The sequence below is a fragment of the Micromonospora sp. D93 genome (assembly GCF_018070365.1).
GTDB classification, from domain to species: Bacteria; Actinomycetota; Actinomycetes; order Mycobacteriales; family Micromonosporaceae; genus Micromonospora; species Micromonospora ureilytica.
Genome location: NZ_JAGPXW010000046.1, coordinates 1 through 42,713, shown reverse-complemented (window position 1 = coordinate 42,713; position 42,713 = coordinate 1). Strand labels below are relative to the sequence as shown.

At 71.0% G+C, this 42,713-nt stretch carries 33 protein-coding genes; 22 read left to right on the top strand and 11 right to left on the bottom strand.

Annotation, left to right across the window (positions count from 1 at the left end; all coding sequences use genetic code 11):
- Positions 1 to 28: 28 nt before the first annotated feature.
- A complete protein-coding gene (locus tag KBX71_RS32165; RefSeq protein WP_210821477.1) occupies positions 29 to 1,156 on the bottom strand; it encodes a cellulose binding domain-containing protein in 1,128 nt (375 codons plus the stop codon).
- 222 nt (positions 1,157 to 1,378) lie between these two features.
- Between KBX71_RS32165 and KBX71_RS32160 the strand changes: the two genes are divergently transcribed.
- Both KBX71_RS32160 and ctaD read left to right on the top strand, forming a co-directional pair.
- Entirely contained in the window at positions 1,379 to 2,485 is a 1,107-nt protein-coding gene (locus KBX71_RS32160) for an FAD-dependent monooxygenase (protein WP_196928141.1), read from the top strand.
- 130 nt (positions 2,486 to 2,615) lie between these two features.
- Positions 2,616 to 4,373, top strand: a complete 1,758-nt coding sequence (ctaD, locus tag KBX71_RS32155) for a cytochrome c oxidase subunit I (protein ID WP_210821476.1) — start codon at positions 2,616 to 2,618, stop codon at positions 4,371 to 4,373.
- Positions 4,374 to 4,624: 251 nt separating this feature from the next.
- Here ctaD and KBX71_RS32150 read toward each other — a convergent pair whose 3' ends face one another.
- Genes KBX71_RS32150 through KBX71_RS32135 form a run of 4 tightly spaced genes read right to left on the bottom strand, consistent with a single transcriptional unit; the run spans position 4,625 to position 10,504 of the window.
- Complete coding sequence (locus KBX71_RS32150) at positions 4,625 to 5,872, bottom strand: MFS transporter (protein WP_210821475.1); 1,248 nt, start codon at positions 5,870 to 5,872, stop codon at positions 4,625 to 4,627.
- Between the two features lie 40 nt (positions 5,873 to 5,912).
- Complete coding sequence (locus KBX71_RS32145) at positions 5,913 to 6,494, bottom strand: isochorismatase family protein (protein ID WP_210821474.1); 582 nt, start codon at positions 6,492 to 6,494, stop codon at positions 5,913 to 5,915.
- Between the two features lie 28 nt (positions 6,495 to 6,522).
- Positions 6,523 to 7,809: a nicotinate phosphoribosyltransferase gene (locus KBX71_RS32140; protein WP_210821473.1), complete on the bottom strand. Its 1,287-nt coding sequence runs from the start codon at positions 7,807 to 7,809 to the stop codon at positions 6,523 to 6,525.
- 16 nt (positions 7,810 to 7,825) lie between these two features.
- Positions 7,826 to 10,504, bottom strand: coding sequence for a LuxR C-terminal-related transcriptional regulator (locus tag KBX71_RS32135; protein WP_210821472.1), 2,679 nt, complete (start codon positions 10,502 to 10,504; stop codon positions 7,826 to 7,828).
- A gap of 193 nt (positions 10,505 to 10,697) precedes the next feature.
- On the opposite strand from KBX71_RS32135, the gene KBX71_RS32130 reads away from it, so the two are divergent.
- From KBX71_RS32130 to KBX71_RS32050, 17 genes are all read left to right on the top strand, one after another.
- Positions 10,698 to 12,248: a hypothetical protein gene (locus tag KBX71_RS32130; RefSeq protein WP_124820632.1), complete on the top strand. Its 1,551-nt coding sequence runs from the start codon at positions 10,698 to 10,700 to the stop codon at positions 12,246 to 12,248.
- Between the two features lie 148 nt (positions 12,249 to 12,396).
- Positions 12,397 to 12,687 (top strand): ATP-dependent Clp protease adapter ClpS, encoded by a 291-nt coding sequence (gene clpS, locus KBX71_RS32125; protein ID WP_030331276.1) that lies wholly within the window; start codon positions 12,397 to 12,399, stop codon positions 12,685 to 12,687.
- Positions 12,684 to 13,184, top strand: a complete 501-nt coding sequence (locus KBX71_RS32120) for a DUF2017 domain-containing protein (protein WP_124820631.1) — start codon at positions 12,684 to 12,686, stop codon at positions 13,182 to 13,184. The genes clpS and KBX71_RS32120 overlap by 4 nt, the downstream gene beginning before the upstream one ends.
- Before the next feature lie 52 nt (positions 13,185 to 13,236).
- Positions 13,237 to 13,725 carry a Mov34/MPN/PAD-1 family protein gene (locus tag KBX71_RS32115; protein ID WP_124820630.1) on the top strand — a complete coding sequence of 163 codons (489 nt, stop codon included), beginning with the start codon at positions 13,237 to 13,239 and terminating at the stop codon, positions 13,723 to 13,725.
- Between the two features lie 66 nt (positions 13,726 to 13,791).
- Positions 13,792 to 14,178 carry a MoaD/ThiS family protein gene (locus tag KBX71_RS32110; protein ID WP_210821471.1) on the top strand — a complete coding sequence of 129 codons (387 nt, stop codon included), beginning with the start codon at positions 13,792 to 13,794 and terminating at the stop codon, positions 14,176 to 14,178.
- Positions 14,179 to 14,189: 11 nt separating this feature from the next.
- Positions 14,190 to 15,155, top strand: a complete 966-nt coding sequence (locus KBX71_RS32105; RefSeq protein ID WP_210821470.1) for a PLP-dependent cysteine synthase family protein — start codon at positions 14,190 to 14,192, stop codon at positions 15,153 to 15,155.
- 223 nt (positions 15,156 to 15,378) lie between these two features.
- The gene (locus KBX71_RS32100; protein ID WP_124820627.1) at positions 15,379 to 16,122 is read left to right on the top strand and encodes an MBL fold metallo-hydrolase; all 744 of its coding nucleotides are present in this window, start codon (positions 15,379 to 15,381) and stop codon (positions 16,120 to 16,122) included.
- 109 nt (positions 16,123 to 16,231) lie between these two features.
- Positions 16,232 to 17,374, top strand: coding sequence for a glycosyltransferase family 1 protein (locus KBX71_RS32095; RefSeq protein ID WP_210821469.1), 1,143 nt, complete (start codon positions 16,232 to 16,234; stop codon positions 17,372 to 17,374).
- Positions 17,371 to 18,540 carry a glycosyltransferase gene (locus tag KBX71_RS32090; protein WP_307847441.1) on the top strand — a complete coding sequence of 390 codons (1,170 nt, stop codon included), beginning with the start codon at positions 17,371 to 17,373 and terminating at the stop codon, positions 18,538 to 18,540. Before KBX71_RS32095 ends, KBX71_RS32090 begins: the two co-directional genes overlap by 4 nt.
- Before the next feature lie 9 nt (positions 18,541 to 18,549).
- Positions 18,550 to 19,275 carry a ribonuclease PH gene (gene rph / locus KBX71_RS32085; protein WP_210821468.1) on the top strand — a complete coding sequence of 242 codons (726 nt, stop codon included), beginning with the start codon at positions 18,550 to 18,552 and terminating at the stop codon, positions 19,273 to 19,275.
- On the top strand, positions 19,272 to 19,892 hold the full coding sequence (gene rdgB / locus KBX71_RS32080) for an RdgB/HAM1 family non-canonical purine NTP pyrophosphatase (RefSeq protein ID WP_210821467.1): 621 nt from the start codon (positions 19,272 to 19,274) through the stop codon (positions 19,890 to 19,892). Before rph ends, rdgB begins: the two co-directional genes overlap by 4 nt.
- Before the next feature lie 110 nt (positions 19,893 to 20,002).
- Entirely contained in the window at positions 20,003 to 21,274 is a 1,272-nt protein-coding gene (locus tag KBX71_RS32075) for an alginate lyase family protein (RefSeq protein ID WP_247684472.1), read from the top strand.
- Between the two features lie 193 nt (positions 21,275 to 21,467).
- Positions 21,468 to 23,009 carry a glycosyltransferase family 39 protein gene (locus tag KBX71_RS32070; protein WP_210821466.1) on the top strand — a complete coding sequence of 514 codons (1,542 nt, stop codon included), beginning with the start codon at positions 21,468 to 21,470 and terminating at the stop codon, positions 23,007 to 23,009.
- Between the two features lie 158 nt (positions 23,010 to 23,167).
- The gene (locus KBX71_RS32065) at positions 23,168 to 25,228 is read left to right on the top strand and encodes an acyltransferase family protein (RefSeq protein WP_210821465.1); all 2,061 of its coding nucleotides are present in this window, start codon (positions 23,168 to 23,170) and stop codon (positions 25,226 to 25,228) included.
- A 218-nt stretch (positions 25,229 to 25,446) separates the two neighbouring features.
- Positions 25,447 to 26,865, top strand: a complete 1,419-nt coding sequence (locus KBX71_RS32060; RefSeq protein WP_210821464.1) for an O-antigen ligase — start codon at positions 25,447 to 25,449, stop codon at positions 26,863 to 26,865.
- Positions 26,862 to 27,818: a glycosyltransferase gene (locus tag KBX71_RS32055; protein ID WP_210821463.1), complete on the top strand. Its 957-nt coding sequence runs from the start codon at positions 26,862 to 26,864 to the stop codon at positions 27,816 to 27,818. Before KBX71_RS32060 ends, KBX71_RS32055 begins: the two co-directional genes overlap by 4 nt.
- A 10-nt stretch (positions 27,819 to 27,828) precedes the next feature.
- Positions 27,829 to 29,193, top strand: coding sequence for a polysaccharide biosynthesis C-terminal domain-containing protein (locus KBX71_RS32050; RefSeq protein ID WP_210821462.1), 1,365 nt, complete (start codon positions 27,829 to 27,831; stop codon positions 29,191 to 29,193).
- Between the two features lie 44 nt (positions 29,194 to 29,237).
- Here KBX71_RS32050 and hutH read toward each other — a convergent pair whose 3' ends face one another.
- The 6 genes from hutH to KBX71_RS32020 all read right to left on the bottom strand — a co-directional run bounded on the left by hutH (position 29,238) and on the right by KBX71_RS32020 (position 37,286).
- Positions 29,238 to 30,776, bottom strand: a complete 1,539-nt coding sequence (gene hutH, locus KBX71_RS32045; protein WP_210821461.1) for a histidine ammonia-lyase — start codon at positions 30,774 to 30,776, stop codon at positions 29,238 to 29,240.
- Entirely contained in the window at positions 30,773 to 31,957 is a 1,185-nt protein-coding gene (hutI, locus tag KBX71_RS32040) for an imidazolonepropionase (RefSeq protein ID WP_210821460.1), read from the bottom strand. Before hutI ends, hutH begins: the two co-directional genes overlap by 4 nt.
- Positions 31,954 to 33,315, bottom strand: coding sequence for a formimidoylglutamate deiminase (locus KBX71_RS32035; RefSeq protein ID WP_210821459.1), 1,362 nt, complete (start codon positions 33,313 to 33,315; stop codon positions 31,954 to 31,956). Before KBX71_RS32035 ends, hutI begins: the two co-directional genes overlap by 4 nt.
- Before the next feature lie 244 nt (positions 33,316 to 33,559).
- On the bottom strand, positions 33,560 to 34,762 hold the full coding sequence (locus KBX71_RS32030) for an allantoate amidohydrolase (protein WP_210821458.1): 1,203 nt from the start codon (positions 34,760 to 34,762) through the stop codon (positions 33,560 to 33,562).
- On the bottom strand, positions 34,759 to 36,417 hold the full coding sequence (gene hutU, locus KBX71_RS32025) for a urocanate hydratase (protein ID WP_210821457.1): 1,659 nt from the start codon (positions 36,415 to 36,417) through the stop codon (positions 34,759 to 34,761). Before hutU ends, KBX71_RS32030 begins: the two co-directional genes overlap by 4 nt.
- A 17-nt stretch (positions 36,418 to 36,434) precedes the next feature.
- The gene (locus KBX71_RS32020; RefSeq protein ID WP_124820611.1) at positions 36,435 to 37,286 is read right to left on the bottom strand and encodes a MurR/RpiR family transcriptional regulator; all 852 of its coding nucleotides are present in this window, start codon (positions 37,284 to 37,286) and stop codon (positions 36,435 to 36,437) included.
- A 148-nt stretch (positions 37,287 to 37,434) separates the two neighbouring features.
- On the opposite strand from KBX71_RS32020, the gene KBX71_RS32015 reads away from it, so the two are divergent.
- From KBX71_RS32015 to KBX71_RS32005, 3 genes are all read left to right on the top strand, one after another.
- Positions 37,435 to 39,411: a trypsin-like peptidase domain-containing protein gene (locus KBX71_RS32015; RefSeq protein ID WP_210821456.1), complete on the top strand. Its 1,977-nt coding sequence runs from the start codon at positions 37,435 to 37,437 to the stop codon at positions 39,409 to 39,411.
- A 535-nt stretch (positions 39,412 to 39,946) separates the two neighbouring features.
- Complete coding sequence (locus tag KBX71_RS32010) at positions 39,947 to 40,867, top strand: glycosyltransferase (RefSeq protein ID WP_210821455.1); 921 nt, start codon at positions 39,947 to 39,949, stop codon at positions 40,865 to 40,867.
- A gap of 236 nt (positions 40,868 to 41,103) precedes the next feature.
- On the top strand, positions 41,104 to 42,561 hold the full coding sequence (locus tag KBX71_RS32005; RefSeq protein WP_210821478.1) for a sugar transferase: 1,458 nt from the start codon (positions 41,104 to 41,106) through the stop codon (positions 42,559 to 42,561).
- The last annotated feature ends 152 nt before the right edge of the window (positions 42,562 to 42,713 follow it).

The window sequence follows — 42,713 nt, the reverse complement described above, 5'->3', positions numbered from 1 at the left end:
CCCGATGGGGCCCGCCCCCACCGTCAGTTCACGAGCGGGAGCAGGTTGCCCCGTTGAGCGAGAAGCTGCTCGGGGACGAGTACGACCCGCTCAGTGACCCCTGGTAGCCGAAGCTGGCCGTGCCGCCGGGTGCGACCGACCCGTTGTGGCCGACGTTCCGGGCGGACACCGTCGACCCGCTCTGGCTCACCGTGGCGTTCCACGCGTTGGTGACGGTCTGCCCTCCGGGCAGGCTGTAGGACAGCGTCCAACCGTTGATCGCGCTGGAGCCGGTGTTGGTGATCTGCACGTCGGCCGTGAAGCCGTTGTTCCACGAGTTCGCCGTGTACTTCACCGCGCAGCTCGCGCCACCGCCCGGCGGCGGGGTCGTCGGAGGCGGGGTGGTGGGCGGCTGGCCGCCACCGTTGACGTTGGCCGAGAACGAGGTCACCGCCAGGCCGGCGCCGCCCTGCCACGGCTCGAAGCCAGCCTGGATGCTGGTCAGGTACCAGGAGTTGGTGATCGCGCCCCGGTTACGGGTGTCGTTGATGAAGTCCAGCACGCTGAAGTTCAGGCTGGAGATCGCCGACGACGCGACGTAGGAGATGACGTTGTTGGAACCGTTGCTGCCCCGCCAGACCTCCCAGGTGCGGCCGGCCAGGTTCGTCGTGCCGACGACCGAGCCGATGGGCTGGATCGGACCCTGTCGGTTGAGCCAGATCATGATCTCCATCTGGTTCACCCCGTCGCGCTTGGGCGACGGGTCCAGCCAGATGTCGTACGACGCGTTGTAGGTGGCGCCGCTGACGTAGCGGTAGGAGATGCTGCTGGTGGCGCTGCTGATCGAGCTCACCTGGATCGGCAGGTTCGTGCCGGGGGAGCAGTTGGTGTAGTGACAACCGAAGAACACCGAGGGGTACGCCGTCGGCGCCCCGTTGGTGGGGCTGCTGCCGTTCAGGGTGGTGATCTCGAAGCCGTTGTTTGTGGCATTGATGCACTGCTGGGCGGTGGTGCCCCAGCGGTTGTTCTGCACCACGTAGCGGCCCTGGATGACGGTCGAGCCGTACTGCTCGCAGATCTGGGTGTCGGCGGAGGCGCTGCCGCCGAGGGCCACTGCCACCAGTGAACTGGCGACCAGCAGCCCGGCGGCGGCCAGGGCCCGAAGTTGACGTTTCATGACACTCCTTGACTCGGCGCGTGCCGGGCGCCGGATGTGGTGGGGCGGTGCGGGAGCGCTCCCACGCTCAACGACACATTTACATGTCTGAAACTGGTGCGCAACCGTGCCTAGCAAACTGGTGGCTGGGGGCGGGCCGATCGGGCCTGGTGTGCGCCGATCGCTCCGAGTAGCGTGTTGCCTCCAACGCGTGCCGTTCCCCCTCCGGAGGCGTACACCACCATGGGTGGCTCCCCCCTGCGCATCCTCGTCGTCGGCGCGGGCATCGCCGGCCTGGCCGTAGCCCGGGCGCTGCGCCTGGCGGGTTTCCGGCCCGACGTCACCGACAAGCTGCCACCGGGGGAGTCCACCGAGACTGGTCTCTACCTGCCCGGCAACGCCGCCCGCGCACTACACCGGCTCGACCTGCACGACCCGGTCCGGCCGATCGGGCAGGTGATCCGCCGGCAGCGGTTCTTCGACGCCGCCGGCGCGCAACTCTGCGAGGTCGACCTCGACACCCTCTGGGCCGGGGTCGGCGAGTGCCGGGCGCTACCCCGGGCCGACCTGCACCGGGTGCTGCTCAGTGGCGCCGGCGGCGCCGTCCGACACGGCGCCGAGGTCCGCACCCTGGACCTGCTCCCGGGCGCGGTCGGCGTCACCTTCACCGACGGCACCACCACGGAGTACGACCTGGTCATCGGCGCCGACGGGCCACGCTCCTCGGTCCGTGCCCTGGCCGCGCTCGGTGGGCCTCCGCGCCCGGTCGGGCAGGTGGTCTACCGGGCCGTCCTGCGCGACGGCCCACCGGTCACCGAATGGACCGCGCTGCTCGGCCAGCGCTCCGGCTTCCTCATGGTGCCGATCGGTGCCGGGCGGCTGCACCTCTACGCCGACGAGGCCGGCACCGAGGAACCCGCCGACCCGCTGGCCCGGCTGCGGGACCTCTTCGCCGACTACCGCGGCCCGGTACCCGAGGTGCTGGCGGCCCTCGACGAGGTGCACGTCGGGATCACCGACGAGGTGGAGTTGGGCCGCTGGTACCGGGGCCGTGTCCTGCTGGTCGGCGACGCGGCGCACGCCACCGCGCCGACGCTGTCGCAGGGTGCGGCGATGGCGTTGGAGGACGCCGTGGTGCTGGCCGAGTCGCTGCGCGCCGCCAACAGCGTGGACGCGGCGCTCGTGGCGTACGAAAGTCGGCGGCGTCCGCGTACCCGATGGGTGCGGGACCGGACCCGGGACCGCAACCGGACCAGGGACGTGCCGCCGGCGCTGCGCGACCCGCTGCTGCGCGGACGCGGCGACCGGATCTTCGGGGATCACTACCGACTTCTGCTCGGCCCGCTGTAGCCCCGTTGGAGATCGTGTCACGCCACCCCACGCGGCGCTGCGACCTGCCGGGGACTATCCTCCTTGCGGATGACGGCCCGCCGATAACCAGCGTGTGCCGAGCGGGACAACCGAGAACCGGAGGCCACTCGTGACCACCGTCGCACCCAAGCCGGTCGTGACCCGGCCCTGGCCGGTCCGGGAGCCGGTCAAGGGGTCGGCCTTCGCGCGGCTGCTGCGAACCACGGACGCGAAGCAAATCGGGATCATGTACATGATCACCGCGTTCGTGTTCTTCATGATCGGTGGCCTGATGGCCCTGATCATGCGGGCAGAGCTGGCCCGACCCGGGCTGCAGTTCCTGTCGCCCGAGCAGTACAACCAGCTCTTCACGATGCACGGCACGATCATGTTGCTGTTCTTCGCGACGCCCATCGTGTTCGCGTTCGCGAACTACATCGTGCCGATCCAGATCGGCGCGCCCGACGTCTCCTTCCCCCGGCTGAACAGCTTCGCCTACTGGCTGTACCTGTTCGGCGGGACGATGGCGACCGCCGGGTTCCTCACCCCGGGCGGCGCCGCCGACTTCGGCTGGTTCGCGTACGCGCCGCTGAGCAGCGTCGAGCACTCGCCCGGCGTCGGCGCCAACATGTGGATCATGGGTCTGGCCATCTCCGGCCTGGGCACCATCCTCGGCGCGGTGAACATGATCACCACGGTGCTGACCCTGCGCGCGCCCGGCATGACCATGTTCCGGATGCCGATCTTCACGTGGAACATCCTGGTCACCAGCCTCCTGGTGATCCTGGTCTTCCCGCTGCTGGCCGCCGCGCTCTTCGCGCTCGCTGCGGACCGCATCCTCGGCGCGCACGTGTACGACCCCGCAACCGGTGGGCCAATGCTCTGGCAGCACCTGTTCTGGTTCTTCGGGCACCCCGAGGTCTACATCGTCGCGCTGCCGTTCTTCGGCATCATCAGCGAGATCATTCCGGTCTTCTCCCGCAAGCCGATCTTCGGCTACAAGGGTCTGGTCGCCGCGACCGTCGCGATCGCCGCGCTCTCCATGAGCGTCTGGGCGCACCACATGTTCGCCACCGGCCAGGTGCTGCTGCCGTTCTTCAGTTTCCTGAGCTACCTGATCGCCGTGCCGACCGGTATGAAGTTCTTCAACTGGATCGGCACCATGTGGCGGGGCCAGATCAGCTTCGAGACGCCCATGCTCTGGGCGGTCGGCTTCCTGGTCACCTTCCTCTTCGGTGGTCTCACCGGTGTGCTGCTGGCCAGCCCGCCGATCGACTTCCACGTGTCGGACTCGTACTTCGTGGTGGCGCACTTCCACTACGTGCTCTTCGGCACCATCGTGTTCGCGGTCTTCGCCGGCATCTACTTCTGGTTCCCGAAGATGTTCGGCCGGATGCTCGACGAGCGCCTGGGCAAGGTGCACTTCTGGCTCACCATGATCGGCTTCCACACCACGTTCCTGGTGCAGCACTGGCTCGGTGCCGAGGGCATGCCCCGCCGGTACGCCGACTACCTGCCCAGCGACGGCTTCACCACGCTGAACACGATCTCCACGATCGGCGCGTTCGTCACCGGTATCTCCACGCTGCCGTTCATCTACAACTGCTGGAAGTCGTACAAGACCGGCCCGGTGGTCGAGGTGAACGACCCCTGGGGTCACGGCAACTCGCTGGAGTGGGCGACCAGCAGCCCGCCGCCGCTGCGTAACTTCGACCGCATGCCGCGGATCCGCTCGGAGCGGCCGGCGTTCGACATGAAGTTCCCGGAGCTGGCCGCCGGCCAGAGCCTGGCCGGCCCGCCGGAGGGTGGCGCCAAGCCGCTCACCAGCGAGTCGGACGGCGGAGCCAGCTACCGCGAGGACACCGCGAGCGACGTCGACAGGCACTGACGCTCAAGCCCAGCAGTACGACGGGCGCTGCCCCCGGGACACCGGGAGCGGCGCCCGTCGCCATGTCCATTACTCGGCGTGGCTCGGCGTCTGCTCGGCTCGGCTCGAGGCAAGCCATGTCCCTAGTAAGCCTGATGTCTGTGAGTCATCGTGATGACTCACAGACATCAGGCTCACCAACATGTATGCCTGCCGGCTGCCCTGGGGACACTACGATCCGGGGACCATCAGTTCCGCTGCGGCGGCGGCCGTCAGTGGACTGCGGGGGTGAGGTCGGCCTCGACGGGCGGCGGGGTGGCCGCGGCGGCGTTGCGGCGGCGGCGCAACTCGATCGGAAGCACCACCAGGGTGACCAGCGCGCCGAGCGCACCGGTCACCACGAAGCCCCAGAGTGGCGCGCTGGCGTCGATCACCGCGCCGGCGAGCGGTGCGCCGACCGCGATGCCGACGGTGACCGCGGAGCCGTGCAGACCCATGGCCTCACCGCGTACCTCGGCCGGAACCAGGCGGCTGACGGTGTCCGAGCCGGCCGCGATGGTTGGCGCGCACAAGGCGCCGGCGGGTATCAGCGCCAGGCACAGCAGCCACCAGTGCGCACCGCCCAGCCCCACCGGAATTGTGCACAGGGCCAGCGCGGCGGTCAGTGCCAGCGGGGAGAACGAGCGGTGGACGGCCCCGTAGGCGAAACCACCCACCAGCGAGGCGACCGCCCAGATGGCCAGGACCACGCCGGTCCAGCCGACGTCGCCGCTGGCCCGCAGGACGGCGACCACCGCCACGTCGGTGCCACCGAGCACGAGAGTCGCGGCGGCGCTGAGCGCCAGCACGGCGAGCAGTCGGGGTGTCAGCCACTCCCGGCGTGGTAACCGGCGCCGTGGGCCGGTGGGCTCGGCAGCACCTCGGATCGGCGGGTTGACCAGCCACAGGGCGATCCCTGCGGCGACGATGCCGGCACCGACCAGATACATGGTGGTCTGCGCGGAGATCGCGGTGACCAGGGCCACCGCCAACGCCGGGCCGATCATGAAGGACAGCTCGACCGACATGGAGTCCAGTGCGTAGGCCGGGCGGCGTTGGTCTTCGGGGACCAGCGCGGCGATCGACTGACGGACCACGGAGAAGATGGGCAGGGCCAGGGATCCGGCCACGAAGGCGGCCGGCAGGAGGACGGGGTACGTCAGCGAGGGCGCGACGGACCAGAAGATCGCCTCGGCGATCCCGGTGAGGACCAGGACCGGGCGCAGTCCTCGCCGGTCCACGAGTCGGCCGAGCAGTGGCCCGCCGATCGCCGCGCCCACGGTGACGGCCGCGCCCACCAGGCCGGCCGCCCCGTAGCCCCGATCAAGATCGAGCACCACGTGGAAGGTGAGCGTCACCCCCGTCGCGGTGAGCGGGATGCGGGCGAGGACGGCGACCACCAGCAGCGACCGCAGGCCGGGCAGGGCAAGCGCCCGCCGGTAAGGCTTCATGTTCACGTGGGTCCGTACCTCCGGCGACATCTTCGACCGGCGATGGCCCCTTGGCCAACCAATTAGCGCCCTATGCGGCCCTGATCACAGGCTGGCCGTGCATGATCACCCCGGCGCCGTCCATCGCGCGGACGGCCACGTCGGTGGTCGCCGGGGCGACGGCGGCGGTCAGTTCGAGCAGCACGGTGGTGGCGAAACCCTCCCGGGCGGCGTCCAGCGCTGTCGCCCGGACGCAGTGGTCCGTGGCGATGCCGACCACGTCGACCCGGTCCACGTCGTGTCGACGCAGCCAGTCGGCCAGGCACTCGCCGTCGTCGGCATGCCCCTCGAAACCGGAGTACGCCGCCGCGTGCTCGCCCTTGTGGAAGATCGCCTCGACCCGGGCAGTGTCCAGTTCGCTGTGGAATTCCGAACCGGTGGTGCCGACCACGCAGTGCCGGGGCCAGGACTCCACGAAGTCCGGCGGATCGCCGAAGTGGGCACCCGGGTCGACGTGGTAGTCCTTGGTGGCGACCACGTGCGCCCACCGGTCCGGCTCGGAGGCGAGCAACCGGGAGATGCCGGCAGCCACCCCTGCGCCGCCGGCGACGGCCAGCGAGCCGCCCTCGCAGAAGTCGTTCTGCACGTCCACGATGATCAGCGCGTTGGCCATCGGGGGGTTTCCTCTCTCGGTGATCGAGTCAGCCAGCGGGTACGACTGTGACCGGCACGGCCGGGTCGCCGGCCGAGAGCTTCAGCCCCTCCCACGGGATGGAGATCAGACACTCCCGCAGGTGCTCTCGTGACTCGTCGAGCGTGGGCAGCCGCACCGGCTCACCGGAGACCACGTACGACTGCTGGAGCAGGCGGTCGTTGGGCTGCCGATCCGGAACGCCCTGCGGAACGATGACCTCTTCGGTGGCGGTGCCGGTCGGCTTGTGCCGGCGGACCGCGACCTTCCGGCCGCCGATGGTCGCCTTGTGCTCGGAACGCTTCACCACCGGCCGTCCCTCGACCTCGACCAACTTGTAGACAAGCCCGGCGGTCGGCGCCCCGGAGCCGGTGACCACTGCCGTGCCGGCGCCGTACATGTCCACCGGTTCGGCGGCCAGCGCCGCGATCGCGTACTCGTCCAGGTCGCCGGAGACGATGATCTTGGTTTCGGTGGCGCCCAGCGAGTCGAGCAGCTCCCGGGACTGCTGAGCGATCACCGCGAGGTCGCCGGAGTCGATTCGTACCGCCCGCAGCTCCGGGCCGGCCACCGCTATCGCGTTGCGGATGCCCTGGCTGATGTCGTACGTGTCGACCAGAAGCGTGGTGTCCTTGCCCAGCGTGGCGACCTGCGAGGCGAACGCCGCCCGCTCGTCGTCGTGCAGCAGGGTGAACGCGTGCGCCGCCGTGCCCGCCGTCGGGATGCCGTAGCGCGCACCGGCGGCGAGGTTGGAGGTGAACCGGAACCCGGCCAGGTACGCGGCCCGCGCTGCGGCCACCGCCGCCTCCTCGTGCGCCCGCCGCGACCCCATCTCGATAAGTGCCCGGCCCCGCGCCGCGGTCACCATCCGGGCTGCCGCCGCAGCCACCGCGCTGTCGTGGTTGAGCACGGACAGCGCCAGCGTCTCCAGCACCACGCACTCGGCGAAACCGCCGGAGACGGTGAGGATCGGTGAACCGGGGAAGAACAGCTCGCCCTCGGCGTACCCGTCGACGTCGCCGGTGAAGCGGTAGTCGGTGAGCCAGGCCGCCGCCGTCTCGTCGACCACCCCGGTCCGGAGCAGGAACTCGACCTCGGCGGGGTCGAACCGGAAGTCGCGGATCAACTCGATCAGCCGGGCCGTCCCGGCGACCACGCCGTACCGGCGGCCGCTCGGCAATCGGCGGCTGAACACCTCGAAGACACACCGGCGGTCGGCGGTGCCGTCCTTCAATGCCGCGCTGACCATGGTCAGCTCGTAGTGGTCGGTCAGGAGCGCGGGGCGGTGGATGCTCACCGCCCCAGCCTAAGGTTCAGCTCGCGTCGCCGCCGTCGTGGCCCGGGATAGAGCGCAACGCCGCCCACAGCTCGGCCCGGCCGGTGACCCCGAGCTTGGCGTAGATCCGTTGGAGGTGGTTCTCCACTGTGCGCGCCGACAGGTAGAGCCGTTCGGCGATGGCCCGGCTGGGGGCGCCGTGCGCGGCGAGGCGGGCCACCTGCCACTCCCGCTCGGTGAGCACTGGAGCACCGGCCTGGAGCGCGGGGGTCCGGATCAGGTCACAGCGCCCGAGCAACCCGGCGAGGCGCTCCCGGGCGTCGTTGGCCGCAGCCGAGTGTTGGCGGCGCAAGCGCTGGGCGGCCTGGGAGGTGGCCTCGGCGGCGTACACGGTCAACTCCAGGGTGGCGTAGTCGTCGGCGACCGCGAGTAGATCGGTGGGGGAGTCGGTCACCGCGGCGCGGGCGTGCCGGGCCAGTAGCGGCGGGAGCACCCCGTCGACCCGCTCGGAGAGCTCGGCGAGGCGCTGCGCGACGGTGCGCCGGCCACCGTCGGAGCAGGTGGGCCCGACTGCCATGCCCGCCTGGTCCAGTCGGACGAGGTCGTGCAGGACATGCACCTCGTGCCCGGCGAAGCCGTCCGAGCGCAGCCGATCCACCAGGTCGCCGAGGTGTTTGATCGCGCCCGGCAGGTCACCCGACGCGGCGAGCGACGCGCCCCGAGCCTGCTCCAGCCACGGGTAGAGCACCGCCATGCCCGGTGCGTGGGTGCGGTCGGCCTCGGCCATCGCCGCGACCGCCTGCGCGGCGTCACCGCGCAGCGCCGCCGACTGGGCGCGTTCGGCCTGGGCCAGACCGGCGTAGACCCGACTCGTGGCGAGCACCGCGCAGGCGCCCAGGGAGGTCCGCATGGCCGCGTCGCTCTGCCCGCGCAGCCGGGCCGCGTACGCCTGGAGGATGGCCAGGTAGCCGGTGCCGAGGCGGAAGTCGCCGGCTCCGGCGAGGTCGGCGAACTCGTCGGCCACGATCGCGTCGATCCCGACCAGGTCGCCGGTGAGCATGAGTCGGGTGCCTCGGGCCAGCTCCAGAGCCAACTGGAGGTACGGCATGTCGGTGCGCCAGCTCGCCGCGGCCGAGTGCACCTGGGCGATCGCCGTACCGCTGCGGGTCAGCTCGCCCTGTGCGGCCTGGACGTACGCGATTGTGGAACGGGCCAGTTCGCGGGCGGCGACGCCGGCCGCCGGCCGGTCCAGAACCTGTCGGCTGAGCTTCACCGCGGTGGCGGTGTCCAGTCGGTGCAGGCGCATGATCGCCTCGAAGGCGTGCACCCGGGACCGGTCGGCGGAGTCGCTGAGCTGCTCGACCCGGCTCGCGATCTCCTCCACCGTGGACTGCCGGCTCAGCCCCCAGTAGCTGACCATGCCGCGTACGGTCAGCCAGCGGCAGAGCCGCCGCTCGTCGCCCGGCTCGGGAGTGACCGCGTCGAGGACGTCGATCGCCTCGTCGGGGCGGTCGGCGAACATCAGGATGGTGGCCAGCAGTTCCGCCGCGTCGTAGCCGCCGTCGGCGTTCAGCGCGGCCCGCGCCAGGCGGGTCGCCAGCGGCACGTCGTAGCGGGTGAACGCCTGCACCGCGGCGTCCAGCAGCAGGGCCGGATCCTGTGCGGTGCCCGAGTCGAGTCGCCAGACGGCCACCCGCAGCAGGTCGTCGCGGCGGCGCTTGCCGACCTGCTCGAGCAGCTCGGCGAGGTGTGCCTGAAGTCGGCGGGTGCGGCTGACCGGGCAGCGCCGGCGCATCACCTCGCCGTAGAGCGGGTGCGCCAGCCGGACGTTTGTGCGCCGGTCGTGCTGAACCACGGTGATCAGCCCGCGTTCCTCGGCGGTCTCCACGTCCGACTGGTCGGCGGCCTGCTTCAGGAGGTGCAGACCCAGCGGTTCGCCGAACGCGACAAGCTCGACGACAGCGCGGACGCCGTCGGTGAGTTTGCCGACCCGGGTGTCGATGAGGTCGGTCAGACTGGGCGCCAGCTCCAGCCGCCCGGTCCACTTCCAGATCCCGTACGTGCGCTTCAACTCGGCGCTGCCGTTGGCGGCGTGCACCAGCTCGCGCAGCAGTAGAGGGTTGCCGGCCGACAGCCGACCGAGCCGGTCGGCAGAACCGGCGTCGACCGGGCCGCCCAGGATCGCCGCCAGCAGGTCGGTGGTCTCCGCCTGGGGCATCGGGGTCAGCTCGACGTGCTCGACCAGGTCGTCGGTCCAGAGTGCGCGGATCGGCAGCGGGATCTGCTCGCCGTCGCGCAGGGTGCCGACCACTGTGGCGTTCTCGGCGCGGGCGACGAGGTGCACCAGTGCGGCCGAGGGTGGGTCGAGCAGGTGGGCGTCGTCGATGGCGAGCACGATCCGTCGGCCGGCCGCCTGCTGTTGCAGCACGTTGAGCGCCCAGCGCAGCACGCCGGCGGGGGAGAGACCCTGGGGCTGCTCGGCGGGGAGGACCTGGACCAGCCCGCCGAACGGCAGCGCCGCCGTGGTGGCGCTGGCGGCGATGGACCAGATCGCGAACCGGTCGGTGGGCAACGCGCCCACGCCCTCGCGCAGCAGCCGACTCTTGCCGATGCCAGCGCTGCCGCTGAAGAAGAGCCCGCGGCCGGCCTCGCCGGTCACCGCCTCCAGCAGGCGGTTGAGCTCATCCGTGCGGCCGACGAACTCCCATCGACTCATCCGCGCAGCATATCGATCGGAATCCGTCCGCGCCCGTAGCGTCACCGTACGAAGTTGAGTAGTCGCACAATTACCGGTGAGTATTCTGGGTGTTCCGCCCGGTCGCCAGCCCGGCCGTAGTCTTCCGACATCCGGTTCACGCACCGGGATTTTCGCGAACGGACCTTTGGTCACCTGCAACGGGAGGCACCTGATGAAGCAGGGCCCTCTCCCCTCGGTCGACTCGCCGGACGACATGACCGGCCCGACCGACCTACCCGTCTGCGGTCCGCTCCCCACCCGGGTCGGCGCGGCCGGCCCCGCCCCGGACGAGCCGCTCGGTGTGGTCGCCGTCGGCCCGGCCGGTGCCGAGCGGCGTGCCGTGCTCGCCACCCTGCTCGGGCTCGACCCGGTCATGCTCACCGTGCCGGCCGGCAGCTGGTTGGTGGTGCGCAACGCCAAGGTGCCCACCCGGGCGGCGTTCGTGCCCGGTTACCGCCTGCCGCACTCGTACGGCGCGGACCGGGACGCCGCCGGTCCGGCGTTGGCCCGCCCGCCCCGGCGTGTCGAGCTGAGCGTGCCCGAGCCACTGCTGCGGCACTTCACCCTGATCGACGTTCCGGACACCGCCACACTTGGCGTGTCCGGCACCCGGGTGCTGCTGGAGGCGGCGGGCCGGGCCGGCGCGCTGCTCTTCGTGATCGCCGCCGACCAGGCTTTCACCGCCGCCGAGTTGAATCTGCTCGCCGAAGTCGCCCCGACCTCGGTGGAGGTCGTCTTCGCGGTCACCCCCGGCGCGGCGGGTTGGGCTCCGCTGGCCGACGGCGCGGCGACTACGGAGGGCGCGGGGGCGTCCGTCCCGCCGGTCGGGGGTGCGGAGACCGAGGTGGATGCGGTCGCGGTGACGGTGGAGGCACATCGGGCGGCGCTCCTGGCCGCGGTGCCGGCGCTGGCCGGCGCGCGGTGGTTCCCGGTCGACGACGCCGACACCGCCGCCGACCTGCGGCGGGCGCTGGTGGGTTGGGCGTCGCGTGAGGGGTTGCAGCGGGCCAGCGTCGACCCACCGGTCCTGCCGGGCCAGCAGGGCCGCGTCGCGGTGGTTGCCGATCCGGGCGACTGGTCCGAACGGCTCGACCGCCACGCCCGCTCGTGTGCTCAACGGATCCGCCAGCATCTCGCCCTGGAGTTGGCGAACATCCACCTCCGGGCCGTTCAGGAGATCGTGTTCGGAGTCGGCTGTGCCGGCCTCCCGGATCTCCTCGATCGGGAGATGGCGGCGTTGTCGTTGTTGGCGACCGCGCAGTGCGATCAGGCGGTGCGCGGCATCGTGACCGACGTCGCGTCCCGGGTGCTGGGCGCGCCGCCGGCCGAGGGCGTGCGCCGTCGCATCGCGGCCGCCGTGCAGTACGGCCTGGCCGATCACCGGCCCGGCCACGAATTGGACAAGGTGCTGTTGATCACCAGCACGGCCGGCGTGGCCGAGCTGACCGGCGCGGAAGCGATCGACGCTGCCGCCAGCTATCCGTCGGCGTCCCGTGACGAGGTGCTCCCACCGGTCGCGGTGGCGCTCTCCGGCGGGTGTTGGCAGCAGTGGCGTGCCCCCGGCAACGCCGACCACAGCGCGGCGCGGGCCTGGTCCCAGCGGGCGGTACGCGAGGTCGAGCTGGGGCTGTCCAGGGAGATCTCCCGACGGTTCGAGGTGATCCGCCTCTCGCTGGGCGTGGTGCTCTCCGATGCAGTCGATCACGGCATCCTGCTCGCCTGACGGCGCGCCCACCGGTTGGTGCGGGTCCGGGCCGGACCCCGGCTCCGATGGCGTGCGGGGCGGGTCGGGAGTGCCCGGGGTGGGCGATCCGCGCCGGGCCGGCGTTCCGGTTCCTCGGTTCCGGGAAACCGGTGGCACGATGGGGGGCATGGCGGCTCCGCAGGTTGTACCGGTCGAGACGCCGGACACTGACGAGGTGCCGGCGTCCGACCGGCAGTGGGTGACCATCGTGTGGGACGACCCGGTCAACCTGATGACGTACGTGACCTGGGTTTTTCAGAAGCTTTTCGGCTACAGCCGGGAGAGGGCCGAACAGCTGATGCTGGACGTGCACCACAAGGGCCGTGCCGTGGTTTCCACAGGCGCCCGGGAGCGGATGGAGCACGACGCGTCGCAGCTGCACGCGTACGGGCTGTGGGCGACGGTGGACAGATCATGAGCATGTTCCGGCGCCAGGCCGGCCACTACGTCGCCGTCTTCGCCGTCGACGAGGTGCGCGTGCTGCGCAAGGTCGCCTCCGAGGTGGTGGGTCTGCTCACCGATGGCTTCGACCACACCGACCCGGTCGTCGGTCGGCTCTTTCCGGCGGTCTACCCGCAGGATGCTCCGGGCACCGCCGAGTTTCGCCGCTACACCGAGGGCGACCTGAAGACCTCGAAGATCGATCAGGCGGGGGCGATCCTGGCCGCGCTGCCGGACGACGCCGGCGGCGAGGTGCGGCTGGACGCCGAGGCCGCCGAGGCGTGGTTGCGGGCGCTGAACGACGCCCGGCTCGCGATGGGTGTCCGCCTGGAGATCAAGGACGGCACGGATCTGGGCGAGGAGTTGGACGACGCGGTCGCCGAGGACCCGGGTTCCAGCCGGGTGTTCCAGCTGTCGGTCTACGCCTATCTCGGGTATCTACAGGAGTCGCTGCTCAACGCCTTGATCGACTAGGGGTGACCGGCGCCACTTCGGCAGGTGCTCGGCAGGCGTTAGGCTGGTGCACGTGCTGAGCATCGACCGGTCGATCATCGACGCGATCGTCGCCCACGCGCGCCGGGATCACCCCGATGAGGCGTGCGGCGTGGTCGCCGGTCCCGTCGGCAGCGACACCCCGACCCGGCACATTCCGATGGACAATGCCGCGCGGTCGATGACCTTCTACGAGTTCGACTCGATGGAGCACCTGCGCGTGTGGCGGGAGATGGACGACCGGGACGAGGAGCCCGTCGTCATCTACCACTCGCACACCGCCACCGAGGCGTACCCGTCACGGACGGATGTCTCCTTCGCCGGTGAGCCGGGGGCGCACTACCTGCTCGTCTCGACCCGTGAGCCCGACTCGGAGGAGATCCGCTCGTTCCGGATCGTCGACGGCGTGGTCGCCGAGGAGCCGGTCCGTGTCGTCGAGGCCGGCGTCGACCCGCACGCCGTCCAGTCCTACATGTTCGGGCAGAGCCCGGCGACTGTCGATTACGAGTGTTCCGGCCGCTGACCTGTCAGCGCCGCAGCCCGTCTCGTCCCGTCACCGTAGGCACACCCGATCGAGGAGTTCGACGTCATGGCTATTGAGGTTCGCATCCCCACCATCCTGCGCAGCTACACCGGCGGCGCCAAGGTCGTCGACGGCGCCGGCGACACGCTCGCCGATCTGCTCACCGACCTGGATTCCCGGCACGGCGGTCTGCGCGGCCGGCTGATCACCGACGCGGGCACGCTGCACCGCTTCGTCAACGTCTACGTCAACGACGAGGACGTCCGCTTCCTCGGCGCGCTGGACGCGAAGCTCTCCGACGGCGACAGCGTCACCATCCTGCCGGCCGTGGCCGGCGGCGCGTTCGGCTTCGCCGCGGCAGCGGCGATCAGCTCGCACAGCGCCGCGGCAGCGGCGATCAGCTCGCACAGCGCCGCCGCCGTGGTGGCCGGCGACGCCGTCGCGGCTCGCTGAGGTCGGCCGCCATGGCGCGGTACGACAGCCTGCTCGACGCCTGCGGGGGCACGCCGCTGGTCGGCCTGCCCCGACTCTCCCCGACGGTGCCCGAGGGGGCCCCTCCGGTGCGGCTCTGGGCCAAGCTGGAGGACCGAAACCCCACCGGCAGCATCAAGGACCGCGCGGCGCTGTTCATGGTCCGGGCGGCGGAGGAGGCTGGCCGGCTCCGCGCGGGTGACACCATCCTCGAACCGACGAGTGGCAACACCGGCATCTCGTTGGCGATGGTGGCCAAGCTGCGCGGCTACCGGCTGGTCTGCGTGATGCCGGAGAACGTCTCCACCGAGCGGGTCCAGCTGCTCCGGATGTACGGGGCCGAGATCATCTTCTCGTCGGCGGCGGGTGGTTCCAACCAGGCGGTCGCCACGGCCAAGCAGATCGCCGTCGAGCACCCCGACTGGGTGATGCTCTACCAGTACGGCAACGAGGCGAACGCGCGGGCGCACTACGAGACGACCGGGCCGGAGCTGCTGCACGACCTGCCCAGCATCACGGACTTCGTGGCCGGTCTGGGCACCACCGGCACCCTGATGGGCACCGGGCGTTACCTGCGGGAAAAGGTCGAGGGCATTCAGGTCGTGGCCGCCGAGCCGCGCTACGGCGAGTTGGTCTACGGCCTGCGCAACATCGACGAGGGGTACGTGCCGGAGCTCTACGACGCCTCGGTGCTCTCCCGGCGGTTCTCGGTCGGCACCCGGGACGCGGTGTTGCGCACCCGCCAGCTGGTGGAGGTGGAGGGCATCTTCGCCGGGTTCTCCACAGGTGCCATCCTGCACGCCGCGCTCGCTGTGGCGCATGAGGCGGTTCGCGACGGCCGGCGGGCCGACGTGGCCTTCGTGGTCTGCGACGGCGGATGGAAGTACCTGTCCACCGGCGCGTACGGCGGCACGCTCGCCGATGCCGAGGACGCTCTGGAGGGGCAGCTCTGGGCCTGACCGATCTGGTCTCCCGACTACGGGCCGTCGACATTCGTCGACGGCCCGTTCGCTGCCCGGCGTACCGCGAGCAGGTGTCACGTTCGTGACAACTTCCGTTGGATGATTCTTGCTGCCGGGCGTGCCAGCGTAGGCTGCGCAGCGTGGCGTACGCGTCGGTAGAGATCATGGCCGGGACCATCGCCGGCACGGATGCTACTGATAGTGACAGCGAGACCACTCGATGCGACTGACCGTTCTGGGAAGCGCCGGCAGCTTCCCTGGCCCCGAGTCGCCCTGCTCGGCCTACCTCGTCGAGGCCGACGGCTTCCGGCTCCTGGTCGACTTCGGCTCGGGGTCGCTGTCCAGCCTCCAGCGCTACGCGGGGTTGCACGCCCCGGACGCGATCCTGCTGACCCACCTGCACTGCGACCACATGTTCGACGCCGTGCTGTACGTGGTGGTGCGCCGGTACGCCCCGGACGGTCCCTACCCGGCGCTGCCGGTGTACGCGCCCGCCGGCGCGCCGGACCGGCTCAGCGCCGCGTACGGCGACGACGGCTCGGTGGAGGACGTGTACCAGTTCTACGCGCTCCAGCCGGGCACCTTCCCGATCGGCCCGTTCACGATCACCGTCGACCGGGTCAACCACCCCGTCGAGACGTACGGCGTGCGGCTGGAACACGACGGCCGTTCGCTGTGCTACTCGTCGGACACCGCGCCCTGTGAGGCGCTGCTGCGGCTGGCCCAGAACGCTGACGTGTTCCTCTGCGAGGCCAGTTACCTCGACGGCATGGACAATCCGCCGGATCTGCACCTGACCGGTCGGGAGGCCGGCGAGGCGGCGACCAAGGCCGCGGTGGGCCGACTGCTGCTCACCCACCTGGTGCCGGCCTGGGGCAGCGAGGCGCACACGCTGGAGTCGGCCGCCTCCGCGTACACCGGGCCGCTCGAGGTGGTCCGGCCCGGCGCCAGCTACGACGTCTGACGCGACGCGTCCGGTTCGCGGGGCCGGACCCCGGTCTTGTGCCGTACTGTTCGCCGGCCGGTCAACGGACTGTCGTCTGGCGCACCCGTGGCACCCGCACGGTGTGGGCATGCGGATCGCCATCGTGACCGAGTCGTTCCCACCGGATGTGAACGGCGTCGCGCACTCAGTGGTGCGGACGGCGGAGCACCTGCTCGACCGGGGCCATGAGCCGGTGGTCATCGCGCCCTCCCCGCCCGGCGGCCGGCAGGGCGTCGACCGGCTGCCGTACCCGGTGGTGCGCATTCCGAGCGTGCCGCTGCCCCGCTACCAGGGTTTCCGGCTGGGCGTGCCGACCAACGCCCGACTGACCGGGGCGCTGCTGTCGGCCGAGCCGGACGTGGTCCACCTCGCCAGTCCGTTCGTCCTGGGTGCCCGGGCGGCCACGCTGGCCAGCCGGCACGGGCTGCCCACGGTGGCCGTCTACCAGACCGATGTGGCGGCGTACGCCCGGGCGTACCGGGTGAGTTGGGGCGAGGCGGCGGCCTGGCGCCGGATCCGCGAGATCCACAATTCGGCGCAGCGCACCCTCGCCCCCTCGACCCGGGCCGCCGCCGACCTGATCGCCAATGGAGTGCAGCGGATCTGGCTGTGGCGGCGCGGCGTGGACGCCGTTCGCTTCGATCCGACCAAGCGGTGCGCGGCGCTGCGGGACCGGCTGGCGCCCGGCGGTGAGCTGCTGGTCGGCTACGTCGGTCGGCTCGCGCCGGAGAAGCGGGTGGAGTTGCTGGCGGCGACGTCCCGACTTCCCGGCGTACGGGTGGTGGTGGCCGGCGACGGTCCGACCCGCCGCCAGTTGGCGCGGGAGCTGCCCGGGGTGACCTTCCTGGGCGTGCAGCAGGGCGAGGAACTGGCGCGGCTCTACGCCAGCCTGGACCTGTTCGTGCACACCGGACCGCACGAGACCTTCGGCCAGACCATCCAGGAGGCCCTGGCCTCCGGGGTGCCGGTCGTGGCGCCGGCCAGCGGCGGCCCGGTCGACCTCGTCGACCACGGCGTGACCGGGCTGCTGGTGCCGCCGAACGACGGCGACGCGCTCGCCGCGGCGGTGGCCGAGCTGACCGGCGACGCCGACCGGCGGCGGGCCTACGGGCTGGCCGCCCGGGTCGCGGTCAGTCGCCGCAGCTGGGGGGCCGTCGGCGACGAGTTGATCGGGCACTACCACGCGGTACGCGCAGTTGCCGCCACCGTCGGCCTGCCGGCCGCGTCGTGACCGAGGCCGCCGGCGGGCTGCGGATCGTGCGGCTCGCCAACTTCGTCACGGAACGCTCCGGCGGCCTGCGGACCGCGCTGCGGCATCTCGGTGCGGGCTACCGGGCGGCCGGGCACGATCCGGTGCTGGTGGTACCCGGTCAGCGGGCCGCCGACGAGACGTACCCGTGGGGGCGGGTGATCACAGTGCCCGGGCCGCAACTGCCGGGCAGTGGCGGCTACCGGCTGCTGGCCGGCCGACGCCGGTTGGCCCGACTCCTCGCCGACCTGGCACCGGACCGGTTGGAGGTCTCCGACCGGTCGTCGCTGCGCTGGACGGGCCGGTGGGCGCGGGCGCACGGGGTGCCGTCGGTGATGGTGTCGCACGAGTCGCTGACCGGGCTGCTCGGCCAGTGGGGCGTGCCGGACGCGCTGCGCCGCCCGACCGCCGACCGCCTCAACCGGGCGACCAGTCGGGCGTACGACCGGATCGTCTGCACGACCCGATGGGCTGCCGAGGAGTTCGACCGGATCGGCGCCGACAACGTGGACCTCGTGCCGCTCGGGGTGGACCTGGACACCTTCTCCCCACACCGGGCCGACCCGCGGGTCCGCGAGCGGTACGCCGACTCCACCGAGTTGCTGTTGGTGCACTGCGCGCGGCTCTCCCCGGAGAAACGACCGGAGTTGGCCGTGCAGACCCTCGCCGAACTGCGCCGGGCGGGCGTACCGGCGGTGCTGGTGTTGGCCGGCGACGGCCCGCTACGCGGCGCGCTGGCCCGACGGGCGGCGGGGCTGCCTGTCACGTTCACCGGCTTCCTTCCGGACCGCGCCGCGGTGGCAGCGTTGCTGGCCAGCGCGGACGTGGTGCTGGCGCCGGGCCCGGTGGAGACCTTCGGCCTCGCCGGCCTGGAGGCGCTGGCCTGCGGCACTCCGGTGGTGGTCAACGCGGCCAGCGCGCTACCCGAGGTGGTCGGCGAGGCGGGGCTGGCGGCGTACGGCTCGGGGGTGTCGATGGCGGCGGCGGTGACCCGCCTGACGGCTCGGCCGGAGGCGCAGCGGCGGCGGGCCGCCCGGGCACGAGCCGAGGAGTTCGGCTGGCCGGCAGCGGTCGCCGGGTTCCTCGGCGTGCACGACGCGGACGTTCTCCGGGGCACCCCGAGCGAGGTGGATCGCCGCACCGCATAGGGTGCAGGCATGGCGCGACCTGACGGGCGAGGGCCCTCTCAACTTCGACCGGTGACCCTGACCCGTGCCTGGAGCACCCATCCGGAGGGCTCGGTGCTCGTCGAGTTCGGCGGCACCCGGGTGCTCTGCACGGCGAGCGTCACCGAGGGGGTGCCCCGCTGGCGCAAGGGCTCCGGGCTCGGCTGGGTGACCGCCGAGTACGCGATGCTGCCCCGGGCCACCAACACCCGCTCCGACCGGGAGAGCGTCAAGGGTCGGGTCGGTGGCCGCACCCACGAGATCTCCCGGCTGATCGGCCGCAGCCTACGGGCCAGCATCGACCTCAAGGCGCTCGGCGAGAACTCGGTAGTCCTCGACTGCGACGTGCTCCAGGCAGACGGCGGCACCCGCACGGCAGCGATCACCGGCGCGTACGTCGCGTTGCACGACGCGGTGGGCTGGCTCGCCGCTCGGAAGGCGTTGGCCGGCAAGCCGGAGAAGGTGATGCACCGCTCGGTGGCCGCGGTCAGCGTGGGGATCATCGCGGGGGAGGCCCGGCTCGACCTCTGCTACGAGGAGGACGTCGCCGCCGAGGTGGACATGAACGTGGTGTGCACCGGCGCGGGCGACTTCGTCGAGGTGCAGGGCACCGGCGAGGCGGGCGTGTTCGCCCGCGACCAGCTCGACGCCCTGCTCGACCTGGCCGTCGCCGGCTGTGCCGAGTTGGCCGAAGCCCAGCGAAAGGTTCTGGCATGAACAGGGTCCTGCTTGCCACCCGTAATCGGAAGAAGCTGGTTGAGCTGCAGCGGATCCTGGACGGCGCGCTCGGCGCGCACCGGATCGCCCTGCTCGGGCTGGACGACGTCGAGCAGTACGCCGAGCTGCCGGAGACCGGCCTGACCTTCGGCGAGAACGCGCTGATCAAGGCGCGGGAGGGTTGCCGGCAGAGTGGGCTGCCCACCATCGCCGACGACTCCGGGCTCGCTGTCGACGCGCTCAACGGGATGCCTGGGGTGTTCAGCGCCCGCTGGTCCGGCCAGCACGGCAACGACGGGGCGAACCTTCAGCTGGTGCTGGATCAGATCGCCGACGTGCCGGACGAACAGCGGGCGGCCTCGTTCGTCTGCACTGTGGCGTTGGTGCTGCCCGGCGGCAAGGAGCACCTCGTCGACGGCCGGCAGTCCGGGCGGGTGCTGCGCGCACCGCGCGGTGACGGCGGGTTCGGCTACGACCCGATCTTCCTGGGCGACGGGCAGGACCGGACCAACGCCGAGCTGACCCCGGCGGAGAAGGACGCCATCAGCCACCGGGGCAAGGCGTTGCGCGAGTTGGCCAAACTGGTCGCCAAGGTGCTGCCGCCGTCCACAGACTGAGACCGGGCTTGTCCGGTTGTCAGTGACGGGTGGCGAAGCGATCGGTCGATGACATGTACTGATCTCGGGAGTCCGGAGCATCCGGGTAGGCAGCTTGTCGGGGAGACGGGATGGCATGGGCCGGTAGGCGCGGCGTGCTGGCGGCACTGATGGGCCTCGGCCTCCTGGCCGTCAGCGGTGGTCTCCTGGCCTTCTCGGCCGACGAGCCGGAGAGCGAAGCGGCGCGAGCCGCCTGGCTCGTCGACCCCATTCCGCCGGCGCCACCGTTGACCGAGTCGCGCGATCCCCGCAGCGGGTTCGTCCATCCTGGTGTGTTGGTGAGCAGCGAGCAGTTGAACTTCGTGAGCCGCAAGGTCAGGGCTGGCGAGGAGCCCTGGCGATCGGCCTGGCTCGCCATGCAGCGCAGCCAGTACGCCGAGCTGTCCTGGCGCCCACGACCGATGTCCACGGTGGACTGTGGCTTCTACTCCCAGCCGGACGCCGGATGTACGGCAGAGGCCGAGGACGCGGTGGCCGCGTACACGCATGCGTTGATGTGGTGCTTCACCCGTGACCGCAGGTACGCGGAGAAGGCCATCGACATTTTGGACGCCTGGTCGGGCGTGCTCAAGAAGCACACCAACTCCAACGCGCCGCTCCAGGCGGGTTGGGCGGGGGCGACGTTCGCACGAACCGCAGAGCTGATCAAGCACACCTACACCGGCTGGGATCCCGCATCGTTGGCCCGCGCCCAACGGATGCTCCGGACGGTCTACCTGCCGGCCGTGCTCGCCGGCACCAACGGCACCAGGGCGGGGAACTGGGAGCTGATCATGCTCGATGCTGCGGTCGGCATCTCGGTCTTCCTCGACGATCGCGCCTCGTTCCTCAAGGCGACTGAAAAGTGGCGGCTACGCCTGCGGGCGTATGTCTACCTGAGTGGCGACGGACCCATGCCGTACGCGCCGCCCGGTGATGCCTTCACGAAGTCGCAGCTCACCGACTACTGGGGCGGGCAGACCCCGCTCGTCGACGGGCTCGCACAGGAGACTTGCCGAGACTTCCTGCACACCGGTTGGGGTCTCGCGGCGGCGGCGCACGTTGCCGAGACGGCGTGGATCCAGGGCCGCGACCTGTATGCCGAGGCGCGCGAGCGGTTGACCCGTGCTTTGGAGTTCCACACCGGGTTCGAGCTGGGCAAGTCGGTGCCGCCCTGGCTGTGCGGTGGTCGGCTCGTGACGGGGTTGGCGCCCTCGCCCGAGATCGCCTTCAATCACTACACCACCAGGATGAAGCGCGACCTGCCGAACACCAGGCGGGTGGTGGAGGCGGACCGGCCCGCCGGACCGCCCGCCTACTTCTACGCCTGGGAGACGTTGACCCACGCCGGAAACCCGAACTGACCGCACCGCGGATCCCCGCCACCGCGACCAGCTCGGATCGCTGTGACTCCGTCAACGCGCCCTGGTCGGCCCGGGTCGACCAGCGGCACCCCGTGGCTGATCCCGTCCGAGGGCGTCTAGGCTACGCAGCTGCGAGCCACACCCCGGACGGCGCCCGCCGTGCCGGCAAGCCCGATCCGAAGGACCCGGACGCATGGTCGAGTTGGCCCCCCTCGCCAGTTCGCCGGAGGTGACCGCCGCAGACCCGGTACGCGCGGAAGCACGGCGTCCCGCTGCCCTGCCGGATCAGGTGGCGCGCTGGATGGTGCCGATCGTGCCCGCCCTCGCCGCGTTCCTCATCGCGCTCTACGGTGTCGGCCGCCGGCAGCTCTGGCGTGACGAGATCGCCACGTGGGCGGCGTCAACGAAGTCCCTGGAGGGGCTGCGGGGTCTGGTGGAGGTGACCGACGCGGTCATCGCCCCCTACTACCTTCTGATGCACGGGTGGATCGCCGTGTTCGGCGAATCGGAGGCGTCCCTGCGGATGCCGTCCGTTCTCGCGGTGGCGCTCACCGCCTCGCTGGCCGCGGTCATCGGCCGGAAGCTGTTCGACCCGACGACTGGACTGCTCGCTGGTCTGCTCGTCGCCGTGATGCCAACCATCTCCCGGTACGCCCAGGAGACGCGCCCCTACGCTCTCGCCGCCGCGGCGGTGGCGCTGGCGACCCTGCTGCTCCTGCGCGCGACGGAGCGGCCGACGTGGTTGCGGTGGCTCGCGTACGCCCTCGTGGTGGCCGCGGCCGGGTTGTTGCACATGGTCGCGTTGCTGTTGTTGCCGGCGCACCTGGTGTACGTGCTGAGCCTTCGCCAAAAGAAGGTCATCGTGCGCTGGTTCCTGGGGGCGACCGCGGGTGTCATCCCCGTTCTTCCCCTCGCCTGGAAGGGGTCTGAGCAGGCCCAACAGGTGTCGTGGATCCCGGAGGCCACCTGGGAGAGCACCGGCAACGAGATCGTGCGGGTGACGGGCAGCGTCACGGTCAGTGCGCTGATCGTCGGGCTGGCCCTTCTTGGCGCAGCGACGCTCGGCCGTCGCGGTGCTCTGCTCGGCACCTGGGCCGTCGCGCCGTTCTACGTGCTGCTCCTCATCTCGCCGGTGGCGGCGCTACTCATCCACCGGTACGTGCTGTTCACCCTGCCGGCATGGTGCCTGCTGGCCGTCGTGGCCGTGACCCGGCACGTGCAGCCAGCGCCCGATACGGCGACGTCACCGGCGACCGGCGCGGCGACGGCACCCTGGCGGCGACGCGTGGTGCCGGCGATGCTGGTCTTGCTGTGTGCCGCTTTCGCGCTGCCGACGCACGTGGAGAACCGAGGCAACGTCGTGCCGGGCGAGCCAGATCTGCGGGGCGCGGTCGCGGTCCTCGCGACGGACGCCACCGTCGGCGACGCGCTCGGAATCCATGCCGCATACGCCAGCCGACTACAGGACGGCGTGAACTACTACCTGCGCCGGACCGCGGGTCCGAGACTGGACACCGTCTTCACGGCTTGGCCCGGCGGCGTCCCAACGTACGCCCAGACCTGCCGAAACGGGGAGTGCCTCAGCTCCGCCAAGCGGCTGTGGCTGATCAGCGGGCCGACCCAGGTTGACCTGCATCCGTCACTGAAGCCGCAATTGGCCGGCTTCGAGCAGGCCCGGGTGGTTCAGCTCACCGGGGTCACGGTGTCGCTCTGGCTGCCCACGGGACGCGTCTGACCACGGTCGGGACAGCGTGTCCGAAGGGGACGCACATCGGACCGACGCTCCCCGGATAGAGGAACGGCCCGACAACCGTATACCCTCGCCGTCGCCACCACCCGTGGCGGTGTGGCCGCTGCACGCCACCCTTACCCCTACCGACGCGGTGAGGCACAGTGACGGATTCGAAGCAGACCGCTCGTGGGCTTCTGCGACCGGAGATCCAGGCATTGCGGGCGCTCGCGGTGCTGCTGGTGCTGCTGTTCCACTTCTGGCCGCACCGGATCCCGGGCGGATACGTCGGCGTCGACGTCTTCTTCGCGATCAGTGGCTTCCTCATCACCGCCCACCTCGTACGGGAGGTGGAGAAGAACGGCTCGGTCCGCCTCCGTACCTTCTGGGCGCGCCGGATCCGGCGTCTGCTGCCGGCCTCCCTGCTCGTGCTCGTCGCCACCGCGGGGGCCGTCTTCATCTGGGTGCCGCAGCTCTACTGGCCACAGATACTCCGGGAGATCGCGGCAGCGACGGTCTACGTCGAGAACTGGCAACTGGCGCACGACGCCGTGGACTACCTCGCCGCGGAGAACGTCCGGTCGCCGGTACAGCACTACTGGTCGCTGTCCGTGGAGGAGCAGTTCTACCTGGTCTGGCCCCTCCTGATCGTCCTCGCCGTCCTGGTCGCCCGCCGGGTCCGGCGGACGGACCCGATCGGCGCGATCCGGGTCACGCTGGGTCTGATCCTCGTGGCCTCGTTCGCCTACTCCGTCTACGAGACGTCCGCGAACAGCGCCGCGGCCTACTTTGTGACGCCCACCAGGGCGTGGGAGTTCGGGGCCGGCGCGATGCTGGCGACCCTGCCGGGGCTCGGACGGTCGGCGAGTGACAGTACTCGGGCGGCGGTCTCCTGGCTGGGGCTGCTCCTGATCGGCGCCGCCGCTTTCGTCCTCCATTCCGGGACACCGTTCCCGGGCTACGCCGCGGCGCTGCCCGTCGTCGGCACGCTCGCCGCCATCTGGGCCGGCGCCCCCAGCCCGCGCTGGTCTCCGCTGCGGCCGATGGCGTCGACGCCGGTGCAGAAGCTCGGCGACTGGTCGTACTCCATCTACCTCTGGCACTGGCCGCCAATCGTGATCTTCGAACTGGCGACCGGCGACAAGATGACCTGGCCGGTGAAGCTCGTCGTCATCGCCGGTGTGGTGGTGTTGGCCGCGCTTACCAAGCGTCTCGTCGAGGACCCGGTGCGGTTCGGCCTGTTCAGCGGTGGGCGGCGGCTGTGGCCGCAGTACGCGGCTGCCACTATGTCGATGGTGCTGGTGCTGTCCGTCGTCGTCGCCGGTAACCAACTGCTCGAACAGAGCAGTCAGGCGAACAAGTCGCGTCTCGAGCAGTTGATGGCCATGGGCACGCCGTGCCTCGGTGCGAACGCCATGGTCGAGGCGCAGCGTTGCGAGGACGGTGCCCTCGGCCAGGAGTTGTTCCCCGAGATGTCGATGCTCACGAAGGACACGGGTTCCGCCTACGGATGCTATGACCAGGAGCCGGGCGCCACGCTCACGTCGTGTCGTGTCGGTTCGCAACGGGCCGACGCGACACGTGTCGCGCTCGTGGGCGACTCGCATGCTGCCATGCTCATCCCCGCCATCGAGGGGCAGCTCAACTCCCGGAACTGGGCGGTCGACACCTACGTCGCCCGTGGCTGCATCTGGGCGAAGGTGGATGCGGCAGATCAGTCCGACTCGTGCTACGCGCGACGGCACGCGATGATGGATCGGCTCGGCGGCGGCCCGAAGTACGACTTCGTCATCGTGACCGGCAAGCGCAATATGAGCGTCAACCCCCAGGCGGCGGCCGGCCAGATCCGCAGGTACGTCGAGGCGTGGCGTCCGGTGCTGGAGCGGGGAACCAGGATCGTCGTGGTGGTGGACAACCCGGCGCTCGGCGCGACAGACCTCGGCTGCCTGGTGGACGACACGGCCAACGGCGGGGACCCGACGCGGTGCGCGGTCGACCGGAAGGGCGCGCTCGGCACCCGGGACGCCCTCGAGGAGGCCGCGAAGCGGACCGACGGCAAGGTGCAGATGGTCGACCTGACCGATCTGTTCTGCACCGAGACCCAGTGTCCGTTGGTGATCGGTAACGTCATCGTCTACCGCGACGCGCACCACATGACGGCGACCTACGCGCGGACCCTTGGACCCCATCTCGTCGAGCGTGTCGCGGCACGTCTCGCGCCCTGACGCGCAGCCCGCGAGGCAGCACACCGCGCGCCGCGTGCCGACGGTCCAGAACGGTCGGCCACTGTCGCGCGACCGCCCGCGCAGGGTGGGCGAAAGAGGGGAAGTCGACCCGGTGTCCGGAGGGTCAACGGGCGGGTCCGGCGCCGACCGAGGCGGCCTCTATCGGTTATGACGCTCGCGTATAGTGCCCCGAGGGATAGCGCTGAGAGGATCATGAAATGGACATAATGCCTCGAAAGGCGGCGACGGCCCCGACCGAGGGCAGTGGCCGGCGACTCGGGCGTTATCCGTGGGCCGCTGCCCAAATCATGGCCGCGCTCGCCATGGCAGTTATCGGCGTGAAGTCATTCTTCGACATTTTCGGCGAGAAGGTCGCGGCGGACACCGTGGACGCCGGAATGATCGTGACGGTGATTGGCGCTCTCCTCATGGTCGGTTCTTTCGTCGCCCTGATCATCGCGATGAAGCGATTTCCGACCACATTGGCGCCCTCGATCCTCGCGGTGCTGATTATCGGCCTGTTCTCGGTCATCGGCCTCCTGGCGATATCTGCACGGGAGGACTTCGTCCAGGTCTTCGCCACGGCCGACGTGCGCGAGATCTTCGGGCCACACGTCGCGCCGAAGAGTGGGGTCATCACGCAAGGCGCCCAACTCGCGGTCGGGTTCGCGCCGATCGCGTTGTTGGCGGTCATGTTCTTCAAGCCGGACTGGTTCCCCCTCGATCGGCTGCGGTGGGTGCTCCTGCTCGTGATTCTCGGTGCCGTCGCGCACTCGGTCATCGCCTGGCTGCAGGTCGTCGGCGTCGTTCCGTACACCTACTTCTTCAACCTCATGAGCGGCAAGGTCGGGCGTGCGTCGGGAGGCTACTTCCATCCCGCCTCGCTCGGTCGGCTCCTGCTCTTCGCGGTTTTCATCCTCTACGCCGCTGGTAACCGGCTACGGCTCAGCGCGCTGGCCCGGTACGGCATCGTCGCATTCCTGGCCGCGACCGCGGTCGTCAGTACGCACCGGATCACCATCCTCTGTGTGGCGTTGGTGATCGTCGCGTTCGAGTTGCGCCGCCTCCCCGAACTCCTCCGGCAGATCTCCGACCTGCCGTTCCGCACGGCCGTCTGGGGGGCCGCCGTCCTCGTCGTTCTGATGGTCCTGGCGGCGATCCGCTGGGGAGCCTATCTGTGGGATCGTGCGCTATTCCTGCTCACGCAGGTCGGTTCGCTCAATCCCACAAACGACGAGTTCCTGCACGGTCGCGGTCAGATCTGGTTCCGTGTGGTGGATGTGTGGCAGGACGCGCCGTGGGACGTCTGGCTCATCGGACTCGGCTACGAACCGTGGAACACCCACGCCGACCCGTTGCGGATATTCGTGGTGTGGGGATTGCTCGGGCTCGCCCTGATGGCGATTATCTTCATCAACCTCTGGCGCGTGACGAAACGGGCCATCGCGGTCGAAGCCCGATGGATGCTCACGATCCTCTACGTTCTGACGATCATCTCCGCCCTGACGCAGAAGCCAACCTCATACTCGTACTTCATGTGGTTGTTCTTCCTTTCCCTCCTGCTTCTGGTCAGGTTCTTCCCCGTTCCGAGCGCGCCGGTCGGTGTGCCCAACGATGCTAGTGGTGATCCCAGATGAGTGCCCCCCTATTCATTTCGTGGAAGCGTTATCAGCGTCGTTCCGACGTGCTTGCGGAGGCGTTGGGCGCGGAGGTGGCCTGGCGGCCGTCCAAGGCGACACCGAAGATCCTCCGGCCCTTCGACTACGTGGCCCACACGAGGAACGACCTCAAGCTGATCCGCTCGCGTCGGCCAGCGTTCGTGGTCGCGCAGGCGCAGCCGCACCTGTCCGCACTGGCGCCCTACCTCGGCCGTGTTCCGTACATCGTCGACGCGCACAACGGGCAGTTCCAGTCGTGGTGGCGCCGGGTACCCAGCACCGCCTCGATCCTGCGTGGCGCGCAGCTGGTCCTGACCCACACCGCGGAGGCCGATGCCATCGCCCGCGCGGAGTTCCCGGGCCTGCGCACGCTCGTCGTGCACGACCCACTTCGGGAGATCCCACCGGCACCGCCACGGGGCTGGGTGTTCGTCGTGGCCACCGTCGCCCCGGACGAGCCGATGGACGTCCTCATCGACGCCATCGAGGCCATGCCAGACGTCCCCTTCGCGACCACCGCACCACTGCACCGGTTGCCACCGCCGCTGCGTGAGCGCGCGGAGCGACTGCCCAACCTCACCACCCTGGGCTTCCTCGACCTCCCCGACTACGAGGCGGCTGTCGCCGCCGCGCGCGCGGTCGTCGTACTGACCGACCGGGACGCCACCCAGCCCAGTGGCGCCTGTGAGGCCCTGAGCGCGGGTCGGCCGCTGGTCCTGTCCCGCACCCAGACGACCGAGGCCCTGTTCGGAAGCTTCGCCACGCTCGTCGCCAACCAGAGCGACGCCCTGGTCGAGGGTGTCCGGCGGGCCATCGCCGAGGACCCGGCCGCGGCCGGGCGGATCGCGACGGCCCGCGAGGCGTGGATGCGGCGGACGGATGCCGAGTTGGAGACGTTGCGATCGCACGTGCCGGCCAGAGCGACAGCGTGACTGTCGAACGATGACCGGAGTCCAGGTGCAGGCCGATACGGCGACCGCCGGCCGGTCCGGCAGCGGTATGGCCCGCCGCCTTCGTCAGCTGGGACTGCTCGGGGTCAGCCAGGCCGGCGTCACCGTGCTCGCGTTCCTCACCCAGGTGCTGCTTGCCCGTAGCCTGCCCAAGGCCGACTTCGGCGCCTTCATGGCGGTCATCTCCCTGGTGACGCTGGCCGGGCCGCTGGCCATCTTCGGGGTCGCCGAGTTCTGGCTGCAACGGTTCGGGCGCGAGGGCGAACGGGCGTTCCGTTGGGTACGCCCGTCCATCGCGTTGGTCGTCGTCACGTCCGGTGTGCTGGTCGCCGCGCTCGTCGTCTGGGGGTTGCTCGACCGGCACGACCCCCACGGCGGCGACCTGCGGATCGGGCTCGCCCCGATCATCCTGTCGCTCGTCGCCATGGCGCTGTCCGGGTCCGCTCTCCAACTGCAGGGCGCCTACGGGCGGCTCGCGGCGCTGCAACTGGCACCGCAGGTTGGTCGGCTCCTCGTGGCCGTCCTGACTCTGGCCTTCGGGTTGTCGGCGCTCATGGTGGTGCTGGGGTACGCGCTCGTGGCAGCTGTCACGGTTGCCATGAGTGTCCTGGTGATCGCGCCGTTCTGGTACGGGCGAGCGACGCTGGAGGGTCACCCGCCGGTGCTCCGTCGGTCGACGCGGCCACCCCGGGCGCGCCATCTCGTCGCCGCGACGTGGTTGTTCCTGCTGGGCAGCCTGTTCTACCAGCTCGGCATGCAGCTGGGCGTCGTCGTCTCGGCGGAGTTCCTGAGCGCGGAGTCCGCCGCGGTGCTCGCCGTGCCCATGACGCTGCTGACCGCGATCTACCTTCTGCCGCGCATCGTCTACCAGCAGTACTTCCTGGCGAAACTGCACCGCTGGTCCCGCTCCAACCGCAGCGCGGTCCTGATCGCGTACCGTGCCGGCACGGTCGGGATGATCAGTCTCGGGCTGCTCCTCGGCGCCGTCGTCGCGGTTGTCGGCCGTTACGCCATTCCGCTGATCTTCGGCGCGGAGTACCGGACGTCCGTTCCGGTGATGGCCATCCTCGCGCTGGCGATCCCCCTGCGCTTCGGTTCGGCCAGCGTCGAGTCGCTCCTGATGAGCGGCGGCCTGGTGCGGCAGAAGGTGCTGTACCAGGGGCTGGGCTCGCTCGCCTACCTGGCCGGGCTGGCCATCGCGATCCCACTGTTCGGCGTGGCTGGCGCCGCATGGGCGACGGTGCTGTCCGAGGCGATCATCCTCGTCCTCTTCTGGTCCCGAGCGAAGCGTGACGTCGTCGCGGGCGCCGACCTCCCCTCCTGGGCGGAGATCCGCCGGATGGTCCTCAAGAGCTAGGGCCGTCCGGCGGCCCCGACGCCGTGCGCCGGGGCCGCCGATGGTCAGGCCAGCGGCCCGATCTCGCGTTCGATTGCGGTGCGCAGGTCACTGTCGGACACCGTACGGCGGGCCGCCTCCATCACCGGGGCGAGGAACACGTCCGGGCCCGGCTCGCCGGCTGCCGCGCCGAGCGCGGCGACGGCCGCCCGGCCGGCCGGGGACGGCTCCAGCGGGGCCCGCAGTTGCAGGCCGCGTACGCCGGCCAGCAGCTCCACCGCGAGCAGGCTGGTCAGGTTGTCCAGCACCGTGAGCAGCTTCTTGGTTGCCGCCCAGCCCATCGAGACGTGGTCCTCCTGCATGCCGCTGGTGGGCAACGAGTCCACCGAGGCGGGGGCGGCCAGCCGACGGTTCTCGGCGACGATCCCGGCCGCCGTGTACTGGGCGATCATCAGCCCGGAGTTGACCCCGGCGTCGGGGGAGAGAAACGCCGGCAACTCCCGGGAGCGGGTGACGTCGAGCAGTCGGTCCACCCGCCGCTCGGCGATCGCGCCCACCTCGGCGGCGGCGATGGCGAGGAAGTCCGCGGCGAAGCCGAGCGGCGCGCCGTGGAAGTTGCCTGTCGACTCGACCCGGCCGTCCGGCAGCACCACCGGGTTGTCCACCACGGACACCAGCTCCCGGGCCGCAACCGTGCGGACGAAGTCCAGGGTGTCGCGGGCCGCGCCGGCCACCTGCGGCGCGCAGCGCATCGAGTACGCGTCCTGCACGGCGTGCGCCAGGTCGTCGCGGTGTGAGTCCATCACCCGGGAGTCCTGCAACAACCGGTGGATGTTCGCCGCCGACGCCGCCTGACCGGGGTGCGGCCGGATCGCGTGCAGCTCGGGCAGGAACGGCCGCTCCGAGCCGAGCATCGCCTCGATGGCCAGCGCTGCCGTCACGTCGGCCATGGCGAACAGGTGCTCCGCGTCGTGGATGGCCAGCAGCAGCATGCCGAGCATGCCGTCGGTGCCGTTGATCAGCGCCAGCCCCTCCTTGGCGGCCAGCTCGATCGGCTTGAGCCCGGCGGCGGTCAGCGCGTCGGACGCGTCCTGCCGCTCACCGGCCGGGCCGAGCACCCAGCCCTCGCCGAGCAGCACCAGCGCGCAGTGCGCCAGCGGCGCCAGGTCGCCGGAGGCGCCCAGCGAGCCGTGCTCGGGCACCCACGGGGTGATGTCGTGGTTGAGCAGGTCGACCAGGGCCTCCGCGACCAGCGGCCGGACCCCGGAGCGGCCCAGGGCGAGGGATCGGACCCGCAGCAGCATCATGGCGCGGACCACCTCGCGCGGCATCGGGGCGCCCACCCCGGCGCCGTGCGAACGGATCAGCGCGTGTTGCAGCTCGGCCCGTCGCTCCGGGGCGATGAAGGTGTTGGCCAACGCGCCGAACCCGGTGGAGACCCCGTAGACGGGACGGCCGGACGATTCGATGCCGTCCACGATGGCCCGGCTGGTCGCCATCGCGTCGATGGTGGCCGGGGCGAGGACGACAGTGGCGGTGCCGCGGGCCACCGCGAGAACGTCGCCGGCGGTGATCCCGGTGGGCTGGATGGTCACGTTCGTCATTGCGGTACTCCGTTGCGTATTACCTGGCGGATCAGGGGGACACCGGGCCGGTAGGCCAGGTGCAGGTGCGACGGCGCGTCCAGGACCACGAGGTCGGCCCGCGCGCCGGGGGTGAGGACACCGATGTCGTCGCGGCGCAGCGCCCGCGCGCCACCGGCGGTGGCGGCCCAGACCGCCTCCGCCGGGGTCATCCGCATCTCGCGGACCGCGAGGGCCACGCAGAACGGCATCGACGAGGTGTACGACGAACCGGGGTTGCAGTCCGTCGCCAGCGCCACTGTGACACCGGCGTCGAGCAGCCGGCGGGCGTCCGGGTACGGCGAGCGGGTGGAGAACTCAGCGCCGGGCAGCAGGGTCGCCACCGTGCGGGTGCCCGACCCGTCGCTGTGGGCCGTGTCGGCCAGCGCGGCCACGTCGGCGTCGCTCAGGTGGGTGCAGTGGTCGACGCTTGCCGCGTCCAGCTCCACGCCCAGCTGCACCCCGGGGCCGGGGCCGAGCTGGTTGGCGTGCAACCGAACGCCCAGCCCGGCGGCCTGACCGCAGGCGAGGATGGCGCGGGCGTGGTCCACGTCGAAGGCGCCCCGCTCGCAGAACACGTCGATCCACTTCGCGTACGGAGCGGCGGCGGCCAGCATCGGCCCGCAGACCAACCCGACGTAGTCGTCGGGGCGGTCGGCGTACTCGGCGGGCACCACGTGCGCGCCCAGGAAGGTGGTCTCGGTGCTGCTCTCGGCGGCGATCCGCAGTGAGCGGGCCTCGTCGGCGACGGTCAGGCCGTACCCACTCTTGATCTCCATGGTCGTGGTGCCCTGGCGCAGCGCCTCCCCGCGCAGCCGGCGCACGGTGACCCGCAGCTCCTCGTCGGTCGCGGCCCGGGTGGCGCCGACAGTGGTCCGGATGCCGCCGCCGGTGTAGGGCTGACCGGCCATCCGGGCGGCGAACTCGACGGCCCGGTCCCCGGCGAAGACCAGGTGGGCGTGGCTGTCCACGAAACCGGGCAGCACGGCGGCCCCGCCGGTGTCGACGTGATGGTCGGCGGCCGGCGCGTACGCGGACGGCCCGACCCAGACCACCCGGCCCTCCTCGATGAGCACGGCTGCGTTGCGGCGGATGCCGAGCGGGCCCTCGCCGACACCGTTGGTGACCAGCTCCCCGATGTTGTCGACCAGCAGACTGCTCATGAGGGGATCACCGCCTCGATCGCGGACGACAGCTCGGCCGGCACGTCGACGGTCAGGTGACGGCCCTCGGCCACCACCACCCGGCCGTCCACCACTACCTGCTCGACGTCCGCCGCGCCCGCCGCGAAGAACGCGCCCACCGGCGGCACCCCGGCGGTGCGGGCGCTGTCCAGGCGTACGGTCACCAGGTCGGCGCGAGCGCCCACCGCGATCCTGCCGGCGTCGGCCCAACCCAGCGCGGCGTGCCCGGTGACGCTGGCCGCGTTGAGCAGGTCGAGCGGCGCGAAGTGGCCGCGCCGGCGGGTACGCAGCCGCTCGTCCAGCTCCACCGCCCGAGCCTCCTCGAACAGGTCGATCACGGCGTGGCTGTCGCTGCCGAGGCTCAACCGGATGCCTGCGTCGGCCATCAGCCGGGCCGGCGCGATGCCGTCGGCGAGGTCCCGCTCGGTGGTCGGGCAGAGGCACACACCGGTCCGGCTGTCGGCGAGCACTGTCAGGTCCGCGCTGGTGGGGTGGGTGGCGTGCACGGCGGTGGTGTCCGGCCCGAGCACGCCGTGCTCGGCGAGCAGCGCGGTGGGCGAGCGCCCGTGCACGGCCCGGCACTCGTCGTTCTCGGCGGGCTGCTCGGAGAGGTGCACGTGCAGCGGCGCCTGCCGCTCCCGCGCCCAGTCGGCGACAGTGCGCAACTGGTCGGCCGGGACGGCCCGCACCGAGTGCACTGCCGCGCCGACCCGGGCGTGCGAGTCCGTCGGCTGGAACGCCGCCGCCCGCTCGGCCCAGCGGCCCGCGTCAGCGTCGCCGAAGCGGCGCTGTGGCCCGGCGAGGGCCCGACCGTCCACGCTGGAGGTCAGGTAGGCGGTGTCCAGCACTGTGAGTCGGACCCCGGCGTGCGCGGCGGCCTCCACCAGCGCGGCGCCCATCGCGTTCGGGTCGTCGTACGCGCCGCCGTCCGGCCTGTGGTGCAGGTAGTGGAACTCGCCCACACCTGTGATCCCGGCGAGCGCCATCTCGGCGTAGACGGCCCGGGCCAGCGCGAGGTAGGTGTCCGGGTCCAGCCGGTCCGCGACGGCGTACATCTGATCCCGCCACGTCCAGAAGTCACCCCGCCCGCCGTGGGTACGCCCGCGCAGCGCCCGGTGGAAGGCGTGCGAGTGCGTGTTCGCGAGGCCGGGCAGGGTCAGGCCGGGCAGCGGCACCGCGTCGGCGTACACCTCGACCCCAGCGGGTGGCCGGCTGCCGGGGGTCAGTGGCGTCACCGCCGTGATCCGTCCGTCCTCGACCTCGATCAGCACGTCGGGGGTGGGTTCGGCGTGCTCGGGCAGCCAGGCGTACTCGGCGACCCAGCGGGTGGCGGTCATGCTCCTCGCCTCCTTTGGAGCCTTTGGAGCTGAATCGTCTGCGACATCAGCGGCCCAGGTGACACCGGCGGTCGTGATGACATCGGCGGTCGGGGCGACGCCGAGAGTTGGGGCGCTCCGGCTGATTCGTTTACGACATCAGCTCCAAAGGACGCGGGCACGAGGTGTCGACCCCCGCGCCGGAGCCCTCGCACCCGCGGACGTCGCAGATCCGGGCCAGCCGGCGACCGGCTCGCCACCTCGTTCACCGGCATGTCAGCTCCTCCAGCATCCGGGCCAGCGCTCGCACGCCGGCCGCGCAGTCGTCGTCGGTGGCGGCCTCGGCGGGGGAGTGCGAGACGCCTGTCGGGTTGCGCACGAAGAGCATCGCGGTGGGCAGGTGCGCGGCGAGCACCCCGGCGTCGTGCCCCGCGCCGGTGGGCAGCACCGGAGCGTCGAGCAGCGTCGCCAGTCGGTTGGCCAGCCCGCCGTCGAAGGCGACCACCGGAGTGGCCGACTCCTCGGTGACGGTCACCGTCGTACCGTCGCGGCGGGCCCGCTCGGCGAGCTTGCCGCGCACCGCGTCGACCAGCCCGGTCAGCGTCTCCGGATCGGCGGCCCGCGCGTCCAGCCAACCGGTCACCTTCGACGGGATCGCGTTCGTGGCGTTGGGCTCGACGGCGACCCGGCCCACTGTGGCGTGCGCGCCGCGCAGCCGGGCCTCCTTGTTGGCCGCCAGCACCGTGAACGCGTAGGTCAGCATCGGGTCGCGCCGGTCGGCCATCCGGGTGGTGCCCGCGTGGTTGCCCTCGCCGACGACGTCGAAGCGCCACCGGCCGTGCGGCCAGATCGCGCTGGCCACCGCGACCGGCGCGTCCGTGTCGACGAGCGCGCGGCCCTGCTCGACGTGCAACTCCACGAAGGCGCCGAACCGACCCAGCAACTCCGGGCGGGCGCCCGCCGGCCGGTCACCGAGCGCCTCGGCGAAGCTCACCCCGGCCGCGTCGCGTAGGCCGGCCGCACGCTCGGCCGACAGCGCCCCGGTGAGCAGCCGCGACCCCAGACACGGTACGCCGAAGCGAGCCCCCTCCTCCTCGACGAAGGCACCCAGCACCAGTGGCCGGCCCGGGGTGACACCGGCGGCGCGCAGCTCGTCCACGGCGAGGAACGCGCTCACGATGCCGAGCGGCCCGTCGTACGCCCCGCCGTGCGGCACCGAGTCGAAGTGACTGCCGGTGAGCACCGCGTCGGACGCCTCCGGGTCGCCCCAGTGGGCGAAGAGGTTGCCGTTGCCGTCCTCGGTGACCGGCAGGGCACGGCGCTCGGCCTGCGCGCGGAACCAGGCGCGCAGCTCCCGCTCCGGCTCGGTCAACGCGTACCGCAGGTAGCCGCCGCTGTCGGCGTCCCGCCCGACCGGCGTGATCTCGTCCCACAGCGCCCGGAACCGGGCGGAAAGGTCGTCGCTCATGCGGGTGCCCCCTCCGTCATGGGCACCCGGACGCCGGTGCGGTCGGCTACCTCGCGGGCGCTCTCGTAGCCGGCGTCGACGTGCCGGATGACGCCCATCGCCGGGTCGTTGGTGAGCACCCGCTCGATCTTCTGCCCGGCGAGTGCGGTGCCGTCGGCCACGCACACCTGCCCGGCGTGGATCGACCTGCCGATGCCCACCCCTCCGCCGTGGTGGATGGACACCCAGGATGCCCCGCTGGCCGTGTTGACCAGAGCGTTGAGCAGCGGCCAGTCGGCGATGGCGTCGGAGCCGTCGGCCATCCCCTCGGTCTCCCGGTACGGGCTCGCGACACTGCCGGTGTCCAGGTGGTCCCGGCCGATCACCACCGGGGCGGAGAGTTCGCCGGAGGCGACCATGTCGTTGAACCGCACGCCCGCCCTGTCCCGTTCGCCCTGGCCGAGCCAGCAGATCCGGGCCGGCAGACCCTGGAAGGCGACCCGCTCACCGGCCAGCTTGATCCAACGGGCCAGCGACTCGTTCTCCGGGAACAGGTCGAGGATGGCCCGGTCGGTGGCTGCGATGTCGGCCGGGTCGCCGGAGAGCGCCGCCCACCGGAACGGGCCCCTACCCTCACAGAACAACGGCCGGATGTACGCGGGCACGAACCCCGGGAAGTCGAAGGCGCGCTGGTATCCGCCGAGCTGCGCCTCACCCCGGATCGAGTTGCCGTAGTCGAACACCTCTGCGCCGGCGTCGAGGAAGCCGACCATCGCCTCCACGTGCTTCGCCATCGACGCGCGGGCCCGGTCGGTGAACTCGGCCGGCTTCGCGGTGGCGTAGTCCCGGGCCTCGGCCAGCTCAACCCCCACCGGCAGGTACGCGAGTGGGTCGTGCGCGCTGGTCTGGTCGGTCACGATGTCGATCTCGACGCCTCGGTTCAGCAGTTCCGGGAAGACCTCGGCGGCGTTGCCGACCACGCCCACGCTCAGCGCCCGGCGATCCCGCTTGGCCGCGCGGACCCGAGCGATCGCGTCGTCCAGGGAGTCGGCGACCTCATCCAGGTAGCGGTCGCGCACCCGGCGGTCGAGCCGGCTGCGGTCCACGTCGACGATCAGGCAGACGCCGCCGTTCATGGTGACCGCGAGTGGCTGCGCGCCGCCCATTCCGCCGCAGCCGGCGGTGAGGGTCAGCGTGCCGGCGAGGGAGCCGTCGAACCGTTTGGCGGCCACCGCGGAGAACGTCTCGTAGGTGCCCTGGAGGATGCCCTGCGTGCCGATGTAGATCCACGAACCGGCCGTCATCTGCCCGTACATGGTCAGGCCGAGCTGTTCGAGGCGGCGGAACTCCGGCCACGTCGCCCAGTCACCGACCAGGTTCGAGTTGGCCAGCAGCACCCGGGGCGCCCACTCGTGGGTGCGCATCACCCCGACCGGGCGGCCCGACTGCACCAGCATCGTCTCGTCCTCGCGCAGGTCGGTCAGTGTGCGGACCAACGCGTGGTACGACGGCCAGTCCCGCGCCGCCTTGCCGGTGCCGCCGTAGACCACCAGGTCGTCGGGGCGTTCGGCCACCTCGGGGTCGAGGTTATTCATCAACATCCGCAGGGCGCCCTCCTGCTGCCACCCGCGGGTGGTGAGCTGGCTGCCCCGTGCGGCACGAATGGGCTGGGTCATCTCTGGTTCTCCTCCGGTCAACCGAGGAACAACTGTCGGCGGGCCGCGGAGGCTTCGAACGCCTCCAGTCGGCGCTGGGTGTCGGCCGGCGCGGCATCGCAGATCGCCTGCAACAGCACCATGGCCAGGGTCATCGGGGCGGTGTGCAGGTCGAAGACGAGCTGCGCGCCGACGGCGGCGGCGAGCACCACGTGGGCATGTTCGGTGGCCGGGCTGACCGGCGAGTCGGTGATCGCCACCACTGTCAACCCGGCGTCGCGGGCGTCGCGCAGCGCGTCAAGGGTTTCCCGGGGGTAGCGGGGCAGCACGAAGGCGAGAACGGCCGACGCCCCGGCCTCGGCGGCCTGCTCCAAACGGTCGGTGAGCAGGCTGCCGCCGTCGTCGAGGACCCGTACGTCCGGGTGCACCTTGGCGGCGAAGTAGGCGAAGTACGCGGCCAGCGGCGCGGCGGCGCGCAGGCCGAGCACCGGCAGTGGGCGACTCTCGGCGAGTATTCGCCCGGTCTCGGCGATCCGGTCCCGGTCGGCGAGCTGACCGGCCAGTCGGTCCAGGTTGCCCATTTCGGCGCGTACCGCCTGCTGGAGTTCGTTGCCGGCGTCCGTCGATCCGCCCGGCGTCGCGGTGGTCAGGTCGCGCAGACGGCGGCGCAGCGCCGGGTAGCCGTCGTGGCCGAGCGCGACGGCGAACCGGGTGACCGACGGTTGGCTGACCCCGGCCAGCTCGGCGACCTCGGCGGCGGACAGGTAGGCCACGGTGGGGGCGTGCTGCACCAGACAGTGCGCGATCCGGCGCTGGGTCGGGGTGAGCCGCACACCGTCGAACAGGTCGAGGACCTGCTCGACCGACGCCCCGACAGCTCCTTCATTCACGCGATGACTCTATGCATGAAAACTTTCAGAGGGCAACAGTTCGCGTCGAGCCACCCGATCCGCGGAGCGGTCGGTTGGTCGACCGGCGGGCGACCAGGCGAGCGTCCCCTCTGTAGGATCCGCACGGCGGTCGAGCAGAGGAGTGCGCATGCAGTCGGTTGGCCCGTACCGGTTCACCCACATGTTGGGCACCTGCCCCGTGGGCAAAGCCTGGGCCGCCATCGATGAGCAGGGCCGGTTCGCGACCGTCGCCGTGCTGAACGCCGTGGCGGCGAACACACCCGGCTGGCGGGAAGCCTTCGCCGGAACTGCCAACGCCATGTCGCAACGGCCGGACGGCCAGGCATTCACGTACGCCGACTTCTACGCCGACGAGCCGTGGGCGGCCTACCCCGCTGAGGCGGGCCCGGGTGCCGAGAAGCTGTTCCGCGCGCTGGGTCAGGAATATCACCCGGTGCCGACCGAGCAGGCTGGCTCGCCGAAGCAGGGCGACTCCCCGGAGCCGGTCAGCGGGGTGCCGCGTCAGCCGTCCGGGCCTCCACAGTCGGTGTCCGGCCCGCCGCATCCGGTCTCCGCGCCGCCACAGCCCGTCTCCGGTGCGCCACAGCCCGTTTCTGGTGCGCCACAGCCAACCTCCGGAGCGCCGATCGCGCCATGGGCGTTGCATTCCGGCGCGCTGCCCACCGTGCCGCCCGCCCCGATGCCGCCGCCCGCCGACGACGCACCCCAGTCACCCGCACCGGTGTCCGCCGCTCCGGCGGATCCAGCGCCGTACGATCCGTTCCGCGCCCCGGTCCGGCGGATCAAGCCGTCGGAGCCGCCGCCGCGGCGTACCGGGCTCTGGGTAGGGCTCGCCGCGGTTGTGCTGGTGGTGGCCGTGGCGAGCGGCGTGGGCATCTGGGCGATCGCCGGCAACGAGCAGCCCGATCCGTACGTTCCGCCGACCGGCGCCTCCACCACGGGGTCCTCCACCGCCGCTCCGATCGAGCCGGCGTTGAAGCCGTGGGCGCAGGCCCCCCTGTACAGCCCGGAGGAGAAGGCCCTCGCTGTCGCCGCGCCGTCGCTGGTCTTCGTCGAAGCCGTCTTCACCGGGTACGTCCGGGACGCCAGGACGAACGCCCTGGTGCACCCCCAGCCCGTATCGTTCATCCGTCGGTGCAGTGGTTTCCTGCTGACTCCGGACGGCCACGCCGTCACCAACGGATCCTGCGTCAAGCCCGCCGAGGGGCACGCCCGGTGGCTCGCCGTCGACGCATTGGCCAGGATGCTCGTGCAGGGAAAGCAACTTCCCGCCGCGCAGATCTCCTCGTATATCGCGGCCAACCTTCCGAAGGTTCGCTTCACGGGCGTCGAAGCGGGTACTGAGCCGACGAGTGCGGTCTACGGTCAGCTCAACAGGGCCAAGGGAAACGCGGTGGAGGAGCCGGCCATCAAGGCCGAGGTCGTCCGGAGCCTGCCCGAAGACAGCGGCAACACCGCGCTGATCAAGCTCGCCCGGGGCAACCTGCCCGCGGTGGAGCTCAATCCGTCGGCGAGCCTCGCCGAGGGTTCCCCGGTGCGCATCCTCGCCTACGCGACCTCCGACGTCGTCTTTCGTAACGCCGAGTACCGGCCCCAGTCGACGATGGTGACGATCACCGGAACGAGTCAGCGCGGGCCGATCTCTATCTATCTCGTCAACGAGGACCTCGGGCCCGCCTCGCACGGGGGTGTCGCCCTCGATTCCGCCGGCCGGGTCGCTGGCCTCATCTATCAGGACCAGGCGGCGCCAGATCGCGCCAACCGAGCGATCCTGCCGGCGTCGACGATCAGCGCGCTGCTGGGCGAGGCCGGTGTCGCGTACACGCTCGGCGACACCGACAGGGTTTACCGCAGCGGGCTGGACGCGTACTTCCGCGGTGACTCGTCCAGTGCCATCACCCAGCTCCAGAAGGCGGCAGCCGCGACGCCCGACAACCTGCTCGCGCAGGCATACCGGCAGAACGCCACCGAGCGGCAGCGGTTGGAGGACGCGTCGCGGCAGCAGTCCAGCACCCTCGTACTCGTGTTGGTCGGATGCGCTGGCGTGTTGCTCGTCGCCCTCGTGATCCTCGCCGTGCTGCTCATCCGTCGGCGCGACCGGTGACCATTGGTCACCAATTTCGCGGATCGGACACATCGGAATATAGAACGCTAAGTTTCCCCGTTGGTGATTGCCCTCATTGGTCACTCACCCACAACAAACAATCCGTACCGGGGGAAAGAGTAGATGTTCGGTTGAGCCGATTCACCGGAGGGTGCTACTCGGCTTGCCGGCTTCGACGAAGTGTTCACCCTGTGTCAATCCTGGTGTTGGCCAGCGAATCCGCTTGCTGAGTCAGCGTTTTCGATCGACATCGAGGGCGCCGCCAGGTGATGGTGCCCCGGTGCGGCGATCGCTATACTCCGTCTTGTTGCGCGATGGATCTTCATTGTCGTCGATCGAGGGAACGGTCCTGCGAACGCGTCGCTGAAAATCGCTGCGAATGGTGGCTTTTCATGGGGGTGGCGAAGGTGGGCGTGTTGAATCGTCGTGTCACGTGGACCGACGGAGACGGTCTCTTGGAGGGCCTGGGCAGTTCTGGCGGGCTACGCGGCGGCTTCCGTCCGTGACGAACCACCCCGCATACTCGCCCCCCTCCTTGCGGCATGACTCCGCTGGCAACACCCTCTCGTCCGAACAGGACACCAAGCCGCCGATGATCGACGGGCCGACGGTGCCGGCGATGCCGGCTGTCGACGCCGCGACGCTCCCGACGATGCGTGCGGTGGAGCAGGTGACCCCCGCATTCTCGGTGTGCATCGCCGTCCGGGACCGGCCCGAGCTCCTGGTCAAGTCCATCCGGAGTGTGTTCGCCGGCACTTTCAGCGACTTCGAGCTCATCGTTGTCGATGATGGCTCGGCGGTTGCCGTACGGGACGGGCTGGCCGCCGCGGGCCTGCTCTCCGACCGTCGGATCCGTGTCGTCCGCCAGGACCCGACGGGGATCAGCGCGGCGCGTAACGCCGCCCTGCGCGTCGCCCGCGGCAGAGTGGTCACCGTGCTCGACTCGGACGACGAACTGGCGCCCGACGGCCTGGCCAGGCTGCACGAGTTCCTCGCTCAGACGGGTGCACGTTGGGTCTACACCAACTACGAGGAGATCGTCGGCGATTCGGCGAAGGTGATCAGGCTCCCCTCGTTCCCCGATGCCCGTCGAATGCTCTGGTCGGTGCTGACTCGACCCCGGCTGCCCTTCAAGCACTCCGGCATGACCATCGACCGCCTGTTGCTGCTTGAACTCGGCGGGTACGACGAGCAGATGTCGATCAAGGTGGATGTCGAGCTGGTGCTGCGCGCCCTCAGCAACGGGGTGCACCTGCAACGACTCGACGACCCGATCGTTCGATTCCACCGGCACAGTGGCAGCATCAGCCGGCGACGCATCGCCGGCCTCATCGCCTGGCGCAAGATGATCAAGAGGTACGTCCGCCCACGTGTTCCGGGCCTCGCGCTGTGCATCGTGACGGTGCGTGCGGTGAGTGAGATCGGCAAATGGGCGGTCACCGCCGCCGGTCGGTGATCCACCGTCGGCGAGTCGCAGCGGAGCGGCTGACCAGGCCATAGCAGGAGCACCCGAACCGCCACTAGGCAGGACGCCTTTCCGACGCATAGGGTGCACGTCGCGATCTCCCGACGGGGGCGACATGGGAAAGGAAGGTCGTGTCCGCACATACCGAGTTCCTCGCGGTTGTCACGTCACAGCAGCGGCCGAGTTTCGACCCCGACCTGGGGGTGATCACGCCCCCCTCCAACGGCATGGCCCGGTCGGTGTTCGCACGTCCGGTCGCACCTCGGGCCAACTGGCGGCGCCACTACGTGGCCTGGCTGGTCCTGCTCGACATAGTCGCGGCCCTGGCCGCCAGCCGCACCGTCGTCAGCCTGCTGGCCGACGCCGACGCCGGTTTCTGGGACCAGCGTGTGCTCGGGAACGTCAGCTCCTTCAGCCTCGCGGCCTTTGTCGGCGTCCCGGTGGGCTGGCTGATCATGCTCGTTGCCGCCGGAGCGTACGACCAGCGTGCGCTCGGGTTGGGCACCGAAGAACTCAAGCGGGTCGCCCGGGCCAGCCTCGCGATGGCCGCCGCGGTCTCGTTCCTGGCGCTCGGCTTCAAGAAGGACCTGTCCCGGGCGACGGTCGCAGCCATCATCATCTGCCTGCTGCTCTACACGCTCGTGGTGCGGTTCGCCGCCCGTGTGGTGCTGCGGCGGATCCGGCGTACCGGCCAGGCATCGCAGAAGGTGCTGCTGGTCGGCCGTCTCGCCGATGCGCTCGCGGTGCACGAGGTGGTGACCCGTAACTACGGGGCCGGGCTGCACCCGGTCGCCATCCACCTGCCACACCACCCCCGCCCGGGCGAGCGGGTGAACGCCCCGGTGCCGGTGTACGTGGGCTGGGATCTGGTGCCGCTGGTCCAGCAACTCGGCGCGGACACCATCGCGGTCTGCGGCCCGGCCAGCCTGGAGTCGTACGAGCTTCGCAAGCTCGCCTGGCAGTTGGAGGGCACCGGCCTGAACCTGGTGGTGGTCCCCCAGGTCACCGACGTCACCGGCCCCCGCATCCACGTCCGGCCCATCGAGGGCCTTCCCCTGCTCAATGTGGACGAGCCGACCATCTCCGGTCTCTCGCTGTTGGCCAAGAGCGTCCTGGACCGGGCGACCGCGCTGGTCGGGTTGGTGCTGCTGAGCCCGGTGCTGCTCGCCATCGCCCTGGCCATCAAGTTCAACGACCCCGGGCCGGTGATGTTCCGGCAGACCCGGATCGGCCACGAGGGTCGTGCGTTCAAGGTCTGGAAGTTCCGGACGATGTACACCGACGCCGAGCAGCGGCTGGCAGCCCTGCAGCACCGGAACGAGAGCGACGGCCTGCTCTTCAAGATGAAGGACGACCCTCGGGTCACCCCGATCGGCCGGCACCTGCGGGCGCTCTCACTTGACGAACTGCCCCAGCTGATCAACGTACTGCGCGGGCAGATGTCGCTGGTCGGCCCGCGTCCGCTGCCCACTGAGGACGACGACTACCGCGGTGACGTCCGTCGGCGGCTGCTGGTGCGGCCGGGCATCACCGGCCTGTGGCAGATCTCCGGCCGCTCCGACCTCACCTGGGACGACGCGGTCCGACTGGACCTGCACTACGTGGACAACTGGTCGCTGGTGTACGACCTCGCCATCCTCTGGAAGACGGCCAGCGTGGTGCTGGCCCGGCGCGGGGCGTACTGACCGACCCGATCCACCGGTGGTCCCTGGCAGGGCCACCTACCTACAGCGACGGGCGGCGGACCATCCGTGACTTCTCTCTCCCGGTGTCCCCGCAGAGGTGGTATGAACCTTCCGTGGACGCCACCCAGCTGCGCCGAGCCATCGCCCGTAGC

Excerpts from the sequence above, each read along its gene's own strand:
- KBX71_RS32165 (WP_210821477.1), bottom strand. The coding sequence starts at position 1,156 with ATGAAACGTCAACTTCGGGCCCTGGCCGCCGCCGGGCTGCTGGTCGCC.
- KBX71_RS32160 (WP_196928141.1), top strand. The coding sequence starts at position 1,379 with ATGGGTGGCTCCCCCCTGCGCATCCTCGTCGTCGGCGCGGGCATCGCC.
- KBX71_RS32150 (WP_210821475.1), bottom strand. The coding sequence starts at position 5,872 with ATGTCGCCGGAGGTACGGACCCACGTGAACATGAAGCCTTACCGGCGG.
- KBX71_RS32145 (WP_210821474.1), bottom strand. The coding sequence starts at position 6,494 with ATGGCCAACGCGCTGATCATCGTGGACGTGCAGAACGACTTCTGCGAG.
- KBX71_RS32135 (WP_210821472.1), bottom strand. The coding sequence starts at position 10,504 with ATGAGTCGATGGGAGTTCGTCGGCCGCACGGATGAGCTCAACCGCCTG.
- KBX71_RS32130 (WP_124820632.1), top strand. The coding sequence starts at position 10,698 with ATGAAGCAGGGCCCTCTCCCCTCGGTCGACTCGCCGGACGACATGACC.
- clpS (WP_030331276.1), top strand. The coding sequence starts at position 12,397 with ATGGCGGCTCCGCAGGTTGTACCGGTCGAGACGCCGGACACTGACGAG.
- KBX71_RS32120 (WP_124820631.1), top strand. The coding sequence starts at position 12,684 with ATGAGCATGTTCCGGCGCCAGGCCGGCCACTACGTCGCCGTCTTCGCC.
- KBX71_RS32110 (WP_210821471.1), top strand. The coding sequence starts at position 13,792 with ATGGCTATTGAGGTTCGCATCCCCACCATCCTGCGCAGCTACACCGGC.
- KBX71_RS32105 (WP_210821470.1), top strand. The coding sequence starts at position 14,190 with ATGGCGCGGTACGACAGCCTGCTCGACGCCTGCGGGGGCACGCCGCTG.
- KBX71_RS32100 (WP_124820627.1), top strand. The coding sequence starts at position 15,379 with ATGCGACTGACCGTTCTGGGAAGCGCCGGCAGCTTCCCTGGCCCCGAG.
- KBX71_RS32095 (WP_210821469.1), top strand. The coding sequence starts at position 16,232 with ATGCGGATCGCCATCGTGACCGAGTCGTTCCCACCGGATGTGAACGGC.
- rph (WP_210821468.1), top strand. The coding sequence starts at position 18,550 with ATGGCGCGACCTGACGGGCGAGGGCCCTCTCAACTTCGACCGGTGACC.
- rdgB (WP_210821467.1), top strand. The coding sequence starts at position 19,272 with ATGAACAGGGTCCTGCTTGCCACCCGTAATCGGAAGAAGCTGGTTGAG.
- KBX71_RS32075 (WP_247684472.1), top strand. The coding sequence starts at position 20,003 with ATGGCATGGGCCGGTAGGCGCGGCGTGCTGGCGGCACTGATGGGCCTC.
- KBX71_RS32070 (WP_210821466.1), top strand. The coding sequence starts at position 21,468 with ATGGTCGAGTTGGCCCCCCTCGCCAGTTCGCCGGAGGTGACCGCCGCA.
- KBX71_RS32060 (WP_210821464.1), top strand. The coding sequence starts at position 25,447 with ATGGACATAATGCCTCGAAAGGCGGCGACGGCCCCGACCGAGGGCAGT.
- KBX71_RS32055 (WP_210821463.1), top strand. The coding sequence starts at position 26,862 with ATGAGTGCCCCCCTATTCATTTCGTGGAAGCGTTATCAGCGTCGTTCC.
- KBX71_RS32050 (WP_210821462.1), top strand. The coding sequence starts at position 27,829 with ATGACCGGAGTCCAGGTGCAGGCCGATACGGCGACCGCCGGCCGGTCC.
- hutH (WP_210821461.1), bottom strand. The coding sequence starts at position 30,776 with ATGACGAACGTGACCATCCAGCCCACCGGGATCACCGCCGGCGACGTT.
- hutI (WP_210821460.1), bottom strand. The coding sequence starts at position 31,957 with ATGAGCAGTCTGCTGGTCGACAACATCGGGGAGCTGGTCACCAACGGT.
- KBX71_RS32035 (WP_210821459.1), bottom strand. The coding sequence starts at position 33,315 with ATGACCGCCACCCGCTGGGTCGCCGAGTACGCCTGGCTGCCCGAGCAC.
- KBX71_RS32030 (WP_210821458.1), bottom strand. The coding sequence starts at position 34,762 with ATGAGCGACGACCTTTCCGCCCGGTTCCGGGCGCTGTGGGACGAGATC.
- hutU (WP_210821457.1), bottom strand. The coding sequence starts at position 36,417 with ATGACCCAGCCCATTCGTGCCGCACGGGGCAGCCAGCTCACCACCCGC.
- KBX71_RS32015 (WP_210821456.1), top strand. The coding sequence starts at position 37,435 with ATGCAGTCGGTTGGCCCGTACCGGTTCACCCACATGTTGGGCACCTGC.
- KBX71_RS32005 (WP_210821478.1), top strand. The coding sequence starts at position 41,104 with ATGGCCCGGTCGGTGTTCGCACGTCCGGTCGCACCTCGGGCCAACTGG.